General features: G+C 71.4%; 54 protein-coding genes, 1 tRNA gene and 2 pseudogenes (1 of these 57 cut by a window edge). 21 read left to right on the plus strand and 36 right to left on the minus strand.

Going from position 1 to position 55,140, the window contains the following annotated elements; genetic code table 11:
- The first annotated feature begins 193 nt into the window (after positions 1-193).
- Positions 194-1,840, plus strand: coding sequence for an FAD-dependent oxidoreductase (locus DEP02_RS05740; protein ID WP_112466239.1), 1,647 nt, complete (start codon positions 194-196; stop codon positions 1,838-1,840).
- An 84-nt stretch (positions 1,841-1,924) separates the two neighbouring features.
- Here the strand turns inward: DEP02_RS05740 and DEP02_RS05745 are convergent, their stop codons facing one another.
- Both DEP02_RS05745 and DEP02_RS05750 read right to left on the minus strand, forming a co-directional pair.
- Positions 1,925-4,204: a SpoIIE family protein phosphatase gene (locus tag DEP02_RS05745; RefSeq protein ID WP_198668298.1), complete on the minus strand. Its 2,280-nt coding sequence runs from the start codon at positions 4,202-4,204 to the stop codon at positions 1,925-1,927.
- A gap of 998 nt (positions 4,205-5,202) precedes the next feature.
- Positions 5,203-5,277, minus strand: a tRNA-Thr gene (locus DEP02_RS05750).
- Positions 5,278-5,599: 322 nt separating this feature from the next.
- Between DEP02_RS05750 and DEP02_RS05755 the strand changes: the two genes are divergently transcribed.
- The 3 genes from DEP02_RS05755 to DEP02_RS05765 all read left to right on the plus strand — a co-directional run bounded on the left by DEP02_RS05755 (position 5,600) and on the right by DEP02_RS05765 (position 8,480).
- A complete protein-coding gene (locus tag DEP02_RS05755; protein ID WP_112466240.1) occupies positions 5,600-6,739 on the plus strand; it encodes an ABC transporter ATP-binding protein in 1,140 nt (379 codons plus the stop codon).
- A gap of 253 nt (positions 6,740-6,992) precedes the next feature.
- Positions 6,993-7,448: a hypothetical protein gene (locus tag DEP02_RS05760; protein WP_112466241.1), complete on the plus strand. Its 456-nt coding sequence runs from the start codon at positions 6,993-6,995 to the stop codon at positions 7,446-7,448.
- A gap of 300 nt (positions 7,449-7,748) precedes the next feature.
- Positions 7,749-8,480: a nucleotidyltransferase family protein gene (locus DEP02_RS05765; RefSeq protein ID WP_112466242.1), complete on the plus strand. Its 732-nt coding sequence runs from the start codon at positions 7,749-7,751 to the stop codon at positions 8,478-8,480.
- 124 nt (positions 8,481-8,604) lie between these two features.
- Here DEP02_RS05765 and DEP02_RS05770 read toward each other — a convergent pair whose 3' ends face one another.
- From DEP02_RS05770 to DEP02_RS05805, 7 genes are all read right to left on the minus strand, one after another.
- Positions 8,605-10,416 carry a DoxX family protein gene (locus tag DEP02_RS05770; protein ID WP_112466243.1) on the minus strand — a complete coding sequence of 604 codons (1,812 nt, stop codon included), beginning with the start codon at positions 10,414-10,416 and terminating at the stop codon, positions 8,605-8,607.
- 83 nt (positions 10,417-10,499) lie between these two features.
- Entirely contained in the window at positions 10,500-11,441 is a 942-nt protein-coding gene (gene rlmB, locus DEP02_RS05775) for a 23S rRNA (guanosine(2251)-2'-O)-methyltransferase RlmB (RefSeq protein WP_112466244.1), read from the minus strand.
- Between the two features lie 106 nt (positions 11,442-11,547).
- Positions 11,548-12,948 (minus strand): cysteine--tRNA ligase, encoded by a 1,401-nt coding sequence (gene cysS / locus DEP02_RS05780; protein WP_112466245.1) that lies wholly within the window; start codon positions 12,946-12,948, stop codon positions 11,548-11,550.
- Positions 12,949-13,040: 92 nt separating this feature from the next.
- On the minus strand, positions 13,041-13,445 hold the full coding sequence (locus DEP02_RS05785; RefSeq protein ID WP_112466246.1) for a PPOX class F420-dependent oxidoreductase: 405 nt from the start codon (positions 13,443-13,445) through the stop codon (positions 13,041-13,043).
- 57 nt (positions 13,446-13,502) lie between these two features.
- Complete coding sequence (gene ispF, locus DEP02_RS05790; RefSeq protein WP_112466247.1) at positions 13,503-13,997, minus strand: 2-C-methyl-D-erythritol 2,4-cyclodiphosphate synthase; 495 nt, start codon at positions 13,995-13,997, stop codon at positions 13,503-13,505.
- Positions 13,987-14,751 (minus strand): 2-C-methyl-D-erythritol 4-phosphate cytidylyltransferase, encoded by a 765-nt coding sequence (gene ispD, locus DEP02_RS05795; protein WP_112466248.1) that lies wholly within the window; start codon positions 14,749-14,751, stop codon positions 13,987-13,989. Before ispD ends, ispF begins: the two co-directional genes overlap by 11 nt.
- Positions 14,752-15,081: 330 nt before the next feature.
- Entirely contained in the window at positions 15,082-15,564 is a 483-nt protein-coding gene (locus tag DEP02_RS05805) for a CarD family transcriptional regulator (protein WP_050374646.1), read from the minus strand.
- Between the two features lie 673 nt (positions 15,565-16,237).
- Between DEP02_RS05805 and DEP02_RS05815 the strand changes: the two are divergent.
- Positions 16,238-16,786, plus strand: a pseudogene (locus DEP02_RS05815) (copper chaperone PCu(A)C domain-containing protein); the annotation flags it as partial.
- A gap of 92 nt (positions 16,787-16,878) precedes the next feature.
- Here the strand turns inward: DEP02_RS05815 and phoP are convergent.
- A complete protein-coding gene (gene phoP, locus DEP02_RS05820; protein WP_500298826.1) occupies positions 16,879-17,550 on the minus strand; it encodes a two-component system response regulator PhoP in 672 nt (223 codons plus the stop codon).
- 5 nt (positions 17,551-17,555) lie between these two features.
- Entirely contained in the window at positions 17,556-18,878 is a 1,323-nt protein-coding gene (gene phoR, locus DEP02_RS05825) for a two-component system sensor histidine kinase PhoR (protein ID WP_112466250.1), read from the minus strand.
- Positions 18,879-19,117: 239 nt separating this feature from the next.
- Between phoR and phoU the strand changes: the two genes are divergently transcribed.
- The 3 genes from phoU (at position 19,118) to DEP02_RS05835 (ending at position 21,100) form a co-directional block, all read left to right on the plus strand.
- Entirely contained in the window at positions 19,118-19,810 is a 693-nt protein-coding gene (phoU, locus tag DEP02_RS05830; protein ID WP_112466251.1) for a phosphate signaling complex protein PhoU, read from the plus strand.
- A gap of 119 nt (positions 19,811-19,929) precedes the next feature.
- A complete protein-coding gene (locus tag DEP02_RS33870; protein ID WP_198668299.1) occupies positions 19,930-20,085 on the plus strand; it encodes a hypothetical protein in 156 nt (51 codons plus the stop codon).
- 445 nt (positions 20,086-20,530) lie between these two features.
- Positions 20,531-21,100: a lamin tail domain-containing protein gene (locus tag DEP02_RS05835; RefSeq protein WP_198668300.1), complete on the plus strand. Its 570-nt coding sequence runs from the start codon at positions 20,531-20,533 to the stop codon at positions 21,098-21,100.
- 131 nt (positions 21,101-21,231) lie between these two features.
- Here the strand turns inward: DEP02_RS05835 and DEP02_RS05840 are convergent, their stop codons facing one another.
- Genes DEP02_RS05840 through DEP02_RS05850 form a run of 3 tightly spaced genes read right to left on the minus strand, consistent with a single transcriptional unit; the run spans position 21,232 to position 26,035 of the window.
- Positions 21,232-24,003 (minus strand): multicopper oxidase domain-containing protein, encoded by a 2,772-nt coding sequence (locus tag DEP02_RS05840; protein ID WP_198668301.1) that lies wholly within the window; start codon positions 24,001-24,003, stop codon positions 21,232-21,234.
- Complete coding sequence (locus DEP02_RS05845) at positions 24,000-25,268, minus strand: DUF8744 domain-containing protein (RefSeq protein WP_198668302.1); 1,269 nt, start codon at positions 25,266-25,268, stop codon at positions 24,000-24,002. Before DEP02_RS05845 ends, DEP02_RS05840 begins: the two co-directional genes overlap by 4 nt.
- On the minus strand, positions 25,265-26,035 hold the full coding sequence (locus DEP02_RS05850) for a helix-turn-helix transcriptional regulator (protein WP_112466253.1): 771 nt from the start codon (positions 26,033-26,035) through the stop codon (positions 25,265-25,267). The genes DEP02_RS05845 and DEP02_RS05850 overlap by 4 nt, the downstream gene beginning before the upstream one ends.
- Positions 26,036-26,108: 73 nt before the next feature.
- Here DEP02_RS05850 and DEP02_RS05855 point away from each other — a divergent pair, with 73 nt between their 5' ends.
- A complete protein-coding gene (locus tag DEP02_RS05855) occupies positions 26,109-26,927 on the plus strand; it encodes a DUF2249 domain-containing protein (RefSeq protein ID WP_112466254.1) in 819 nt (272 codons plus the stop codon).
- Positions 26,928-27,051: 124 nt separating this feature from the next.
- Here DEP02_RS05855 and DEP02_RS34385 read toward each other — a convergent pair whose 3' ends face one another.
- Positions 27,052-27,183, minus strand: a complete 132-nt coding sequence (locus DEP02_RS34385) for a putative transporter small subunit (RefSeq protein WP_232838972.1) — start codon at positions 27,181-27,183, stop codon at positions 27,052-27,054.
- A gap of 17 nt (positions 27,184-27,200) precedes the next feature.
- The gene (locus tag DEP02_RS05860; RefSeq protein ID WP_232838973.1) at positions 27,201-28,952 is read right to left on the minus strand and encodes a sodium:solute symporter family protein; all 1,752 of its coding nucleotides are present in this window, start codon (positions 28,950-28,952) and stop codon (positions 27,201-27,203) included.
- Between the two features lie 470 nt (positions 28,953-29,422).
- Between DEP02_RS05860 and DEP02_RS05865 the strand changes: the two genes are divergently transcribed.
- The gene (locus DEP02_RS05865) at positions 29,423-30,025 is read left to right on the plus strand and encodes a hypothetical protein (RefSeq protein WP_112466255.1); all 603 of its coding nucleotides are present in this window, start codon (positions 29,423-29,425) and stop codon (positions 30,023-30,025) included.
- A 626-nt stretch (positions 30,026-30,651) separates the two neighbouring features.
- Here DEP02_RS05865 and DEP02_RS33270 read toward each other — a convergent pair.
- From DEP02_RS33270 to DEP02_RS05870, 3 genes are all read right to left on the minus strand, one after another.
- Entirely contained in the window at positions 30,652-30,957 is a 306-nt protein-coding gene (locus DEP02_RS33270) for a hypothetical protein (RefSeq protein ID WP_157977371.1), read from the minus strand.
- Positions 30,958-31,035: 78 nt separating this feature from the next.
- Positions 31,036-31,209, minus strand: a complete 174-nt coding sequence (locus DEP02_RS33275) for a hypothetical protein (RefSeq protein ID WP_198668303.1) — start codon at positions 31,207-31,209, stop codon at positions 31,036-31,038.
- A 383-nt stretch (positions 31,210-31,592) separates the two neighbouring features.
- Positions 31,593-31,814, minus strand: a complete 222-nt coding sequence (locus tag DEP02_RS05870) for a CarD family transcriptional regulator (RefSeq protein ID WP_112466256.1) — start codon at positions 31,812-31,814, stop codon at positions 31,593-31,595.
- 198 nt (positions 31,815-32,012) lie between these two features.
- On the opposite strand from DEP02_RS05870, the pseudogene DEP02_RS34390 reads away from it, so the two are divergent.
- Positions 32,013-32,204: pseudogene (locus tag DEP02_RS34390) on the plus strand (site-specific integrase); the annotation flags it as partial.
- Between the two features lie 245 nt (positions 32,205-32,449).
- Here DEP02_RS34390 and DEP02_RS05880 read toward each other — a convergent pair.
- Positions 32,450-33,211, minus strand: coding sequence for a phosphoglyceromutase (locus DEP02_RS05880; protein WP_112466257.1), 762 nt, complete (start codon positions 33,209-33,211; stop codon positions 32,450-32,452).
- A gap of 152 nt (positions 33,212-33,363) precedes the next feature.
- Here DEP02_RS05880 and DEP02_RS05885 point away from each other — a divergent pair, with 152 nt between their 5' ends.
- Positions 33,364-34,629: an MDR family MFS transporter gene (locus DEP02_RS05885; protein WP_112466258.1), complete on the plus strand. Its 1,266-nt coding sequence runs from the start codon at positions 33,364-33,366 to the stop codon at positions 34,627-34,629.
- 71 nt (positions 34,630-34,700) lie between these two features.
- On the opposite strand, the gene DEP02_RS05890 is transcribed toward DEP02_RS05885, so the two are convergent.
- Together DEP02_RS05890 and mshA are read right to left on the minus strand one after the other, a co-directional pair.
- Positions 34,701-35,219, minus strand: coding sequence for a type III secretion system chaperone family protein (locus tag DEP02_RS05890; protein ID WP_112466259.1), 519 nt, complete (start codon positions 35,217-35,219; stop codon positions 34,701-34,703).
- Complete coding sequence (gene mshA, locus DEP02_RS05895) at positions 35,200-36,588, minus strand: D-inositol-3-phosphate glycosyltransferase (RefSeq protein ID WP_198668304.1); 1,389 nt, start codon at positions 36,586-36,588, stop codon at positions 35,200-35,202. The genes DEP02_RS05890 and mshA overlap by 20 nt, the downstream gene beginning before the upstream one ends.
- A gap of 282 nt (positions 36,589-36,870) precedes the next feature.
- Between mshA and DEP02_RS05900 the strand changes: the two genes are divergently transcribed.
- The 3 genes from DEP02_RS05900 (at position 36,871) to DEP02_RS05910 (ending at position 40,548) form a co-directional block, all read left to right on the plus strand.
- Positions 36,871-37,698, plus strand: coding sequence for a class I SAM-dependent methyltransferase (locus DEP02_RS05900; RefSeq protein WP_112466261.1), 828 nt, complete (start codon positions 36,871-36,873; stop codon positions 37,696-37,698).
- Between the two features lie 111 nt (positions 37,699-37,809).
- Positions 37,810-38,940 carry a C40 family peptidase gene (locus tag DEP02_RS05905; RefSeq protein ID WP_198668305.1) on the plus strand — a complete coding sequence of 377 codons (1,131 nt, stop codon included), beginning with the start codon at positions 37,810-37,812 and terminating at the stop codon, positions 38,938-38,940.
- 279 nt (positions 38,941-39,219) lie between these two features.
- Positions 39,220-40,548: a PP2C family protein-serine/threonine phosphatase gene (locus DEP02_RS05910; protein WP_112466263.1), complete on the plus strand. Its 1,329-nt coding sequence runs from the start codon at positions 39,220-39,222 to the stop codon at positions 40,546-40,548.
- 20 nt (positions 40,549-40,568) lie between these two features.
- On the opposite strand, the gene DEP02_RS05915 is transcribed toward DEP02_RS05910, so the two are convergent.
- The 4 genes from DEP02_RS05915 to DEP02_RS05930 form a co-directional block, all read right to left on the minus strand.
- On the minus strand, positions 40,569-40,913 hold the full coding sequence (locus DEP02_RS05915) for a DUF2516 family protein (RefSeq protein WP_198668309.1): 345 nt from the start codon (positions 40,911-40,913) through the stop codon (positions 40,569-40,571).
- Between the two features lie 147 nt (positions 40,914-41,060).
- Entirely contained in the window at positions 41,061-41,798 is a 738-nt protein-coding gene (locus DEP02_RS05920; protein ID WP_112466265.1) for a prolipoprotein diacylglyceryl transferase, read from the minus strand.
- Between the two features lie 106 nt (positions 41,799-41,904).
- Positions 41,905-42,450: a helix-turn-helix domain-containing protein gene (locus tag DEP02_RS05925; RefSeq protein ID WP_112466266.1), complete on the minus strand. Its 546-nt coding sequence runs from the start codon at positions 42,448-42,450 to the stop codon at positions 41,905-41,907.
- 122 nt (positions 42,451-42,572) lie between these two features.
- Entirely contained in the window at positions 42,573-42,884 is a 312-nt protein-coding gene (locus DEP02_RS05930) for a VOC family protein (RefSeq protein ID WP_112466267.1), read from the minus strand.
- A 71-nt stretch (positions 42,885-42,955) separates the two neighbouring features.
- Here DEP02_RS05930 and DEP02_RS05935 point away from each other — a divergent pair, with 71 nt between their 5' ends.
- Positions 42,956-43,600, plus strand: coding sequence for a nucleotidyltransferase family protein (locus tag DEP02_RS05935; protein ID WP_232838974.1), 645 nt, complete (start codon positions 42,956-42,958; stop codon positions 43,598-43,600).
- Between the two features lie 332 nt (positions 43,601-43,932).
- On the opposite strand, the gene DEP02_RS05945 is transcribed toward DEP02_RS05935, so the two are convergent.
- The gene (locus DEP02_RS05945) at positions 43,933-44,811 is read right to left on the minus strand and encodes a winged helix-turn-helix domain-containing protein (protein ID WP_112466270.1); all 879 of its coding nucleotides are present in this window, start codon (positions 44,809-44,811) and stop codon (positions 43,933-43,935) included.
- Positions 44,812-44,979: 168 nt separating this feature from the next.
- Here DEP02_RS05945 and DEP02_RS05950 point away from each other — a divergent pair, with 168 nt between their 5' ends.
- On the plus strand, positions 44,980-45,168 hold the full coding sequence (locus DEP02_RS05950) for a hypothetical protein (protein ID WP_112466271.1): 189 nt from the start codon (positions 44,980-44,982) through the stop codon (positions 45,166-45,168).
- A 13-nt stretch (positions 45,169-45,181) separates the two neighbouring features.
- On the opposite strand, the gene DEP02_RS05955 is transcribed toward DEP02_RS05950, so the two are convergent.
- From DEP02_RS05955 to DEP02_RS05970, 4 genes are all read right to left on the minus strand, one after another.
- Positions 45,182-46,102 carry a winged helix-turn-helix domain-containing protein gene (locus DEP02_RS05955; protein ID WP_269809344.1) on the minus strand — a complete coding sequence of 307 codons (921 nt, stop codon included), beginning with the start codon at positions 46,100-46,102 and terminating at the stop codon, positions 45,182-45,184.
- A gap of 398 nt (positions 46,103-46,500) precedes the next feature.
- The gene (locus DEP02_RS05960) at positions 46,501-47,760 is read right to left on the minus strand and encodes a GNAT family N-acetyltransferase (RefSeq protein WP_112466273.1); all 1,260 of its coding nucleotides are present in this window, start codon (positions 47,758-47,760) and stop codon (positions 46,501-46,503) included.
- Between the two features lie 535 nt (positions 47,761-48,295).
- Positions 48,296-49,285, minus strand: coding sequence for an asparaginase (locus DEP02_RS05965; RefSeq protein ID WP_112466274.1), 990 nt, complete (start codon positions 49,283-49,285; stop codon positions 48,296-48,298).
- A 90-nt stretch (positions 49,286-49,375) separates the two neighbouring features.
- Complete coding sequence (locus tag DEP02_RS05970; RefSeq protein WP_198668306.1) at positions 49,376-50,029, minus strand: RsiG family protein; 654 nt, start codon at positions 50,027-50,029, stop codon at positions 49,376-49,378.
- Positions 50,030-50,228: 199 nt separating this feature from the next.
- Between DEP02_RS05970 and dtd the strand changes: the two genes are divergently transcribed.
- Entirely contained in the window at positions 50,229-50,654 is a 426-nt protein-coding gene (dtd, locus tag DEP02_RS05975; RefSeq protein ID WP_112466298.1) for a D-aminoacyl-tRNA deacylase, read from the plus strand.
- Positions 50,655-50,674: 20 nt separating this feature from the next.
- On the opposite strand, the gene ygfZ is transcribed toward dtd, so the two are convergent.
- Both ygfZ and DEP02_RS05985 read right to left on the minus strand, forming a co-directional pair.
- Positions 50,675-51,640: a CAF17-like 4Fe-4S cluster assembly/insertion protein YgfZ gene (gene ygfZ / locus DEP02_RS05980; protein ID WP_112466275.1), complete on the minus strand. Its 966-nt coding sequence runs from the start codon at positions 51,638-51,640 to the stop codon at positions 50,675-50,677.
- 9 nt (positions 51,641-51,649) lie between these two features.
- Positions 51,650-52,087, minus strand: a complete 438-nt coding sequence (locus tag DEP02_RS05985) for a Fur family transcriptional regulator (RefSeq protein WP_112466276.1) — start codon at positions 52,085-52,087, stop codon at positions 51,650-51,652.
- Positions 52,088-52,200: 113 nt separating this feature from the next.
- Between DEP02_RS05985 and DEP02_RS05990 the strand changes: the two genes are divergently transcribed.
- Entirely contained in the window at positions 52,201-52,533 is a 333-nt protein-coding gene (locus DEP02_RS05990; RefSeq protein WP_269809346.1) for a DUF6247 family protein, read from the plus strand.
- 7 nt (positions 52,534-52,540) lie between these two features.
- Here the strand turns inward: DEP02_RS05990 and DEP02_RS05995 are convergent, their stop codons facing one another.
- The 3 genes from DEP02_RS05995 to DEP02_RS06010 form a co-directional block, all read right to left on the minus strand.
- Positions 52,541-53,116, minus strand: a complete 576-nt coding sequence (locus DEP02_RS05995) for a heme-binding beta-barrel domain-containing protein (protein WP_112466277.1) — start codon at positions 53,114-53,116, stop codon at positions 52,541-52,543.
- A gap of 229 nt (positions 53,117-53,345) precedes the next feature.
- The gene (locus tag DEP02_RS06005) at positions 53,346-53,633 is read right to left on the minus strand and encodes a DUF397 domain-containing protein (protein WP_112466279.1); all 288 of its coding nucleotides are present in this window, start codon (positions 53,631-53,633) and stop codon (positions 53,346-53,348) included.
- Entirely contained in the window at positions 53,615-54,457 is an 843-nt protein-coding gene (locus DEP02_RS06010; protein WP_112466280.1) for a helix-turn-helix domain-containing protein, read from the minus strand. The genes DEP02_RS06005 and DEP02_RS06010 overlap by 19 nt, the downstream gene beginning before the upstream one ends.
- A 177-nt stretch (positions 54,458-54,634) precedes the next feature.
- Between DEP02_RS06010 and DEP02_RS06015 the strand changes: the two genes are divergently transcribed.
- Positions 54,635-55,036, plus strand: a complete 402-nt coding sequence (locus tag DEP02_RS06015; RefSeq protein ID WP_112466281.1) for a hypothetical protein — start codon at positions 54,635-54,637, stop codon at positions 55,034-55,036.
- 18 nt (positions 55,037-55,054) lie between these two features.
- Positions 55,055-55,140 carry the beginning of a DsrE family protein gene (locus DEP02_RS06020; protein WP_112466282.1) on the plus strand. The gene runs 277 nt beyond the window's last position, so the window shows 86 of its 363 coding nt (coding positions 1-86); it begins with the start codon at positions 55,055-55,057; its stop codon lies beyond the right edge, outside the window.

The following is a 55,140-nucleotide window of genomic DNA, read 5'->3' on the forward strand; positions in this document are numbered from 1 at the left end:
TGACGCGACGTCAGCGTGATCTCGATCCTGGGCCGGTACCGAACGGTCCGCGACTCGTGTGCACCACCCGGGTGATCACAGGGGTGATTGCGCCCCCCGACGCACGCGGACCCGCCCTCCACCGGGCATGGAAACTCCGACGCGCCCCGCAGACCGCACCCCCACACCCGCACCCCCGCTCCTGGAGGCATCGATGCACCAAGAAGCCGACCACCAGGTACCCGTCCTCATCGTCGGCGGCTCCCTGGTGGGTCTGTCCACCTCGCTCTTCCTCGGCCGCCTCGGCGTACCGCACCTGCTGGTCGAGCGGCACTCCGGCACCTCCATCCACCCACGCGGACGAGGCAACAACGTGCGCACCATGGAGCTGTTCCGGGTCGCCGGCATCGAACCCGACATCAAGACGGCCGCATCCCTGCTCGCGGACAACCACGGCATCCTGCAGACCCCGACGCTGGTCGGCGACGCCGGCGAATGGCTCTTCAAACACATCGACCCGGGCGGCGGCCTGGCCCGGTTCAGCCCCACCGCCTGGTGCCTGTGCAGCCAGAACGACCTCGAACCCGTCCTGCTCGACGGCGCCCGCCGGCTCGGCGGCGACCTGCGCTACTCCCACGAGATGGAAACCTTCGAACAGGACGACGAAGGGGTCACAGCGGTCGTACGGGACCGGGCCACCGACGAGCGGTACACCGTCCGCGCGGCCTACCTCGTCGCCGCCGACGGCCCCCGCAGCCCAGTCCGCAACCGTCTCGGCATCGGCCAGAGCGGTCCCGGCGACCTCTTCGCCAACGTCAGTGTCACCTTCCGCTCCAAACTCCTCACCGAGGTCGTCGGCGACCGCCGCTTCATCTGCTGCTACCTCACCGACCCGGGCGCCGACGGCGCCCTCCTCCCCGTCGACAACAAGGAACACTGGGTGTTCCACGCCCCCTGGCACCCCGAGCGCGGCGAAACCCTCGACGAATTCACCGAGGACCGCCTCGAACGGCACATCCGCCGTGCCGTCGGCAACCCCGGCCTCGACGTCGAAATCACCGGAAAGGCGTCCTGGCGAGCCGCCGAACGAGTGGCCGACCGCTACACGACCGGACGTGTGTTCCTCGCCGGGGACTCGGCCCACGAGATGTCCCCCACCGGCGCCTTCGGCTCCAACACCGGCATCCAGGACGCCCACAACCTCGCCTGGAAACTGGCCGCCGTCCTGCAGGGCTGGGCCGGCCCCGCCCTGCTCGACACCTACGACACCGAACGCCGCCCGGTCGCCACGGCCACCAGCGCCCGCGCCTCCGCCCGCTCCGTCGAACACAGCCACCCCGGCTTCGCCCCCGCCCCCGGCATCGGCGGCGCCAAACGCGGCGGCATCCTCAACGTCGTCCTCGGCTACCGCTACCTCCACGGCGCCGTACTGGGCACCGACCCGGACCAGGAGGTCGTCCCCGACGCCCTGCGCCTGACGGGCGACCCGGGCACCCGGGCCCCCCACCTGTGGGTGCAGCGCGAGGGCGAACGCATCTCGACCCTCGACCTGTACGAACGCTCCCTGGTCCTGCTGAGCGACACCCGGTCGACGACGGACTGGCACACGGCGGCTCAGCGCATCGCGGAGAGCGACGGCGTACGCCTGGACTCGTACCGCGTCGGCACCGAGCTGACGTACACCCCGCAGAACAGCGAGGCCGACACGCCCCCCGACTGGGCCCTCACCCACGGCACGACACCCGACGGCGCGGTCCTGGTCCGCCCGGACGGCTTCGTGGCCTGGCGGGCGGCGGGCGCCGTACCGGACGCCGAGGCAACCTTGCGTCAGGTCGTACGGACGGTGCTCAGGACACCCTGACCGCTCCTGGAGGCACGAGGCCACCCGCACCACGCGGTGCGGGTGGTGTGCCCGCGGGCGCAGCGCGGCCCCGGCACGAACCCCTCACCCGGGCAGCGGGCCCGCCTCGGGCAGGACCTGCTCGCACCAGATGGTCTTGCCCTGGCGGGCGTGACGGGTGCCCCAGCGCTGGGTGAGCTGGGCGACCAGCAGCAGGCCGCGTCCACCCTCGTCGAAGATCCGGGCCCGGCGCAGATGCGGAGCGGTGCCGCTGGCGTCGGAGACCTCGCAGATGACCGTCCGGTCGTGGATGAGCCGCAGCTGGATGGGGGGCTGGCCGTACCGGATGGCGTTGGTGACCAGCTCACTCACCACCAGCTCGGTCACGAAGCAGATCTCCTCGAGACCCCACTCCTCCAGCAGGCGAGCGGTCCGGGCGCGGATCCGGGCCACCTCGGCCGGATCCGCGGCGATGTCCCAGGTGGCGACCCGCGCCTTGTCCAGGCCGTGCGGCCGGACCAGCAGCAGTGCGGCGTCGTCGGCCGGGGGCTCGGGCAACAGGGACTTGAGCACGTCGTCACAGAGCGTTTCCAGCGACTCGCACGGCTCGGTCAGCGCTTGGCGCAGCTCTTCCAGCCCCGCGTCCAGATCACGCTGCCGGGACTCGATCAGACCGTCGGTGTAGAAGGCGAGCAGACTGCCCTCCTCCACCTCCACCTCCACCGTCTCGAACGGCACGCCGCCGACACCGAGCGGTGGCCCGGCGGGCAGATCGAGAAAACCGGCGCTGCCGTCCGGGGCCACGACGACGGGCACCGGATGGCCGGCACAGGCCAGGGCGCAGCGCCCGGCCACCGGGTCGTACACCGCGTACAGGCAGGTGGTCCCGATACCGTCGGCGCCTCCGAGCGCCAGACCGGCGTCGTCGGCGGCGCCCGACTCCGCGGACAGCCGGTTCACCAGGTCGTCCAGCCGGGTGAGCAGCTCCTCGGGGGTCGGATCGACATCGGCGAGGGTGCGCACGGCCGTACGCAGCCTGCCCATGGCGGCGGCGGCGTGGATACCGTGTCCGACCACGTCCCCGACCACCAGCGCGACCCGGGCGCCGGAGAGTTCGATCACGTCGAACCAGTCGCCGCCCACCCCGGCGCGGGGTGCCGCGGGCAGATACCGGTAGGCGGCCGACACCGCCGAGTGCTCGGGCAGCTGCTGCGGCAGCAGACTGCTCTGCAGGGTGCGAGCGATCTCGTACTGGCTCTCCAGCGCCGCGGCCTTCTCGATGCTCGCGGAGGCCAGCTGGGCGAGCTGGACGAGGATCGCCTCGTCGTCGGCCGTGAAGTCGCCGCCGTCCTCCTTGTCCGAGAGCTGGATCAGCCCCAGGTTGCGGCTGTCGGAGGCGATCAGCGGGACGGCCAGCCAGCCGCGCATCGGCGGATGCTCCGCGGCGTAGGAGCCGAAGCCCCGCCAGGCCGCATGGGCTTCCAGTTGGTCCTGGGTCATCCGCATCGGCCGGTTGTCCCTGCAGACCAGGACGTAGATGCCTTCTCCGACCGGGGGCGCGTCGAAGAAGCGGTATCCGGCGTACTTGTCCGACAGGGAGACCGCGTTGATCGCCTGGGCCCAGCGGAGGTTCGTGGTCATGCTGGTGACCGACTGGTGTGCGCCCACCAGCGCTCTGGCCTCCTCGGTGACCGTCTGGAGGGCACAGTCCAACGACGGCGCGGCATTGATCCGCATACCGGCCCGGGCCAGGTCCTGCAACTGCCGGGAACGCCTGCGCTCGGCCGCCGCGGCAGCCGCGGCCTGCTCATAGAGCCGACCACGTTCGGCCGCGTCCAGCCGCAACCGGACCTCGCTCATCACCGAGGCGCCCAGTTGCTCCAGGGCGCGCTCCTGCTCCGGGTGCCACAGCCTCGGCCTGGTGTCGAGCACGCACAGCGCGCCGATCGGCAGCTCCCCCAGAAGCAGCGGCACACCCAGGTACGCGCGCATGCCGGTGGCGGCGACCGCGGGGTCGGCCCGGTGCGCGGAGTCGTCCTGGACGTCGTCGATGACCAGCGGCCGGCCCGAGGCCACCACCTCGGAGCAGAAACCCCAGTCGAGCCGCTCCTGCTCCCCCTGCCCCTGCCCCTGTACGCCCGTACCGGTCCCGCCCCGTACGGCCGTACCGGTCCCGCCCCGGACGAACTGCCGGTCCGTCCCGACCAGGCTGATCAGCGCCATGTCGGCGTCCAGCAGCCGGACGGCCAGGCCCACGGACCGGGCGAAGGCGCCCTCGCTCAGCCCGTCGACCGCGCGGACGGCATCCACCGCGGCCAGCCGTGCGGGGTCACGCAGCACCGCGGCAGGGTTCGGCGGTATGTCCGCCCTACGGAGCTCGGTCATCATCCCTCCGCTCCCGCTGTGCGAGTACACACCCCGCCTGGATCCGTGGCACAGGACCTCCACCCGAGACCGCCAGGTCTCCCCAAGGTCTCGCACACGCCCTCACGGCTTCCACCGCTGCCCGGATGTTCTTACCGGAAAGCCACCTTTGCCCGACTTCAAAAATACGCCGACCGACCGCGGCGGCGAACCCCGGCGGGGAGGGCCGCGGGCCTCGGCAACGAGGTCTCTCGGCGACCGAAGACCTTGCCGGACGCAACAGCCACACCGGCCCTCCCACAGAGGATGTGGGAGCGGGGACGGAACCGCCGCACACCGTTTCCGGTGCCGGTTTTCCCGTCCCCGCCCGCCGGACCGGACGTGTCCGTTGGCCGAGCATCCGGCTTTCCACATGACCCGATGGCTCGGGCGAGGTGTTCGCCGACCTGGCCGGCGAACACCACATCGTCATGGCTGGTCCGGTCAGCGCCCCGCGGAGGCCGTCTCACCGGCTGAGCCGACACCCTGACCCTGGACCTCCAGCTTCGACGACCGCAGGACCGCCGCCTTCCCTGTCGCGACCCGAGCCCTCACCGAGGGAACCCGGCTGCGCTCAGGAAAAATCGCGGACAAGGTCCCCGAGGCCGCCTCCCGCGTCCAGGCCCTCCTCGCCGAACACCTCAAGACCTACGACATCCAGGACCTGACCGCGATCCGCCGCATCGCCGACGTCGTCGCCTACGGGGAACGTCGCCTACGGGGAACACTGGGAAGCGCCGGCCCGGCCTGCAGCACGACGTGCTGCGGCAGACGATCGGTGGGGAACTGGACCGACTGGCGTCCTGACGTACCCGGGCCCCGACCAGACCGGTCTTCCGCAAGGACGGGGACGACGCCGGCCTCGAAGTCGGGTCCGCGCTTGGAGCCGTGTTCGGCCGCGGGCCTCTCAGCAAGGTGGCGCCTCTTGTTCTGAGCAACAAAAAAGCCCGGTCAGAGACTGTCTGACCGGGCCTTTCCAGAGCCCCCTGTCGGATTCGAACCGACGACCTACGCATTACAAGTGCGTTGCTCTGGCCGGACTGAGCTAAGGAGGCATCGCGCACTACGACGCCGTACGCGGAGGGCTGTTCCACTCTACACAGAGCGCGTTTCACCCGGCCACGAAGTTCCTCGCCTCGCGCACGCCCCAGCGACCGGGGCGTACCCGTCCGTGCACCCGCCGCTCTGCCGCCGTCGAAAATTTTCACGAGGTCCACGTGGCCTGGGCTACTGACAGAAGAGGTGAACGCCGGGTACCGTCCTGTGCCAGTTCACCTGTGTGGACTACACCACCACAACGGAATCACCCGTAGTGGCACCACCTTCCACAACGGATCGTCCGGCACGTTCCTGCCGGTAGAAGGGGGCCCATTCGCCATGGCCACTGTTCAGTTCGACAAGGCGACCCGGATCTACCCGGGTACCGAGAAGCCCGCCGTCGACGCGCTGGAGATCGACATCGAGGACGGCGAGTTCCTCGTCCTGGTCGGCCCGTCCGGTTGCGGCAAGTCCACCTCGCTGCGGATGCTCGCGGGGCTCGAGGACGTCAACTCCGGGGCCATCCGGATCGGTGACCGCGATGTCACCCACCTGCCGCCGAAGGACCGGGACATCGCCATGGTGTTCCAGAACTACGCGCTGTACCCGCACATGTCGGTCGCCGACAACATGGGCTTCGCGCTCAAGATCGCCGGTGTGAACAAGGCGGAGATCCGGCAGAAGGTCGAGGAGGCCGCGAAGATCCTCGACCTGACCGAGTACCTGGACCGCAAGCCGAAGGCGCTCTCCGGTGGTCAGCGTCAGCGTGTCGCCATGGGCCGCGCGATCGTGCGTGAGCCGCAGGTGTTCCTCATGGACGAGCCGCTGTCCAACCTGGACGCCAAGCTCCGTGTGTCCACCCGTACGCAGATCGCCTCGCTGCAGCGCCGGCTCGGCATCACCACCGTCTACGTCACCCACGACCAGGTCGAGGCCATGACGATGGGCGACCGCGTGGCGGTGCTCAAGGACGGTCTGCTGCAGCAGGTCGACTCGCCGCGCAACATGTACGACAAGCCCGCCAACCTCTTCGTGGCCGGCCTCATCGGCTCCCCGGCGATGAACCTGGTCGAGGTGCCGATCACCGACGGCGGTGTGAAGTTCGGCAACAGCGTGGTGCCGGTCAACCGGGACGCTCTGAAGTCCGCCGCCGACAGGGGTGACCGCACGGTGACGGTGGGCGTCCGGCCCGAGCACTTCGACGTGGTCGAGCTGGGCGGCGGCGGTGCGGCCGCCTCGCTGTCGAAGGACACCGAGGACGCCCCGGCCGGCCTCGCCGTCTCCGTGAACGTCGTCGAGGAGCTCGGCGCCGACGGGTACGTCTACGGCACCGCCGAGGTCAGCGGCGAGCAGAAGGACCTGGTGGTCCGCGTCAACGGGCGCCAGGTCCCGGAGAAGGGCTCCACGCTGCACGTCGTGCCGCGGCCGGGCGAGACCCACGTGTTCTCGACCTCCACGGGTGAGCGTCTGACGGACTGACGCCTCCGCGAGTGGCGTCCTGAGGCTGAAACCTCGGGACACTTCCGGGTGATTCACCCGGGTTGACGGGAAAGGGCCCCGCGACCTGCCGCGGGGCCCTTTCCCGTGCCCCCGCAACTCCCCGGCGGGCGGGACATTTCGAGCACATTTCGAGCAGCTTGCGTCAACACGTCGCCAGGGAAGTCGGGGTTGACGCCCCTCGAAAAGGTGACTAAATGTCGCCAAATCATTACCAGCGGCTACTCTGCCTGGCGTGAAGCACTCCACCACCCACCCCACGCGACGCGGCCGGGGCCCCGCCCGGCGGATCGGCCGTTCGCTCGCCCTCGTCCTGCCCGTCGTCCTGGTGCTCTCCGGGACCCTCGCGGTCACCCGGGTCAACTGGTCGGGGAGCCCCTCCCACTCGATGCTCACCGCGTCGGACACGGTGGCGGCCGGAGCCCCGGCGCACGCCCGCTCCCGCGCCCCGCAGGACGTGCTGCGCGACCAGCTGCTGACCGAGCTGCAGGACAAGGACCCGGGCGTCGTCCTCACCCACCTCCAGCAGGCGGTCAACGGCCGTCCGTCCCTGGCCGAGCACTGCGCCTCCATCGCCCGCACCCTGGGCCGCGCCGCCACCAACATCTACGGCCCCGCTCGCGCCCAGTCCTACGCCCGCCCGGTCTGCGACACGTCCTTCGCCTCCGGCGTCCAGTCCGCGCACAACTGACGGCCCGACGGGCCAGGCACGGTCGGCACCCTCCGGGCCGGAGCAGGACGGATTCCCTCCGGCCAGGGGCACGTCCGGTCCCTCGGTGACCAAAAGGGCGCGGCGGGGTCCTCCGGTGCAACTGCGGTGACCCGGCTCGCATTCGGCCCGCATCCGCTCCACGGGCGGCCCGGGCGCGCGGCCGCCCGGGCCGCCTCGGCCCCCAGCGTGCGACCAGCCGTCGGCCGGCCGACTGCGTGCGGCCCGGTCGACGCCGGACACCCCCCGCCCCGGGTGGGGACCGGCACGTACAGTTCGGGCATGACCCATCCGAATGCGGCGTCCCGCCCCACCCAAGCCGTGATCCTGGCCGGAGGCCAGGGGTCGCGGCTGCGTCCTTACACCGATGACCGGCCCAAGCCGATGGTCGAGATCCCCGGCACGGGCACCCCGATCATCGGTCACCAGCTCGGCTGGCTCGCCGAGGAGGGTGTGACGGACGTGGTGGTCTCCTGCGGCCACCTCGCCGAGGTCCTGCAGAAGTGGCTGAAGTCGGCGGACCTGCCGACCCGCGTCACCACCGTCGTGGAGGACGAGCCCCTGGGCCGTGGCGGCGGCCTGAAGTTCGCCGCCGCCCACCTCCCCCACCCGGACGAGCCCTGGTACGCCACCAACGGTGACATCTGGACCCGGTTCTCGCTGCGTGACATGGCCGACTTCCACACCGAGCGCGACGCGGTCGCCACGCTCGCGCTGGCCCGCCCGCGGATTCCCTGGGGCGCCGTGCAGACGGACGGCTTCGGGCACATCACGGACTTCATCGAGGCCCCGCCGTCGACCTTCGAGATCAACGCGGGCGTCTACGTCTTCTCACCCGGGTTCGCCGCCCTGCTCCCGGAGCGCGGCGACCACGAGCGCACCACGTTCCCGCGTCTGGCCCGGGAACGCCGGCTGGCCGGCTTCCCGATTCCGCAGGGCGCGTACTGGCGTGCCATCGACACCGCGAAGGACCTCACGGAGGCCGCGAAGGAGCTGTCGGCGCTGGGCAGGTGAGCCCGGCCCGGCCCAGCCCACCGCGTCCCGGCCCGCATGCGCACGACGACGGGGTCCCGCACGCTCGGCTGATCCGAGCTGCGCGGGACCCCGTCGTCGTCACGGCGATCCGGTGCCGTGCCGGCTATCCCAGCAGGCCGCCCACCAGTCCCGGCTGGCCGGAGGACGAGCTGCCGCCGCCGGATCCGGCGGATCCGGCGGATCCGCCGGGGCTGCCGCTGGAGCCGCCGCTGCCGCCGGTCGTGGTGCCGCCGGAGGTCGGGCCCGAGCTGGTGCTGGGTGCCTGCCGGGCCGGGGCGGAGTGACGCGGCGGGGTCTGGCCGGTGCCCTGGGTCTCGCTGGGCGCGCCGCTGGTCGCGGTGGTGCTCTCGCGGGTCTCGCCGGGTGTGGTGGAGGGGCCCTCGGACGGGCTTGCCGAGGAACCCTCCTGCCGGGCCGGCGAGGCGGGCGCCGACGGCTGCTTCTGCTGCCGCTCACCCGGCTTCCGGGGCAGCGGTGAGCCGGGCTGCTCGTTGCGCGGGGCTTCGCCGGGTCCGGGTACGACCACGCGGTCGGCGTCGCGTACGGCGCCGCCGAGCAGCGAACCGACCAGCAGGGTGAGGCCGGTGACGACGACCGTGAGCAGGGCGCCGCGGCGCAGGACGAACTGGCGCAGTTCCCAGATGTCGGAGCGCGGGCCGAGCCGTCGCCAGGCGAGGGCGGCGAGGCGGCCGTCGACGGAGTAGACGGGGGCCCCGGCGATGACCAGCGGGGACCAGGCGGCGAGGTAGACGATGTCCGGGGCGTCGTAGACGGGGGCGGTCTTCCAGCTGACGGTGACGATGAGCGCGGCCGACAGCAGTGCGCCGATCGCCGCGGCGACCCGCTGCCAGCAGCCCAGGATCGTGAGGACTCCGACGATGACCTGGAGGAAGGCGATGGCGAGTCCGGAGCCGACGGGGTGGTGGAGGGCGAACTGGCGCAGTGGTTCGGCGGCTTCCCAGGGGTGCAGGGTGTTGAGCCACTTGACCATGGAGCCGCGTGTGCCGCCGTCGAAGTAGAGCGGGTCGCAGAGCTTGCTCATGCCGGCGTAGAGGGAGACGCCGCCGAGGAAGACGCGCAGCGGGAGCAGTACGACGCCGAGGTTCATGCGGCGGCCGGGGTAATAAGCGTGCCGGGAGGGGTCGTCGGCGTGCCGCCTGCCGGACCGGGGCGTGTGCTCGGCGACCGCGTCCTGCGCGTCGTAGTCGCCGTACTCCCTGTACTCGTCGTATCCGCCGTACGGGTCGTCCGCGAAGTCGGCTTCGCCGTACGGCGGTTGGCCGTACCCCGTGCCGCCGTACCTGGTGTCGCCGTGCCCTGTGCCGCCGTGCCCCGCGTATCCGTACGCCGGCTCCTCGTACGCGCTGCCCGCGGTCCGCATGGGCGGCAGCAGCCGGGTCTCTCCGGGAGCGGGCGGGCGCGGGGCGCCGACGACGGGGGTGACGACGGGGGTTTCGACGGTCTCGTCGAGGTCGGCGCAGGTGTCGGCGCGGTAGCCCGGGATGGTGTCGATGCGCGGGATGACCTGCGTGGCCGTGGCGTCGGCGGGCGTCTCGTCGGCGTACCGGACGCTTCCGCTGCGCACGGCCTGCAGCAGCCGGTGGGCGCCGGTGTCGTCGGGTGCGGACCTGCCGCTCCAGACGACCGGGCGGCGGGGCGGGGCGGCCCCGGCCCAGCCCGCCGCGCCGGCGACGGACGTGTGGGCGGCGTACTGGGCGCCGCTCGGGTGCCAGGCGGTCCGCGGGGACAGGGCGCGCCGTGAGGAAGCGCCCAGCCGCACGCGGAAGCTGGCGTGGTTGACGATGACCTGCGCCGGATCGCTCGGCACCTTCACCATGCTCAGCGCGGGAGCGTCGTCGTATCCCGACGAGCGGTCCCCCGTGGGTGTGCGGGGTGTTCTGGTGTCCACACTCATCTAACCGAGTGATGAGCTGTTAGGACACTGCCTTGACGCGTCGGATCTGTCCGGACCGCGTCAAGGGGGTGCCGGGCGCCCGGTCACGCGCGCCTGCGCGCCGCCTCGTAGAGCACGATCCCGGCCGCCACACCGGCGTTGAGCGACTCCGCCCCGCCCGGCATCGGGATGCGTACCCGGATGTCGCAGGTCTCGCCGACCAGCCGGGACAGGCCCTTGCCCTCGCTGCCGACGACGATGACGACGGGGCCGTCCAGGGCGTCCAGGTCGCCGAGTTCGACGTCGCCGTCCGCGGCGAGGCCGACGACGGTGACACCGGCCTTCTGGTACGTCTCCAGGGCGCGCGTCAGGTTGGTGGCCCGGGCGACGGGCGTACGGGCGGCCGTGCCTGCGGAGGTCTTCCAGGCGCCGGCGGTCATGCCGGCCGCGCGCCGCTCGGGGACGACCACGCCGTGCCCGCCGAAGGCGGAGACGGAGCGGACGACCGCGCCGAGGTTGCGCGGGTCGGTCACCCCGTCGAGGGCGACGATGAGCGGGTCCTCGCCGGCGTCGTGGGCGGCGTCGGTGAGGTCCTCGGGGTGGGCGTACTCGTAGGGCGGGACCTGGAGGACGAGGCCCTGGTGGTTGAGCCCGTTGGTCATCCGGTCGAGTTCGGGGCGCGGGGCCTCCATGAGGTTGATGCCGCCGCGTTCGGCCGCGAGCCGGAGTGCCTCGCGGACCCGTTCGTCGTTGTCGATGAACTGCTGGACGTAGAGCGTGGAGGCGGGCACGCCCTCGCGCAGCGCCTCGACGACCGGGTTGCGTCCGACGACGAGCTCGGAGGAGGAGCGGCCCGAGCCGCGCCGCTGCGGCGGGCGGCCCTGGGCACGGCGGACCTTGGCCTGTGCGGCGCGCTGCTTGGGGTGGCCCTTGCGCATCTCGGCGGGGGGTGTGGGGCCCTTGCCCTCCAGGGCTCGGCGCCGCTTGCCGCCACTGCCGATCTGCGCGCCCTTCTTGCCGGACATGCGGCGGTTGTTCCCGGCCATGACCTACCTGTCTGTCGAAAGCGTCGTACGTCTTTGAAGCGTACGTCCATGAAGTGTGCCGCCCGTGGGGCCGGGCGGCACAGTCGGTCCTCGGTGCGCGCGGGGCTCAGTGTGAGCCGAGGCTCCAGCGGGGGCCCTCCGGGCTGTCCTCGATGACCAGGCCGGACTGGTTGAGCTGGTCGCGGAGGGCGTCGGCGGTGGGCCAGTCCTTGCGGGCGCGGGCGGCCTCGCGCTGGTCCAGGACCATGCGGACCAGGGTGTCGACCACGCCGTGGAGGTCCTCGCCGCGGTCGCCGTTCTCTCCGGCCCAGTGCTCGTCGAGGGGGTCGAGGCCGAGGACGCCGAGCATGGCGCGCACCTCGGCGAGGCGGGCCACGGCGGCTTCCTTGTCGTCGGCGGCGAGGGCGCTGTTGCCCTGGCGGACGGTGGTGTGGACGACGGCGAGCGCCTGGGGGACGCCGAGGTCGTCGTCCATGGCCTCGGCGAAGGCGGGCGGGACCTGGTCGGCGGGTTCGACGGGGCCGGCCTTCTCCACCACGCGCTGGATAAAGCCCTCGATGCGGGCGAAGGCGGACTCGGCCTCGCGCAGGGACTCCTCGCTGTACTCGATCATCGAGCGGTAGTGCGGGGTGCCGAGGTAGTAGCGCAGCACGATGGGCCGCCAGTGCCTGACCATCTCGGAGACGAGCACGCTGTTGCCGAGCGACTTGGACATCTTGTCGCCGGCCATGGTCACCCAGGCGTTGTGCACCCAGTACTGGGCGAAGTCGTCGCCGTAGGCCTTGGCCTGGGCGATCTCGTTCTCGTGGTGGGGGAAGATCAGGTCCAGGCCGCCGCCGTGGATGTCGAAGGCGGAGCCGAGGTACTTGTGGGCCATGGCGCTGCACTCCAGGTGCCAGCCCGGCCGGCCGTCGCCCCAGGGGGTGGGCCAGGTGGGCTCGCCGGGCTTGGCGGCCTTCCACATGGCGAAGTCCCGCGGGTCGCGCTTGCCGGTCTCGCCGGCGCCGGCGGGCTGCTGGAGGTTGTCCAGCTCCTGCCGGGACAGCTGGAGGTAGCCGGGGAAGGAACGCACGTCGAAGTAGACGTTGCCGTCGGCGGCGTAGGCGTGGCCGCGCTCGATGAGGCCCTGCATCATCTCGATCATCTCCGGCACGTGGCCGGTGGCGCGGGGCTCGTAGGTGGGCGGCAGGCAGCCGAGGGCGGCGTAGCCGTCGTTGAAGGCGCGCTCGTTGTCGTAGCCGATCGCCCACCAGGGGCGGTGCTGCTCGTGCGCCTTGGCGATGATCTTGTCGTCGATGTCGGTGACGTTGCGGATGAACGTCACCTCGTAGCCGCGGTGGGTGAACCAGCGGCGCATGATGTCGAAGTTCAGCCCCGAGCGGATGTGCCCGATGTGCGGGGCCGCCTGCACGGTGGCACCGCACAGGTAGATCGAGACACAGCCCGGCTTGAGCGGGGTGAAGTCACGGATCTGCCGGGCGCTGGTGTCGTACAGGCGAATAGTCACGCCTCCAGGGTAGTGGGCCGCGGGGAGTGCCCCGCACTCATTCCCGCGTACCCGCCGCGCGTGCGTGACTTCAGCCGGTCGGCGACCGGTCGTCACAACCTCCCGGCGACCCTCCGCGGCCTGACGCGTACGACCACCCGGTCGGCGTCCTGGGCCGAGGAGGGGTTGAATTCCGCGTATTTCTTGCCGGTGTACTTCAGGGACAGTTCGTCGATGAGTTCCCGGGCGCCCTTGGTGGTGAGTTCGGCGGTGCCGCGGATCTCGGCGTACTCGTAGGGCGACTCGGGATCCATGACGACGATGCTCACGCGGGGGTCGCGGTCGAGGTTCAGCTTCTTGCGGCGGTCGGCGGTGGTGGAGATGAGGAGGTCGTCGCCGTCCCGCTTCACCCAGACCGGGGACAGCTGCGGGCTGCCGTCGGGCTGGAGGGTGCCGACGACGACGAAGACGGGGCCGTCGAGCAGTGACTTGATCCGGTCGGACAGGACGGCGGGCATGGGGGCACCTCCGTGAGCCGGGGCAATGGTGGCCTACGCGGGTACCCTCGCACGCCCTCAGCCCACCCGCACCACGAGCGCCGTGGCCACCGCCATCAGGCCCTCGCCCCGGCCGGGGAAGCCCAGCCCGTCGGTGGTGGCGCCGGAGACGGTGACCGGCGCGCCGGCCGCCTCGGAGAGGATCTTCTGGGCCTCCTCGCGCCGCTTGCCGATCTTCGGCCGGGGGCCGACGACCTGTACGGCGACGTTGCCGATCCGGAAGCCCGCCGCGCGGACGATCCGTGCGGCCTCCGTCAGCAGCGTGACCCCGGACGCGCCCGACCATTCGGGGCGCCCGGTGCCGAAGTGCTGTCCGAGGTCGCCGAGGCCGGCGGCGGAGAACAGCGCGTTGCACGCGGCGTGCGCGACGACGTCGGCGTCGGAGTGTCCGGCGAGGCCGGGTCCCTCGCCCTCCCACTTCAGGCCCGCGCACCACAGTTCGCGGCCGTCCTCGAAGGCGTGGATGTCGGTGCCGATGCCGACCTGGGGCAGCAGGGGTGCGTCAGAAGCCATCGTTGAGCCTCCGGCGGGCCAGGACCGCCTCCGCGAGGATCAGGTCCAGCGGGCGGGTGACCTTGAACGCCTCCTCGTCGCCGGGTACGGCCACGACCCGTTCGCCGAGCTGTTCGACCATGCTCGCGTCGTCGGTGACGTCGTCGGTGACCGTCCCGTGGGCACGGATCAGTGTCGCCCGGTCGAAGCCCTGCGGGGTCTGTACGGCCCGCAGCCGCGACCGGTCGGGCGTGGCGACGACCGGTTCGGGCGCGCCCGCCACCAAAGCGGGCTCGACCTGCTTGACGGTGTCCGCGAGCGGCAGTGCCGGTACGACGGCGACGGCTCCGTCCCGTACGGCCTCGATGACCGCGTCGACGGTGTCCACCGGCACCAGCGGGCGGGCCGCGTCGTGCACGAGGACGATCTCGTGGCCGGGCGGCAGCGCGTCCAGGCCGAGCTTCACCGACTCCTGGCGGGTCTCGCCGCCGGGTACGACGAGGACGTCGGTCCTCTCGGGCAGGGCGTGGGCGTCCAGCAGCGACTTGACCTCGGCGGTGTCGTCGGGCGGGGCGACGACGACGACGAGGGACACGGCGCGGGAGGCGGCCATGGCCCGTACCGCGTGGACGAGCATGGGTGTGCCGCCCAGGGTGCGCAGGGCCTTGGGGGCGCCCGGGCCGAGGCGTACGCCCCGGCCGGCGGCCGGGATCACGGCGGCGACGGGAGTGCCTGGCCGGCCACCCGTGAGCGAAGGGCGCGAATCGTCAGACATCGGTTCCTGTCAGGTTTGTGTGCCGGTCGGGCTTGGGTATGGCCTGGGAGGTACCCCCCGTTGGGGGGAGTGCCGGGCGCGAGGCCTTGACCGGACCCTTCCGTGACCCTGGTCGAGCCGACTGTCCGGGCCCGGCACACAGTACCGGGGGATGCCTCCCCCGCCGTACGGCATGGACGTGACCCGTGTGGGTATGCACCCGGGATGCACACGGGTGTGGACATGCCGCAGCGCCCGGCGACGTGTATCGCGTCATCGGGCACCGCGGCATTTCATGTGCTGAACTGAGGCGGGTGTGGGTGTCGCCTCGCGTCAGGAGATCGCCTCGTGTCAGGAGGCGAGAACCTCGTCGAGCAGGGCCTCGGCCTTGTCCTCGTTGGTGTTCTCCGCGAGGGCGAGCTCGCTCACCAGGATCTGGCGGGCCTTGGCGAGCATGCGCTTCTCACCGGCGGAGAGTCCGCGCTCACGCTCGCGACGCCACAGGTCGCGCACGACTTCCGCGACCTTGATGACATCGCCGGAGGCGAGCTTCTCCAGATTTGCCTTGTAGCGACGCGACCAGTTCGTGGGCTCCTCGGCGTACGGAGCGCGCAGCACCTCGAAGACCCGCTCCAGCCCGTCCTGACCGACCACATCACGCACGCCGACGAACTCCGCATTGTCCGCTGGCACACGCACTGTCAGGTCACCCTGGGCGACCTTCAGCACCAAGTAGGTCTTGTCCACGCCTTTGATCTGGCGAGTTTCGATGGCCTCGATCAGCGCGGCCCCGTGATGGGGATAGACCACGGTGTCGCCAACCTTGAACGTCATGTGACAGGTACCCCTTCCGTGGCTATCCAGGGTAACACGGATACGGCGTCTTCTGAATGGCGTTTTCGCAGGTCAGGGCATATCTCGGGGCTTGACAACAGCGACAGGAACGTGCTTCGGAAGGGTCACGGGGGCCAAGAGGAGGCGGGTATTCGCAGGTCGGAGGGGCTCTTCACGGGGGGTGAAACGCGTACGTTACACACTTCCGGCGGCCCGTCCAAACGGCCGAACATCCCGTTTTGTCTGGTTCCCGGCGCTCGACTTTCGCTACTCCGTTCGGTGCGGCCCGGTGAGTCCCGGCCGAATCCGGAATTGATCACGGCCTTCGTCGCATCGGCCGACCGGGCGACCGGTGATCAATTCTCGCCGCCGCCCGCATTCCTTCGCCGGAAATCCGCGCAAGACCGGAGGCGGACTATGCGGACGGGCTCTTATGCGAATGGCGGACGAGCGCGCGGCCAATGTGCGGCCGGCCCCGCGCCGGGCCGCCCCGCGGTCGGATTCCAGGCCGCGGGGGGTGCTGTGCCGAACGGGTGCCCGGGTGCCCCGGGGGGCACAGAGGCGGGTCGGGTGCGGCCCCGTGGAAGCGGCTCGGTAGCCTAAGGCCGCTGACAGATACTTAGGGTGGCTTTATTCACAGAGCCACCCCTGCGTTAAAGGAGTTGCCGCCGCCGTGAGCAGCAGCCTTCGACGCGGCGCCCTCGCCGCCGCCGCCCTCGCGATCTCGATCGCCTCGCTCGCCGCGTGCGCCGCCGGCCACGACGCGCAGACGCTCCAGATCAGGCCCGACAACGCGGCCACGAGCGTCGGCCCGATCAAGGTCCAGAACGCGGTGGTCGTCACCCAGCCCGGCACCCGGACCGAGGGGCCGGCCGTGGTCATCGCGACCCTCTTCAACACCGGCAAGACCGACCAGACGCTGGACGCGATCAGCGTCGAGGGCGACGGCACCGCCCAGATCACCCCCGCCCAGGGCTCGGGCAAGCTGACCATCCCCGCGCACGGCTCCGTGATCATCGGCGGCAAGGGCAACGCCTCCGCCGCGCTGCCCAACCCCGGCTCCGGGCTGAAGGACGGCAACGCCCAGAAGGTCACCTTCACCTTCAGCCAGACCGGTGACGTGAGCCTGCGCGCCCTCGTCGTCCCGGCCGAGGGCGACTTCGACAAGTGGGGCCCGAGCAACATCCCGGCAGCCCCGGGCGACGAGGCCTCCCCGTCGGCTGCCGGCCGCTGAGACCCGCGCCGTACGCCACAAGGGCGGCACCCTCCGCACGGAGGGTGCCGCCCTTGTCGTGGCCCGTGGAAACCCGGAGCTCACGGCTCGAACTTGTACCCCAGCCCCCGCACCGTCACCAGGTACCGCGGCGCACCCGGATCCGGCTCGATCTTCGCCCGCAACCGCTTGACGTGAACATCGAGGGTCTTGGTGTCGCCCACGTAGTCGGCGCCCCAGACGCGGTCGATGAGCTGCATACGGGTCAGCACGCGCCCGGCGTTGCGCAGCAACATCTCCAGCAGGTCGAACTCCTTCAGCGGCAGGTCGATCTTGGAGCCGGAGACGGTCACGACGTGCCGGTCGACGTCCATGCGGACCGGGCCGGCCTCCAGCGCGGCCGGGACGGCCTCCTCCGGCTCGCCGCGCCGGCGCAGCACCGCGCGGATACGGGCCACCAGCTCGCGGGAGGAGAACGGCTTGGTGACGTAGTCGTCCGCGCCTATCTCCAGGCCGACGACCTTGTCGATCTCACTGTCCTTGGCGGTCACCATGATCACGGGGACGTTGGAGCGGCCGCGCAGCTGGCGGCACACCTCCGTGCCGGGCAGGCCCGGCAGCATCAGGTCGAGGAGGACGAGGTCGGCGCCGTTGCGCTCGAACTCGTCGAGTCCGTCGGGCCCGGTGGCCGCGACGGCGACCTCGAAGCCCTCCTTGCGGAGCATGTACGACAGGGCGTCGGAGAAGGACTCCTCGTCCTCGACGACGAGCACTCGGGTCACGGAAGGACCTCCGGAGCAGGAAGCGGTTCGTAACGGGTTGGTTCGGTCGTGGACTGCCCGGCCTCCTCGTCGAGGACGGGGTGTTGCTGTGCGTGGTCCCGGTCACGGGCCTCGCGGGCCGCGGCCGCCTCCGGCAGCCGCAGGGTGAAGGTGGAGCCCTGTCCCTCGGCGCTCCACACCGCGATCTCCCCGCCGTGCGAGGCGACCACGTGCTTCACGATCGACAGGCCCAGGCCGGTGCCTCCCGTGGCACGGGAGCGGGCCGGGTCGACGCGGTAGAAGCGCTCGAAGATGCGCTCCTTGTCCTTGTCGGAGATGCCGATGCCCTGGTCGGTGACGGCGATCTCGATCACGTCCCCACCGGGCGCGTTCACCCGGCGGGCGGCGATGCCGACGCGGGTGCGGACCGGGGAGTAGTTGACGGCGTTCTCCACGAGGTTGCCGAGGGCGGCGGCGAGCTGGCCGCGGTTGCCCCACACCCGCAGGTCGGCGGTGCCCGCCCGTCTCCCACCACCACCCTCAGAGGAAGGCCCTTCGGGCCCCTGTATTGCGGCGGCCATGGTGATCTGCTTGGTGCCGGCCTGGTGGCGGCAGCGGTCGATGGCCTCGGCGACCAGCCGGTCCACGCGGACGGGCTCGGAGTCCTCCAGCGGGTCGTCGTTCTGCACCCGGGACAGGTCGATGAGCTCCTGCACCAGGCTGGTCAGCCGGGTCGCCTCGATCTGCATGCGCCCGGCGAAGCGCTCCACGGCCTCGGGGTCGTCGGAGGCGTCCATCACGGCCTCGGAGAGCAGGGAGAGCGCGCCGACGGGCGTCTTCAGCTCATGGCTGACGTTGGCGACGAAGTCGCGTCGCACGGCTTCGATACGGCGGGCCTCGGTGAGGTCCTCGACGAGCAGCAGGACCAGGCGGGAGCCCAGCGGCGCGACGCGCGCGGAGACGGCGAGGGCCTCGCCGCGTCCGGTGCCGCGCCGGGGCAGGTCCAGCTCGACCTGCCGTATCTCCCCGTCCCTCCGGGTGTCCCGGGCCATCTGGAGCATCGGCTCCACGGAGAGCTCGCCGCCGCGGACCAGCCCGAGGGCGTACGCGGCGGAGCTGGCCTTGACCACGGCGTCGGTCTCGTCGAGGACGACGGCGGAGGAGCGCAGGACCGACAGGACGGTGTCCACACCCGGTGGAAGCACCGGGCCGGTGTTCAGGGAGGTGCGAGTCGGACTCTTCAGCTCGCGCTCGCTCCAGCGGAACGCCAGCATGGCGATGACGCCGGTGAGTACTCCGGCGATCGCCGCCGCTGCGGCGACCGCCGCGTTCAGGTCCATGCGTCCAGGTTAGGCATGGGGTACGACATGCCCACAGCCGTCCGGGTGCGAGCTCGAACACTCGTCGCCCAGAGTTCACCTCGGGGCCAGTAATGGTTCATTTGGGGTGACGGAAACGGACGCGTTGGGCCCGGAACGTTGAGGTTGAGAGCGTGGGGTACGAGCCCCCTGCAAGCCCCCTACGAGCCCCTTGCAAGCCTCCGAAGAACACAGAAGAAGATATAGGAGAGGGAACCCTGATGCGGGACGCGTACCACGAGGAACTTGATTCGATCGGCGACGGTCTGGTGGAGATGGCCCGGCTGGTCGGGTCGGCGATCGGGCGCGCCACGACCGCCATACTCGACGCCGACCTGAAGCTGGCCGAGAGCGTGATCGAGGCCGACCAGAAGGTCGACGACCTCCAGCACGACCTGGAGGCCCGGGCCATCACCCTGCTGGCCCGCCAGCAGCCGGTGGCGACGGACCTCAGGATCGTCGTCACCTCCCTGCGGATGTCCGCCGACCTGGAGCGCTCGGGCGACCTCGCCCAGCACGTGGCCAAGCTCGCCCGGCTGCGCTTCCCGGAGCGCGCGGTCCCGCAGGACCTGCACGCCACCATCCTGGAGATGGGCCAGCTCGCGCAGCGCCTGATGGCGAAGGCGGCCGAGGTGATCGTGACCAAGGACGTCGACCTGGCGCTGCAGCTGGAGCAGGACGACGACGAGATGGACCTGCTGCACCGCACCCTCTTCACGCACCTGATCGACGGCCGCTGGAAGCACGGCATCGAGACGGCGGTGGACGTCACCCTGCTCGGCCGCTACTACGAGCGCTACGCCGACCACGCGGTGGCGGTGGCGAAGCGGGTGGTGTACCTGGTGACGGGCGAGCACGCGGACGAGCTGCAGCAGCAGGACATCCAGCCGGTGACGGGGGCGGAGGGCGCGTGACCGTCCGAGGCCGGCGCGAAGGGCTGACGTCAGGGCGCGCATGAGCCACTGTGCGCCGTTGATGCGCCCAGTGCGGCGGGCATGAAATGGGCAAAGGCACCAGCCCCGAGGAGGGACCCATGGCCGAATCCCCCAGCATCACGCCCGACCCCGCGCAGGAGCGCGAGACCGAGCAGCCCGCCGAGGTCAAGAGCCTGCCGCTCTTCGGCGCCTGCGGCTGCGGCTCGGGCTGCGGCTGCGGCTGTCAGTCGGGCGGCCCCTGCCAGTGCGGCTGACGGGGGCGCAGCTCACCACATCGGTACATCGGTATACGCGGCGGCATGTGGCCGCGGTGTGTCGCAGGGCCCTGGTGGAGAACCGGGGCCCTGCCCCGTATGCGCCGGGCACCCGGCCGCCGTCGTTACCCACTCACGGGTGACGGCCGGGGAACGGCTGGGGTGGCGCATCCTGGCGTAAGGGCACGGGAGGCCAACGTCCGCAAGGGCCGGAAGTGCTGACCCCCCGTCAACCACACGCATTCGGGGCTTGAATGACCATTACAGACAAGAGTCACGGAAATATGGACGGTTCGTAACACCGCCCGGAGATTACGCACATGTCCCGGAATGAACGGACAGTCTGTGGGGGCGCGGCCAGCCGGCCGCCGCCCGCACAGCGCACACCTTCCCGCGCGGCTCGCCGCGGCGGGCGGGGTGTGCTCGCACCAAGCAGGGAGAGCCTGTGTCCGTTTCCGTTTCTGTGACCGCCCGTCGTCTGGCCGCCGCCGTTGCCGCGGCCGGCGCCCTGGTCGGGACGGTGGCGCTGCCGGCGTCCGCGGCCGACCACGCCCCGCGCCACCGCCAGAGCGTGGTGATCAGCAGCGTGCACCTCGACTCCGGCCGCGACCACCGCTCCAACCGCGCCCTGAACCAGGAGTGGGTGGCGATCAGCAACAACAGCCGCCAGAGCGTCAACCTCAGCGGGTGGACACTGTCCGACCAGCACGGCCACAAGTACACCTTCCGCCACTACCGCCTCGACGGCCGCGCCACGGTCCGTGTCCACACCGGCGTAGGCCGCGACACGCGCCGGGACCTCTACCAGGACCGCCGCAACCAGGTCTGGGACCGCCGCGACACCGCCACCCTGCGCAATGAGCGCGGCCGCGTCGTGGACACCCTGAAGTGGAGCAACGACCGCCACCGTGCCGGCCACGACGACCGGCGTCACAACGACCGCAACCACCGCGACGACCGGCGTCACAACGACCGGCGCCACGACGGCCACAGCCACCGCGGCGACCGCCACTGACGCCCGGTCTCCACACACCCGGCTCCGGCAGGGTCCACGGCCCCCTCTCCACGCAATGCTCACGGAGAGGGGGCCGTGGCGGTTCCCGGCAGGGCAGGGCAAGGCAAGGCGGACAGGGGGTGCGGTGCCGCTCAGCGCACGCGGAAGAGGCCGTGCGCACCGCGCTCCGCGTCGGTCATGATGTGCGTGACGAAGGGGTAGCTGCCCGCTTCGGGGAAGGACAGCTCGACGAATCCACCCGACGCGGGGGCGAGGTCCAGCACCTGCGCGCCACCGTGCTCCGGGGCGTCCGGTCGCAGCGCGTACGCCCCCTCGCGGAAGACGGTGTCGAACTGGCCGCCCACGACGTGGAAGGCGCCGGACACGTTCGGCCCCGCCGTCAGGACCCAGACCCGTACCCGGTCGCCGGCCTTCGCGGTCAGCGGATCGTGGTCGTACTGGTTGGCGTACCCGTTGAAGACGACCATGTCGGGCCTCTTGCCGTTCACCTTGTCCGCGTCGGCCGTCCCGCCCTGCTTGCCGAGGTAGAACTCCGACTGGACCAGCAGGTACTCACGGTCCGCCCTCGGCAGGCCGGGCGGATCGACGACCACGGCACCGAACATGCCGTTGGCGATGTGCAGGGACATCGGCATGGTCGAGCAGTGGTACATCCACACCCCGCTGCGGGTGGCCTTGAACCGGTAGGTCAGTGACCGGCCGGGCTGGATGGTGCGCATCGGCCGGTCCGGCGCCAGTGCTCCGGCGTGGAAGTCGACGGAGTGGCCGAGCGTCCCGTCGTTGACGAGGGTGATCTCGAACGTGTCGCCGACGCGGCCGCGCAGCACGGGCCCCGGGGCCGTGCCGTCGAAGGTCCACAGGGTCTGCCGCACACCGGGCGCGACCTCCGCTTCCGCCTCCTTGACGGTGAGGGTCCTCCTGTGCAGCCGGGGGCCGGATCCGTCCGTCGCGGGCGGCAGTCCGGCGTCGCGGGCGGTGAAGTCCTCGGGCGGCTCGGCCATCGGATCGAACGCCTCCGCGGCGGACTCGCCCGTGCTCCTGGAGGTTCCCCCGCTGTGGTCGTGCGTGGTTCCCCGGCTCGCCCCGGACTCGGTGCCGCCGGCTCGGCCGGTGCCTCCCGCCCTGTCCGCGCCCTCAGCGCCGGTGACCCGTACGGCGAAGACCATGCCCATCTGCCGGTGCCCGACCACGGAGCACCAGCCCGAGAGGTCCCGGCCGACGACTCCCGCGTCCAGCCTCGCCCGCTTCCCGGGGCCGATCCGGTCGGTGCGGGCGCCGGTCTCCAGCACCAGGTCGTGCGTGTCGGTGCTGGTGTTGTGCAGTTCGATCACCAGGCGGTTTCCCGCGGGCACCTCGACGCCGGCCGGGGAGAACCGCATGGTGCGCACCGTCACCTCGACCGTGGTGGTACGGCCGGTCGGCACCACCTCGTTCCGGCCGTCCGTGCTCGTGGCGGCGGACCGCTCCAGGGCGGGCAGCGACCGTACGTCCGCCGCGCCGCCCCCCGCGACGGCCAGCACCACGACCGCGATGCCGAAGGCCACGCCCCCGAGTACGCGGTGCGGGGCCGCCGGCGCTTCGGCGGGCGCCCGTGCGGGGGATGTCGCCCGTGCGGGGGCCGGCGCCGGATCCGGTCGTGCCGTCTTCCGGCGGTTCCTCAGGCCGCGGACGACCGTGCCCACGAGCAGGACGAGGAAGTGCAGCAGCACCACCAGCAGCAGCCCCGAGCACGCCACCCGGATCATCCCCGGCACCGGGAGCACACAGAGCAGCAGCGCGACGTTGGTGACGGTCAGCCGGGCCGGCCAGGCACGTTCGAGTCCCGCGGTGGCAGCGCGTACGGCCGCGGGTCCGCCACCCAGGACCACGGGCACGAGGAAGCTGAGCGCACCGAGCAGCACCTGAGCGATCCAGCCGGCGGCGAGCGGGGCGGTCAGTACCGACACGCGCTGCGTCACCGTGGTCCAGGACGTCGTGGAGGCGAGGATGCCGGCCACGCCCAGCAGGGATCCGGCGAGCCAGAGGCTGCCCGCGGCCACCGACCAGGTGGCGAAGGAGCGCGGCGCCTTCATCCGGGCCTCGCGCACCCAGGGCATGCCCGCGATCACGAGTCCGGCGGCGTAAACGGCCACGCCGGCGGCGGCCAGGGGCGGGGGGCCGAGCAGCGCCGCGGCGACGGCTGCGAGGAGCCCGGCGAGCAGGACGGGAAGAGCGGTGCGCCCCGCCCGTTCCGCGCCGTCCACCACGCGGGTGCGCAGCATCGTCGGCCACAGGGTGATCAGCGTCCCGGCCACGGTGAGGCCGACCCAGCCGAGCAGGTTGGTCATCTCGTGCGCGACCAGCAGCCGGTCGGAGAGGTCACCGGTGAGACCGCCGCGGGCCATGACGACACCCAGCGCGGCGCCCACGGGCAGCAGCGCGGCGGCGGCCACGTAGTAGCGCACGGTCATGGAGAACCGTCCGGGCAGGGCCCGGCGCAGGAGCCGGACCAGCCACCCGGCGTGGGCCGTGACCGCGATCGCGACCAGGCATCCGCCGGCGAGAACGGCCGGCCACCGCTCGGTGGACATACCGCCGATCACGGCGATGGCTCCGGCGTTCAGGCAGGCCAGCCGCAGCGCCGCGGGAGCGCCGCGGTTCGCCTCCGGCAGCCGGAGCACGGACGCGGCGAAGTGCCCCGACCAGATGACGACGGCGTTGCTGACCGCCCCGAGCAGCAGCACATGGACGAGCAGCCAAGAGGAGTGCGGCAGGAAGTGATGGGCGCTCGCGACGACGGCGAACAGCCCGAGCCAGGCGGCCACGATCGCGTTCACGCCGAGGTGCCAGAGGGCGCGTGGTGACCGTCCGGGGGGCGTGGGGGCCGGTCCGCGCGCCGTGGAAGGAGGCAGGTGCGTGGTCACCGGGCACTCCTCGGGTCGTCGGAGGCGGATGACGCGCCGGCCGATGCGTCGGGGGACGAGCCGGGGGCTGAGCCGGATGACGAACCGGGTGATGCGTCGGGTGATGAGCCGGTCCCGGCGGGCCCGGGGCGGCTGGGGGTCCGTGCCGCCGCGGACGCGCGCCGGGTGGCGGTCACCGATGCGGTCGCCGCCGTGAGGAGGAACAGCAGGACGGCGGCGATGTTGAGCACCCCGCCCAGCTGCCACGCCCCTCGTACGTCCCGCAGGTCACCGACCACCACCCGCAGGGCCAGGGAGAGGTGCAGCAGCCAGGCCGCCCCTGCCATCCCCGGGTGGTACGGCAGGGGGCGGCGCAGCACGGCAGGCAGGATCACCGGGGCGTGCGCCATGATCATCGACATCACGAAGCCCAGGAAGACGGAGTGCACGACCGCGTCGTAGCGGGTCCCGTCGGCGACCGGCCCGGCCACCAGCCACAGGGTGCCGGCGAGGCCCAGCCACGCGTACCCGGCGAGCAGGCACGCCGCGGTGAAGCGGGGCAGCCCCGTGGAGCGCAGCAGACGGCGGGCCACGTCATACGTGACGAGCCAGGCGACCAGCGCGAGCAGGGAGGCGCCGAGGAGCAGGGTGCCCGCCGCGGGCCACATCAGGGTGGTGACGACGCCGGTGACGACGGCGCCGACGCAGGCCAGGAAGGTCTGTTCCGCCCTGGGTGCCCCGGGTGCCAGGAGCCCCACCCGGGCCAGTTCCAGCCGCTCTCCGGCGATGGTCAGGACGAGGAACGCCACGAGCCAGGGAAGCATCCGCGGTACGTCGAGCCCGCCCAGCCACAGCAGCGCCGCGCCGAGCGCCGACACGGCACCCGCGGCCTGGGCGAGCAGGGCCGCGCTCGGCTGCCGGCGCCAGAACCGGAGGTACAGGGCGACCAGCACGGTGGCCCCGGCGACGAGCAGCAGCCGCGCGACGGACAGGTCCACCGGGGTGAACAGGAGCAGCCCCCCGGCGCCGAGGCCGGCGGGGGCGAGATAAGGCCACCGGCCGCCCAGGGCGACCGCGCGCTCCAGCGCCACCAGAGTGCCGGCGAAGCCGAGCACCAGCAGCACCCCGTGGACCTGGGGCAGGCGGTCGCCGGCGACCGGGGCGGGAAGTCCGAGCAGGAGGAGGGCCGCGTCGAGACCGGCGAGCAGGCAGAGGCCGGCGGCCAGCAGCAGGGGCGCCCGGCGGGATCCCGTGCGCCGGGCGCCCAGGCCGGCGGCGGAGGTCACCGGGTCTCCCCGGGCGTGGTGCGCCGTCGGGGGTGCTTCGTCCCGTCCGGCTTCCCCGGCCGGGTGCCCGTGTCGGGGGTGCCCGTGTCGGGGGTGCCCGTGTCGAGGCGGAGGCGGCAGGCGTCGGGTTCGGCGAAGGGGAGCAGTTCGATCTCCTGGGGATCCTTCCCCAGGGCACGGAGGCCGGCTCGGGCCAGCCCTTCGTGGACGCCGCAGATGACACCGGGGTACTCCCGGGCCGACTCGACGAAGGGGCAGCGCCGCAGCCGGACCTGGCGCCCCTCCGGGTCCGCCTCCGGTGCGAAGCCGATCTCCTCGAGGAGCTCCAACAGCCGTATGCGCGCCTCCTTCGGATCCGCCGTCGGCTCCTGTCCGGCGGTCAGGGCGCGTCCCCAGTCCTCGCCCGCGGCCAGGGCGTCACGGCGCGGATCGGTGCTGGAGCGGGCGATCTGGGCGGCGAGCACGGCGGCGAGCCCGGCGTATTCACGGGCGGGGGACGCCTGCGGCGGGCGGGCCCGGTAGCGCCAGGCGGGACGGCCGCGTCCCGCCGGGGCGGACCGTTCGCGTACGGCCAGACCGTCGTCCACCAGGGCGTCCAGGTGCTCGCGGACGGTGTTGACGTGCAGCGCGCACACCCGCGCGAGCGCGGCGGCGGTGACGGCACCCGTCTGGCCGCGCAGATGCTCCAGGACACCGCGGCGCTGCCGGGACAGCGGTACGCGGTGCGACCCGCTGCCGGGAAGCGGACCACTATTTTCCACGGTCATGTCCGTACTATATTGCAGACACAGGCCGAAGCCGATCGGCTGGGCCGCCGAACTGCTGGAAGGACGCCTCCTGATGAGCACCCTGACCATCGCATCGGACCCCGAGGACGCGGCGGCCGTCGAAGCCGTCGAGGCGCATCACACCCAGCTGGCCGGTGAGCTGGCCGGACGCGTCGCCCTGCTGATCGCGGCCGCGGACCGCGACCCGGCCGCGGCCGAGGAGGTCCGCTCCGGCCTGGTCGCCTTCTGCGACCAGGATCTCCTTCCGCACGCGGCCGCCGAGGAGGGCACCTTCTACTCCGTCGCCCGCGACCTGCCCGCGGCCCGCCTCCTCATCGACGCCATGCTCGCCGAGCACCGCAGGATCGGCGCGCTCGTCGACGCACTGCGCAACGCCGGCTCCGCCGTGCAGGCGGCGGCCGACGGCCGGGCACTCCAGGTGCTGTTCGAGGAACACCTGGAGAAGGAGAACACCCTCGTCCTGCCGCTGCTCGCCGGCGCCCCGGAGATCTCCCTCGCCAAACTCCTGTCGGGAATGCACGAGCTGCTCGGCCATGAGCACGGCCATGAGCACGGCCATGGGCACGGCGACGAGAAGGAGGCCGCCGAGTCCGAGTCCAAGTCCGGTGGTGGCGGCACCTGCGGCTGCGGCGGATCGGACGACGCCCAGGTGCCCGAGCTCGACGTGCGGGACGTCCCGCACGCACTGCGGCACGCCACGGTCTTCGGCGCGCTCAGCGCCGTTCCCTCCGGGCAGGCCATGGTCCTCGTGGCACCGCACGACCCGCTGCCGCTGCTGCGGCAGATCGAGGACCGCCACCCCGGCGCCTTCTCGGTGGAGTACCAGCAGCGAGGCCCCGAGGCCTGGCGGCTGCTGCTCACCCACCGCTGAGCGGAGCCGAGCCGACGCACCGCAGCAAAAAGCCCCTCTCCGCGGGACAACCGCGTAGAGGGGCTCTTCCGTCCGAATTGAACGGCGGCCGGGCCGGCCGTACGGCCGGCCCACGGCACCGGGATCAGATCAGGCGCTCTCCGTTGCGACGGGCCTCGGCCCACTCGCGGAAGAAGCCACGGCTGATCACGAACAGGACGGCGGCCACGATGACGGGCCACATCAAGACGTACACGCTCAGAGCGAGGGTGCTCACTGGGCCTCCTAATCTCTTTACTTGCTGCTTGCGGCAAGGTCGGGTTCGTCGTGGGTGCCCCCCGCCGGCCGCGGAACGCCGGCCCCCCGGTCGGCGCCGTCGGTGACGGCGACCACCTGCGCGGAACCGTCGTCGAAGTCACCGGTGCGCTGGGCGATGACGGCGAAGTCGAAGCGTTCGTTGTTGCCCACGGACATCGCCCAGCAGATGACGGTGCTCACGGAGTAGGCCACGAGGGAGCCGCTCAGCGTCGCGTACTCGTGCAGGGACCCGATGGCGAACGGCGCGGAAACCACGACGGCCAGCACACCGACGACCTTCGCCGGCTTGGTGCCGAAGAAGCCGAACGTCATCAGGCCGAGGACGACGCCGATGCCGATGACCGCCAGTACGTCCACGACGATGCCGAAGGCGAGACCCGAGGGAATCCAGCTGAAGCGGACCGGCAGGAACACCGCGAGCGCCGCGAGCACCGAGGTGGTGAACGCCTTGCTGGTGACCTTCTCCCAGTAGAAGCTGGCCAGCACCGGGAAGACGAGGGCGCCCCACAGCGCACCGACGAACACCAGCAGGTCGAGGATGCTCAGCTGGAGGCTGGCGAAGGCCACGGCCGCCGCGGTCGCCAGCACCATCGTGATGCGTCCGATCAGCAGCATCGTCTTGGGGTTGGCCTTCTCCCTGCCGGCCACCGCCTGGCCGTAGATGTCGGTCATCGTGATCGAGGAGAGGGCGCAGAGGTCGGCGTCCGCGGTGGAGGACAGCGCGCCGACGATCATGATGAAGAACACCACCAGCAGCGCTGGCGACAGGTAGGTGGCGGCCATCTCGGGGATGAGGTTGTTCAGGTCGCCGCCGGTCGGCTCGAAGCCGATGTAGAGGGCGAGCACCCCGAGCATGCCGACGCCGATCACCATGGCGCCGTAGCCGATGGTCGCGGTGACGAAGGTCGGCTTGATCAGGCTCTGCTTCACCGCGAAGAGGCGCTGCGCGATGGTCTGGTTGCCGATGGCGTAGGCCAGCACCGCGGCGATGTAGGGGGCGCCCTGGTTCATGAACGCGGTGCTGGAGAAGAAGCTGCCCTGCTGCGGGGTCAGGTTGTGCGCGCCGCTCTCGAACGCCGCCGGGAAGCCGGCCGCGAAGAAGATGACCGGGACGATCACGGCCACCGCACCGAGCATCGCGACGACCTGGATGAAGTCGGTCAGCACGGAGGCCCGGAAACCGGACCACAGGGTGTAGAGCAGCACGCCCGCGGCCACGGCGAAGACGCCCTGGGTGAAGTTGAACGGCGACAGCAGCGAGATCAGCACGCCGCCGGCGATGAAGTTGGACATCAGGCTGATGAGGCTGCCGACGACGTTGGAGCCGGCGAGCATCAGCTGGCTGGAGCGGCCGTGCCGCACGTACATGACCTCGGCCAGCGTGTGCGCCTTCGGGGCGACGGAGCGGATGCGCTTGCCGAAGGGGTAGATGAAGAGGATCATCAGGGCGCCCCAGAGCCCGTAATGGATGGGGCCCGATATGCCGTAGGTGTACCCCGATGTCGCGGATGCGTACATCGAGGCCGCCCAGATCCAGGTCGCCGTCATGCTGGCGGCGGAGATTCCGAAACCGATGTTGTTACCACCGGTCATGTACGCATCGGCGTTCTCGTCCTTCTTGCCGATGCGCGTCGAGATCAGGAAGGTCCCTCCATAGAAGAGGACCAGCAGACCAATGATCACAACGGCGCTGAACTGGGCTGTCTCCACCCCGTGCAATCGCGCCACCTCCTTACGACTCGTGGAGCCAGACATCAGCCGCGGCACCCGGCGTGTCGGCCGGGGGCCACGGACCCGTCCCGCGCGCCACAAGCGGCAGGGAAATGGCTCCGGCCCCCGGAGCTAGCGGCGTCGTCACTGGAGCCGGAGGCGTTCACAAAAAGGCAGACCCTTTGAGTCCGCAAACTTTCGGCATACTAACAGTTTTTTGCTCTAGTGCAACTATTGGTCGATCTTGAAGCTACTGAGTGTCACACCCTGCGCTCCGCAGGGCTGGCGGATGACCTCGCACACTCAATGACCACTTCCCCTCGAGTGACCTTGCCCACATTGCCCGTTTGCACCCCCTTCTTCACAGATCGCAACTGCGACGTGCAACTACGACGGATGAGCGTGGGCCTGCTGGAGAAGACGGAAACCGAGACAGAGCTCGCGCACAACTCGGGTGACGGCGGGCTCCGGTCGGCTAGCCTGCGGCGGTGATCAGCAGTGAGGGAGTACGCCTGGGTGCGGAGGCCGCGCATCGCCTGGCGCAGACGGGACTCCATGAGTTCGAGCCAGGGCTGACGGACGCCGAGTTCACACGCATCGAGCGCGAGTACGGCTTCGAGTTCGCGGACGATCACCGGGCGTTCCTTGCGGTCGGCCTCCCGGTCAACGTCCCTCCCGAGGACGGACAGACCTGGTCCAGGCCCTGGCCGGAGTGGCGCGGCGGTGATCTGGACAGCGTGCGTCGACAGCTCGACTGGCCGGTCGAGGGCGTTCTGCTCAGCGTTGAGCACAACGGGTTCTGGTACGAGGGCTGGGGCGAGCGGCCGGCCGACGGGACGGCGGCACTGGATACGGCACGGCGTCATCTGGCGGAGGCGCCGGTGCTGGTGCCCGTGTATGCCCACCGGTATCTGCCCGCCGGCCGGGGAGGCTTCGGACACCCGGTGCTCTCGATGTGGCAGACCGACATCATCTATTACGGGCTGGACCTGGTCGACTACATGCACCAGGAGTTCAACGAGGCGCGGGGTGAGGTCGACGAGAGCTGGGCCCCGCGAGCAACGGTCCCCTTCTGGCGGGACCTTCTCTGACTCCTCAGGACCGCTTCCCGCTTCGTGGTGTGAGCGGCCTTGCTCAACGTGTTCCGGTGAGCCGCACGTCGGTCGTCCCATGGGACAACGGCCCCTCGCATCACGCACGGCCGGCCTGCCGTCGGCGCCATGGGCGTCCCCTGCACCGCGTCGATGCGGCGGTGACCTGCGCATTCCCCGTACTTGACCGGCTGCACCACCCGGCGGGACGCGATCTGCCGGCAGGTGGCTCACGACACCCACCCTGCTGAAAGCGTGAGCACCCGGCAGGCACATGCCACTCACGCGCTCAAATGAGCGGCATGTGAACACCGGAGGCCGAGACGCTCACACTTTTCAGAGGGGTACGTGCCTCCTGACCGGGCGTCTCGCGGGATCGTGCCCCACGACGCGGTGCAGGCGATCAAGTCCTCCGCGTTCCGGTCCGAGAGCCGAGGTCCTTAGCGATCTCCGGGCAAGCGGCGGCCCGCGAAGTGCCCCGTCGAGACGGACCGGACACCCGATCCGGCGGAGCCGACCATCCCCCCACCCGCGGCTTCCGGCGCCTCGATCCCTGCACCACCTGACGGGACGCCAACGAGGGAGCTTTGACGCGTCGGGACTTGGGTCCTCCATCCGGCCCTTGGTCACGTGGTGTGCCGCCCTTTCGGACTCACGGTGATCGTGAAGCGTTCCGGAGGCGGAGCACCATCCACCCGCCAGCGCGTGACGTGCTCTTCGATGACATCCCGAAGAGGCTCCGGCCCGCCTCGGCGGACCAACCGGCGGTCCGCTTCGTCCTGGCGGAGGGCTCCCCATGAGCCTCCCCCGCCGTCGATGAGGACCTGTTCGGTGCGGCCTCCTCGAACGAGGGTGACCTTCTGGGTTCCAGGGGCGGCCAACTGGGCGACGAAACCGGTGTTCCAGCCACCCAGGTCGGTGCCGCGCGGCATGGCGAGGATCAGACCGCCGGGCCGGGTCTGATCCAGCCGGGCGCGGGGGACGGTGAGGATGCCACAGGTGGCGACGAGTCAGTCGTACGGCTCCTTCCTGTAGCCGGCCAGGCCGTCACCTACGCCCAGGTCAGGGGCGTAGCCGGCCTGTCCGAGCGCGGTCCGGGCCCAGACACAGGAGTCGAGCAGATCCGGTGACTTCTCCTCGGCCTCGGAAGCGCCGACGTACGCCGTCATCTGCTCCTCCAGCACCGCGAAGGTGCGTGGCGGACTGGCCCGGCCTCCCCGACTGGCAGAAGGAGACGGAAACTGAGGCGGCCTCACTCCTCACCGCGGCACCAGGGACAGCCCGCGGCCAGTTGCCGAAGCCACCGTCATTCGTGGAGCTAGGCGGCCTTGGGCCGCGCCGCACGCATGCCCGAGGCAGACTCCTGTGCGTACTCGAGCGGCAAGGTCTCGTCTTCCCCGAAATCAGGCGCCTGGAAGGGGTTTGTCGTCGGAGGCGGCGATGCTGCAGTGGAGCAGCGAGGTTGCTCTTCCAGAGCGGAGAACAGCGACGTTGGGTCGATGGGAGGTCTCTCTTTCGTTACAGACCCTCACGGGGCCTGGGTGTGCCGTGACCGGGCACAGCGGTCCTACAGCTTGGTCATCTTGGCGTACGGGCTCAAGATCCGCATTTGCGCCGAGCCGAAATCCACGAGCGCCGCGATTCCGTCCTCGATCCCGACTACCCGGCCGAGGCCGTACATGTCGTGTGTGACCTGGTCCCCCACGGCGAAGCTCTCGGGAGCCGGTGTGACCGGGGCCTTGAAGGGGCTGGTGGGCAGATGACGCTTCGGTGCTGCGGGCTTTGTCATAGCTCAGTATGAGCCTACGTGCATCCCGTTCGCTGTGGCCACCGGCACAGGTCCGGACGGGAACAACCGCTTCATGCCGCTGACCTGGGGTTCCGAGACCTGGTGAGGCGAAACTGAGCCGTAGGCCTCCTTCGCTGACCGTGGCCGGCCCCTGCATCCAGCGCGGTTGTGGCACGAGCCTCAGCCGACGACAGTCCGAGCCGCAGCGAAGCGGTGTTCGCTCCGCCGAAGGGCGGCAAGCTCCGGGACGTGCCGTTTCCCGGCCCGGTCGCCGATGCGCTCCGAGCGCATACGAGGCAGTACCCGCCGGTCGAGATCAGCTTGCCGTGGGAGGTGACCGACGGGTCTCCGGTGACCGAGCGGCTCCTGTTCGCCGGGCCACGTCGCGGCCTCCGCATCGACCTCACCCTCCGTGAACTGCCGTTCCCGCCGTTCCCCTGCATCGGCCTCGGCGGAGGAGGGCTCGGAGTTCGGGCGGGCACCGGCGCACTCACCATGGCCGTGCCGGCGTTCCTGGTGTCGTTTCGCGTGTGGATCAGCCTCATCCAGGTTCCACGGCCCAGAGACGGCCCCAGCACGGCAACAAGGCCCCTACCAGCGGGCAACCCGCGGGCAGGGGCCTTGCTCGATACCGCTTACTTCTTCTTGCCCTGGTTCTTGACCGCCTCGATCGCGGCCGCGGCCGCCTCCGGGTCGAGGTACTTGCCGCCGGGGTTGAGGGGGCGGAAGTCGGCGTCGAGTTCGTAGGACAGGGGGATGCCGGTCGGGATGTTCAGGCCCGCGATGTCGGCGTCCGAGATCTGGTCGAGGTGCTTGACCAGGGCGCGCAGGCTGTTGCCGTGGGCGGCGATCAGGACCGTGCGGCCGGTGAGGAGGTCGGGGACGATGGCGTCGAACCAGTACGGGAGCATGCGGACGACGACGTCCTTGAGGCACTCCGTCTGCGGGCGCAGCTCCGGCGGGAGGGTCGCGTAGCGCGGGTCGGAGAACTGGGAGTACTCGGCGTCGCGGTCCAGCGGGGGCGGCGGGGTGTCGTAGGAGCGGCGCCACAGCATGAACTGCTCCTCGCCGAACTCCGCCAGGGTCTGGGCCTTGTCCTTGCCCTGGAGGGCGCCGTAGTGGCGCTCGTTCAGACGCCAGGAGCGGTGGACCGGGATCCAGAGGCGCTCGGCGGCCTCCAGCGCGAGCTGGGCCGTGCGGATCGCGCGCTTCTGGACGGACGTGTGGACCACGTCGGGCAGCAGGCCGGCGTCCTTCAGCAGCTCACCGCCGCGGATCGCCTCCTTCTCGCCCTTGTCGTTGAGGTTGACGTCCACCCAGCCGGTGAACAGGTTCTTCGCGTTCCACTCGCTCTCGCCGTGGCGGAGGAGGATCAGCTTGTACGGTGCGTCGGCCATGTCTCAGAGCGTAATCCAAGCGTTCGGTCCCCTGTCCCGCCCGCCCGGCCGGCGGACGGTCGGCGGCTTCTGTTAATTGAGTGGCCGGGCACTGCTCCGGACTCGTAAGTTGTGCTCGCTGTCACAGCCACTTACATCCTGGGAGTTCGTACGTGCCCGTCGCCTGTCTCAGACGTGCCGCCCGCGAGACCGTCTCCGGGCTCCCCCGCGAGTTCTGGTGGCTTTGGACCAGCACCCTCGTCAACCGGCTCGGCGCCTTCGTCGCCACCTTCATGGCGCTGTACCTGACGCTCGACCGCGGCTACTCCGCCTCGTACGCCGGTCTGGTCGCCGCACTGCACGGGCTCGGCGGGGTCGTCTCCTCGCTCGCCGGGGGCGTGATGGCCGACCGGCTCGGACGGCGGCCGACGCTGCTCGTGGCTCAGGCGTCCACCGCCGTCTTCGTCGCGGCGCTCGGGTTCGTGCGCGATCCCGTCTCCATCGCCGCCGTCGCCTTCCTCGTCGGCATGGCCTCCAACGCCTCCCGACCGGCCGTGCAGGCGATGATGGCCGACATCGTGCGGCCCGAGGACCGCGTGAGGGCCTTCTCGCTCAACTACTGGGCCATCAACCTCGGCTTCGCCGTCTCCTCCATGGCCGCCGGCTTCATCGCCGAGGTCAGCTACCGCGCCGGCTTCCTGGTCGAGGCCGGGATGACGATGGCCTGCGCGATCCTCGTCTTCGTGAAGCTGCCCGAGTCCCGGCCGGGTCCGGAGCACCACGAAAGCCACAGCAGCGGGGGCGAGGACGTCCGGCTGTGGACCGTTCTGCGCGACGGGCGGTACATGGGCGTCGTCGGGGCGTCCTTCCTCATCGCCCTCGTCTTCCAGCAGGGGGCCGTCGGGCTGCCGATCGCCATGGGCCGGGCCGGGTTCACGCCCGCCGACTACGGCATGGCCATCGCCGTCAACGGCGTCCTGATCGTCGCCCTGCAGATCCCGGTCACCCGTTTCATCCAGCACCGGGACCCCGGGCGGCTGCTGATCGTCTCCTCCCTGCTCGCCGGATACGGCTTCGGGCTCACCGTCTTCGCCGGATCGGTCGGCGTCTTCGCCCTCACGGTGTGCGTGTGGACCCTCGGCGAGATGATCAACGCACCGACCCAGACCGGGCTGGTCGTCCGGCTCTCCCCGGTGCACGGGCGCGGGCGCTACCAGGGCGTCTACACGCTGTCCTGGTCGCTGGCCGCACTGATCGCACCCCTGATGGCCGGCACCGTCATCGACCGGCTCGGCGCCGAGTGGCTGTGGGGGATGTGCGCCGCCGTGGGCACGGCCGCCGCCGCCGGCTACGGGGTGCTGATGCGACGCCTGCCGAAGGACGAGACGGCCGCCGTCGGGGCCCAGGTCGGGACCAGGGCCGAGGTGGGCACCGCCTGAGCCGGCGGCCGACAGCCGTCCGACAGTCCCTGAGGGGAAGGGGTCGCAGGTGACGCGGTACGGGCCCGGGCTCAGTCGGCCGGGCGCTGGGTCAGGTGGGTGAACGCCTCGAGGTTGTGTGTCGGCTCCCCGCGCGAGACGCGCCAGGCGTACTCCCGGCGGATGGCGGAGGCGAAGCCGAGTTCCAGCAGGGTGTTGAAGCTGCCGTCGGCGGCTTCCAGGACCTGGCCGAGGAGGCGGTCGACCTCGTCGGCGGTGACGGCGGCCAGCGGCAGCCGGCCGGTGACGTAGACGTCGCCGAGCTGGTCGACGGCGTAACTCACGCCGTACAGCTTGAGGTTGCGCTCCAGCAGCCAGCGGTGGACGCCGGACTCGTTCTCGTCGGGGTGGCGGATGACGAAGGCGTTGAGGGAGAGGGAGTGGCGGCCGACGATCATCTGCAGGGTGGTGGAGAGTTTGCGGGTGCCGGGGAGTTTCACCACGTAGGTGCCGGACCGGGGGCTCTCCCAGTCCAGTTCGGTGTCCTTCAGGACATCCTCGACGACCTGTGCCGCGCGCTGCTGCTCTGCCTCACCCTTGGCGTTGCCCATGGGGGGAGCGTACGCGACGCCGGTGGGACTGCAGGGCGGCCGCGTACACGTCGGCGGTGGCCGCCGCCGAGGCGTCCCAGCCGAAGGAACGCGCGTGCCGGGCGGCGGCGGTGCCCATCCGGTCGGCGAGGTGCGGCTCGTCGGCGAAGGCGTGCAGCACGCGCGCGTAGGCGGCCGGGTCGTGGCCCCGGACCAGGAATCCGGTCTCGCCGTCGCGCACGGCGACCGGCAGTCCGCCGACCGCGGCGGCGAGCACCGGGGTGCCGGCCGCCTGCGCCTCTATCGCGACCAGGCCGAAGGACTCGCTGTAGGAGGGCATGACCAGCACGGACGCGGCCCGGAACCAGTCGGCGAGCTGGTCCTGCCTGACGGGTGGGTGGAACCGTACGACGTCGGCGATGCCGAGCCGGGCCGCGAGCTTCTGCAGGCCCTCCGGCTTGGCGAGGCCGCTGCCGCTCGGGCCGCCGACGACGGGCACGACGATGCGGGAGCGCAGCTCGGGCCGCTCCTCCAGCAGGATCCCTACGGCTCTCAGCAGCACGTCGGGGGCCTTCAGCGGCTGGATTCGGCCGGCGAAGAGCGGAATCAGGGCGTCCTGCGGCAGGCCGAGGCGGGCGCGGGCGGCGGCACGGCCGGTCGGGGCCTCCCCTGGACGGAGCTTGCCGGAGCCCTTGGGGAAGGGGCGGAAGCGGGTGAGGTTCACGCCGGGGTGCACGACGGCGACCTTGGCGGGGTCGGCGCCGTAGTGCCGTACGAGCTCGCCGGCCTCCTCGTCGGTGTTGGCGATCAGCCGGTCGGCGGCGTCGACGATCTGGGTCTCGCCGATGACGCGGGCGGCGGGCTCGGGGGCGTCGCCGTTGGCCAGGTTGGCGTTCTTGACCTTGGCCATGGTGTGCATGGCGTGCACCAGGGGGACGCCCCAGCGCTGGGCGGCGAGCCAGCCGACGTGACCGGAGAGCCAGTAGTGGGAGTGGACGAGGTCGTAGTAGCCGGGGCGGTGGCCGGCCCAGGCCTGCATCACGCCGTGGGTGAAGGCGCACAGCTGGGCGGGCAGGTCCTCCTTGGCCAGGCCCTCGTAGGGGCCGGCGTCGACGTGCCGGACCAGGACGCCGGGGGCGAGTTCGACGGCGGGCGGCAGGCCTCCCGCGGTGGCCCGGGTGAAGATCTCCACCTCGACGCCCTGGGCGGCCAGGCGCTGGGCGAGCTCCACGATGTAGACGTTCATGCCGCCGGCGTCGCCCGTGCCGGGCTGGTGCAGCGGTGAGGTGTGCACGGAGAGCATGGCCACGCGGCGTGGCCGGCGGTGCAGCCGCAGCCGGGCGGCAGCCGCCGGGGAACGACGCCCGAGCCTGCTGATGTACTGGCTCACGTGGCGTTCCTCCTCGCTGCGGGCAGGCCGGACGGAGCGCGCCGAGCGCCCCGCAAGGGGCAACGCCGGAGGGGGCGGCCCCATTTCCGCTGCCGGGTTCTTTGCCGAATCATTACCGGAAGTCGCTCAGTCGTTCGACATCCGGGGTGTGGCACACGCACGTGTGGGGTGCGTTACGTCCGGGCGGCCGGCGCCCCGCGCCCCCATACCCTCATATGCATGACATCCCGCGCAGCGACCCTCCCCCACTCCCGGCTTCGCTCGGGCGGGGCGACCCCCGTCGTGGGAACGGTGACGCGCGGGACGACCAACCCCAACCGGCTCCGCCGTATGGACCGCTGGATCGCGGCCGCGCACGGCGCCGAGCTGCGGCGGGCCGCCGATCCGGTGGCCGTCGACCTCGGCTACGGCGCCGCCCCCTGGACGGCGGTCGAGCTGCTGCACCGCCTGCGCACCGCGGCGCCACGCGCGCGCGTGGTGGGCGTGGAGATCGAACCGGCCCGGGTCACGGCCGCGAAGCCGTACGAGCGCGACGGTCTGGTCTTCCGGCACGGCGGCTTCGAGGTGCCGGTCCCGCAGCGCCCGCACCTCATCCGCGCGGCGAACGTGCTGCGGCAGTACGACGAGACCGAGGTCGCCGCCGTCTGGGAGCGGCTGTGCGCGCGGCTCGCCCCGGCGGACGGGCACTCGCGCGGAGGCCTGCTCGTCGAGGGCACCTGTGACGAGATCGGGCGCCGGCACGTGTGGGTGGCGCTCGGCCCGGAGGGCCCCCGCACGGTCACCTTCGCCACCCGTCTCGGCTCCCTGCACCGCCCCTCCGACCTCGCCGAACGCCTCCCGAAGGCGCTCATCCACCGCAATGTCCCCGGCGAGCCGGTGCACGCCTTCCTGCGCGACTTCGACCGCGCCTGGACAACCGCCGCGCCCTACGCCTCCTACGGCGCCCGCCAGCGCTGGATCCGCGCGGTACGGTCCCTGACCGCCGACTGGCCGGTGACCGACGGGCCGGCGAGGTGGCGGCAGGGCGAAGTGACGGTGAGGTGGGAGGCGTTGGCGCCACGCGGCCGGCCCGGACCCTCCGTCCGGACGCCGAGGGAACGATCTCTGTGAGCCGTTCGTCGCACAGGCGGGAGATCGTCGCGGGAGGGGCCTGCCTCTGTCGTTCCGCGCCAAAGCGTGGCAGGATCCCCCGGACACCGTAAGTTACTGACGGTTAATCACATGGGGGCGGATGTGGAACGGGGCAGGCGCACTGTGCTCGCGGCAGCCGTGACCGTGGTCTGCGCGATCACCCTGCTGGGCGCACCGGGCACGGCGTTCGCGAGCGCGCTGCCCGATCCGGCACCGGCGCCGTCCGCCTCCCCGTCGACCTCGGCCTCCCCCTCCGCCTCCCCGTCGGCCACGCTCCCGCCGGACAGGGACCTGGAGGCGGTCCGCACCAAGCTGGACCAGCTCTACCACGACGTGGCCGTCGCCACCGACGCCTACAACTCGGCCGAGGAGAAGGCGGAGAGGCAGTCCGCCGAGATCGCCGAGCTGACCCGGGACATCGCCGCAAAACAGCGGAAACTGGATGAACTGAAGGACCGCGCCGGTGCCGCGGCCCGCGCCCAGTACCGCCTGGGCGGCCTGCCGCCCGAGGCCCAGCTGATGCTCAGCGGCGACCCGCAGATCTTCCTCGACGGAGCCGGACGGGTCCTGCAGGGCGAGCGGGCCACCAAGGCCCTGATCGAGGAAACGGCCCGCACCCAGCAGGACTTGAAGCAGTACGCGGAGGACGCCGCCGCCCATCTGCGGCAGCTGGAGGCGAACCGCAGGGCCAAGGCCAAGGCCAAGAAGCGGATCGAGCAGCGCATCAAGGAGGCCGAGCGGCTCGAGGCCACGCTGGAGAAGCGGCAGCGCGAGCGCCTCGCCCAGCTGGAGCAGGAGGCCGCCGACCGGGCGCAGACGGCCTGGCTGGACACCGGAATCCTCGAGGAGGTCGACGGCAGGGCCTCCGAGGCCGGCAAGAAGGCGGTCGAGTTCGCCACGGCCCAGCTCGGCAAGCCCTACGAGTGGGGCGCCGAGGGCCCGAGGTCGTACGACTGCTCCGGGCTCACCTCGCAGGCCTGGGCGGCGGCCGGCCATCGCGTCCCGCGCACCTCGCAGGAGCAGTGGAAGCGGCTCGAGCGCGTGGACATCAGGGACATGCGGCCCGGCGACCTGATCATCTACAACGGCGACGCCAGCCATGTGGCGTTGTACGTCGGCGACGGCACGATCGTCCACGCTCCGCGGCCGGGGCGGACGGTGACGCTCGCGGGGGCGGGATCGATGCCGATCCTGGGCGTCGTACGGCCGGATTCGGACTGAGCGCCTGTCGTGGGGCGCCCGGGGCCGGTGACCCCGACCACGTGACTCATCGCACGCCGGTTCGCGGCCGCACCCGGGCGGTGCGTGACCTTTGTCATTCCACTTCCGCTGCCGGCCTGTCCAACTCCGGCAGGTATCGCGGCATATGACAGCGGCCTGACGCCGAGCGACGTGCCTCACACCATTCCACTGGGGTGCCGACTACCGCTATGGTCCCCGTCGGTGGGGCGAGGTCCCTCGTGTCCACCACCCTCGGGGGGAGGGAAGGAACCCAGGACGATGCCCGTGCCCGTACCGCGGCAGAGAGCGCTCCCGGCCGCGGACCGTGGTCAGGCGCAGACCGCGTCCCACGGCGGCGGCCCCCCAGCAGCACGGGCCCCGCGCCCGGAGGCGACGGTCGAGAAGGGCGACCGTGACACCGCCCCCGCCCTCAGCAGCCCTCTCACGCTGCTGCTGATCGAGGACGACCCCGGCGGCTCGCCGATCGTGCCCGAACTGTTCGACTCCTCCGGCAAGCCGGTCCGGATCCGCACGGCCCGCAACCTCACCGAGGCCGCGCGGCTGCTCACCGACGACGTCCACTGCATCCTGCTGGACCTCGCACTGCCCGCGCCCGGCCGGTCCGCCGGCGCCGGCGACGAGCTCACCGTGCTCAAGCAGGTGCTCGAGCTCGCGCCCCGGCACGCCGTCCTCGCGCTGACCTCCTCCGGCGACGCCGAGCGCGGCGCCCAGGCGGTGCGGGTGGGCGCCCAGGACTACCTCCTCCGCGACGAGCTGGACGGACGGCTGCTGAGCCGCGCGATCCGGTACGCGGTGGAGCGCAAGCGCTCCGACACCGCCGAACGCCGGCTCGCCGAGGGCAAGCTGATCGCACAGGAGAACCGCCGCCTGGAACGGGGCCTGCTGCCGACCCCGCTGCTGGACGGCTCCACGCTGCGCTTCGCCTCCCGCTACCGCCCCGGCCGCTCGCGCGCGCTGCTCGGCGGCGACTTCTACGACGCCGTGCGCACCCCCGACGGCACCGTGCACGCCATGATCGGCGACGTCTGCGGGCACGGTCCCGACGAGGCGGCGCTCGGCGTGGAGCTGCGCATCGCCTGGCGGGCGCTGACGCTGGCGGGACTGTGCGGGGACGAGTTGCTGAGCACGCTGCAGCAGGTGCTGGAGCACGAGCGCTCCGACGAGGAGATCTTCGCCACGCTGTGCACGGTGGACATCGCGCCCGACGGGCGCCGGGCCGGCCTGTGCCTGGCCGGCCACCCGTCACCGCTGGTGATGACCCCGGGCCGGCCTGCCGAGCTGCTGCCGCACGACAACAACGGCCCCGCCCTCGGTCTGCTGTCCGGCGCCCGCTGGCCCCGGATGCAGGTGGAGCTGGGAGCCCAGTGGAGCCTGATGCTCTACACCGACGGCCTGATCGAGGGCCGGATCGGCGAGGGCGGCGAACGGCTCGGCCAGGACGGCATGGTGGAGCTGGTCCGCCGACAGATCGCCCAGGGACTGCGCGGCGAGGACCTGCTGCGGGAAGCGGTGAACGAGGTGCGCGAGCTCAACGGCGGCGAGCTCACCGACGACGTGGCGGTGGTCCTGCTGGACCGGGAGCCGTAGCTTTCGCGGCCCCCGCCGGCTCACCGCCCGCCGTTGTAGGGCCCGTACGGCCCGTCGCTGCTGCTGCCGCGGCGGCCCCACCCGCTGCTGCCGCCGCCGACCTGCCTGAGCGCGGGGCGTACGTCCACGATGTAGACGATGCTCGCGATCACGCCGATGATCGGCAGGAACGAGAAGATCGAGAACAGGTAGCTCACGAGGAGCGCCAGGGCGAGGATGATCAGCCAGAACACCTTGTTCTGCTTGTCGGCCGCCCGGAAGGCGTCCTCGCGCCGGAACGCCGCGTCGAACAGCCCGAACGCGGCCAGGCCCATGAGCAGGATCTTCAAGATCCCCAACAGCCCTGCGAAGCCCATCATCAACATGTCGCCCACCGCCCGTTCTCTCCCGATTCCTAGGCCACCGTACCCGTAGAACGGGCCGGACACCCCAAGGGTGCCCGGCCCGGATACCTATCGCCCGTACGGGTGAGGCATACCGCTTCCGCTGCCTGCCCGGTGCCGCCGTGCCGCCTACTTGGCGGGCGGGGTGGTCTTCTTCCCGGCGGGCGAGGTCCTGCGGCCGTTCGGGGCCTTCTTGGCGGAGACCTTCTTGTCGGCGTCGGACTCGACCAGGGCCACGGCGGGCTTTCCCCCGTTGGTCTCGGCCGCCTCGGCCTTGGCCTCGACGGGCTCGGTCCTGGCCTCGGCCGCCTCGGCCTTGCGCTCGGTCTTGGGCTCGGTCTTGGGCTCGACGGCGACGGCGAGCTCCTCGACCTCCACGGCGACGTCCTCGATGCTCTCGGCGGCCTGGCCGCGCCAGGTCCGCACGGTCTGCTCGCCGTGCTCGGCGACCTTCTCGTAGGTCTCGCGGGCCTTCACGGCGTACTCGGCGGCGACGCCGACACCGCGCAGGGCGAGGTCCTGGGCGCTCTCGCCGAGCTTCTTCAGGTCGGCGTCGAGGTTGGTGCTGATTTTCTTCAGGTCGGAGTCGAAGGAGTTCAGGAGCTCGGTGACCTTGACCTGGAGGTTCTCCTGCGTCTCCCTGACCCGGGCGCCGGCCTCCTTGGCTCGGGCGGCGGCCCGCTCCTGGACGGCCTTCGGGTCGGTGTTGCGCACCGCGTCGATACGGGCCGGGGCCTCGGCGCGCAGCTGCTCCATCAGGGCGGGCACCTTCTTGGCCTGCTGCAGGGCCAGGTCCGCGGTGCCCGCGGCGAAGTAGAGCGGCTTGGGGTCGCTGAGGGTCTTGCGCAGGTCGTCGGTGATGGCCATGGTGCTGGTCCTCCCGGATTGCTTGTGGCTGAGGGTTCTGGGTCGCCGCGGCCAGAGGGGCCGGCTGCCCGGCCCTGCCGGACCGTGCGGTCGTGGGCTCGCCGGATCAGTCGGCCGGCTGCCGCGGATCGGCGTCATCGCCGCCGGACGTACGGGTACGGCGTCGCTCGGCGGGGGCCGTTTCCGGGTCGGTGCCGGTGCGTATGTTTCCGCCGCTGCCGCCACTGCCGCCGTCGGCCGTGCGGTCACCGTGCCCGGTGGTGCCACCGGTGTCGCCGGTGTCGCCGTCCGTCTTCGCGGTCCCGAACCCGTTCTCCTTGCGGAAGGACTCGTAGACCTGGAGCAGCACCTGTTTCTGCCGCTCGTTCAGCGAGGGGTCGGCGAGGATGACGGCGCGCGTCTCCACGTCGTCCCGGTCCCGCTCGGCGTCGAGGATGCCGGCCCGCACGTACAGCGTCTCGGCGGAGATCCGCAGCGCCTTGGCGACCTGCTGCAGCACCTCCGCGCTCGGCTTGCGCAGCCCGCGCTCGATCTGGCTCAGGTACGGATTGGACACCCCGGCGGCATCGGCGAGCTGCCGCAGCGACAGCTGCGCGTTGCGCCGCTGCTCGCGCAGGTACTCACCGAGATTGCCGACGTTGAGCGATGCCATGCCTCCACCTTGCACCACCCCCGCTAACAAATGCAAGCAACTTGCTTGCAAGAGTGCGCCACGTGTCCGCCCGACTGTCCGAGACGGACGGTTCGAAGCCCTCTCGGGCTCCCGCTCCTCGATCAGCCTCCGACGATGCGGAAGGGACGCCCAGCCGGATCGGTGAGGACCCGCCACCGGTTCTCGTGCGGCTGGTGCTCCGGCTTGCCCGCGCCCAGCTCCAGCAGCCGGGCCTCGGCCTCGTCCAGGCTTTCCTCGACCTTGAAACAGAGGTGGAGCTGCTGGGGAACGGTCTGGTCGGGCCGGCTCGGAGCCCGATGGCCCTCGACCCGTTGAAAGCCGATCAAGGGCCCGCCCTCACGGCTGAGGCCGACGAAGTCCGCGTTCGACTTCGGGTCGAGCGTTACCGCGCTCAGCTTCATCTGCAGGGGCATGACACCTCCGGGGCGGTCAGTGGGCTTCCGGGCTGCACACTCTGGAAGCAGCCTCTGACAGAGTGTGCGCCGTGGACGAACTTGTGGAACGTGTCGACGGTCACATCCGTGCGCGGTGGGCACCTGGCCGGCTCCCTGTCACCGAGCAACTCGGTGTCCTGCGCTCCGTGCTCTCCCGGAACGAGGTCCTGACCGACGTGCTGGCCAGGACGGCGGCATTGCGGCTGCCCGGCTGGTACGTGACGGCGGGCTGCCTGTTCCAGACCGTGTGGAACGTGGTCACCGGCAGGCCTCCCACCAACGGCATCAAGGACTACGACGTCTTCTACTTCGACGACACCGACCTCTCCTGGGAGGCCGAGGACGCCGTGATCAGGGCGGGACGGAAGGCGTTCGCCGGGCTGCCGGCCGACGTGGAGATCCGCAATGAGGCCCGGGTCCACCTGTGGTACGAGCGGAAGTTCGGGGTGCCCTGTCCGCCGCACGAGTCCACCGAGGCCGCGATCGACTGCTTCGCCGCGACCACCTGCTGCCTGGGTGTCCGGCTGGAGCCCGGCGGAGGGTGGCGTGTCTACGCGCCCCACGGTCTCTCCGACGTGTTCGACCTCGTCGTCCGCCCCAACCCGCGGCTCGCCCCGCGCGAGGTGTACGAGACCAAGGCGACGCGGTGGAAGGAAGAGTGGCCGGAGCTCACCGTGCTGCCGTGGCCGAGGTGACGTACTCGGATCGCGTTGGCCCAAGCACCCGGCGTCGGCACCCCTCCGCCCATGACGGCCGGGTCGGCCATGGACCGTGAGCGAGTCGGGTCCCCGGTTCCGGGGCGGCCGGGTGCTCGGTGATCCGCAGCCGCCCGATGTGGTAGCTCTGCCCGGCATGGCCGTCGGCGGCGCGGTCGTCGGTGGTGGGTCCGAGGTCCAGACGGCCTAAGGACAGCGGGTCCTCGGGCAGTTCGCGCAGCTCCTTCGCGTTCACGGACCATCGGGCAGGCCACGCCCCGACTGGTACGGAGAGCGTCGGACTCGTTCGCTCGAGCCGAGGAGCCCCTGCATCAGGAGAGTGTCATGTCCGTGGTGATGGTTTCCCAGAGGGCGTCGAACCACTTCTGGGACTCCTCCACGAACGCCGCGTCCCGCTGCCCGCCGTGCTTGTCGAACGAGAACAGCAGGGACTCCGCGCCCAGGACGTCGTACATGTCCAGGGTCGCGTCGTCCGCCCGCTCCTCGCGGCGCGCGATCGTGTAGTACGCCATCAGCGCCTCCGCGTCGTTGAGCAGGTACAGCTTGACCGGCGGGGTGAAGGGCAGCGCGCGGAAGGTCACGCGGACGTCGATGCCGTGGGTGGCGCGCAGGGCCAGCAGGTTGTGCCTGAGCACCTGCCCCTGGGCGTTGCGCTGGGCGAGCCAGCGCCGGTGGACCGGGTCGTCCCCGTCCGGCCCGTCCACCGACACCGGGAAGGCCAGGGCGATGTCCCGGGACGGCAGCAGGATGCGCACGTCGATCGCCTCGGGGCGCAGCCGGCCCTCGTGGATCAGGCGTACGGGCTCGCTCAGGGCGATCACCAGGGTCTCGGCGGTCAGACAGGCCACGTCGATCCGCACCCGCCGGGCGGAGAAGGCCTCCACGAGCCGCGGCGCGAGGCCGACCATGGTCGGCTGGGGCTCCACGCGGGCGGCGCCGGGGGCGGCGATCCGCGGCGGGCTGCCCTTGGTGACGTTGCTGAGCAGGCCGTCCTCCTGGAGCACCCGCAGCGCCTGGCGCACGGCGCCGCGCTCCACCCCGAACTCCTCGGCGAGTTCGGCCTGGGTGGGCAGGCGGTCGCCCGGCTGGAGCACACCGGTGCGGATCCGCTCCCGCAGGGTGTCGGCGATCTCCTGGGGTGAGCTTCTTCTGCTGCCATTCACGGCCACGCTCTCCTGGGTCACAACCAAACGCTACAACTTTGATCCATCTAAGGGGAGTTGCTTGGAACTTGTTTATAGATAGCTGCCAAGTGGGGACAACTACAGCATAGTTGGTTACCAACTTGGTTGAGTTGGCGGAGGACTTGCCTCCCGGCTCGTCCTCGCACCGGCCCGCAACCGTCCGAAGGGGGAACCGTGCCCGCTCTCGCTCTTCTGTCAGCCATCTTCGTCGCCGCCCTGGATCAGTTCGTGCAGTGGAGGTACGGCACCGTGGGCATCGTCGGCCTGCTGCTGCTCACCGTCGGCATCAAGGCCAAGAACCCCACCATCAGTTCGGTGGGGGCCGTGGTGCTGGCGGTGCTGCTCACGGGGCCCGCCCTGTGACCCGTGCGAGACGTCAGTCCGTGAGCGTGAGCTCCGAACCGATCGTCTGCCACAGTGCGTTGAACCACAGGCGGGACTGCTCGACGAACGTCGTCTCGCGCGGGTCGGTGCCCTGTCCGAAGGCGAACAGCATCGACTGGGTGCCCTCGGTGTCGTACACCTCCAGGGGTTCGTGGTCGACCTCCTGCTCACGGCGCGCGATCGTGTAGTACGCGAACAGCGCCTCCGTGTCGTTGAGCAGGTACAGCTTGACCGGCGGGGTGAAGGGCAGCGCGCGGAAGGTCACGCGGACGTCGATGCCGTGGGTGGCGCGCAGGGCCAGCAGGTTGTGCCTGAGCACCTGCCCCTGGGCGTTGCGCTGGGCGAGCCGGCGCCGGTGCAGTCGGCCGGTGGCGGAGACCTCGTCCACCGGCGCGGGGAAGGCGAGTTCGACGTCCCGGCCGGGCAGCAGGACGCGGACGTCGACCTTGGCCGGTTTCAGTCGCCCGGCGTGGATCTGCCGCAACGGTTCGCCGATGGCCATGGTGAGCGAGACCGCGGTCAGACACAGGGCGTCGATCCGCGCGTGGGAGGCGTCGAAGGCGGCGGTGACACGGGGGGCGAGGGCGACCGTGGTGGGCAGCGGCGGGGCGGCGGGGCCGGTCAGGGTCTGCCGCGGGTCGGGCACGACGGTCGCCGGGCTGCCCTTGGACACGTTGGTGAGCAGGCACTCCGACTGCAGGATGCGCAGCGCCTGGCGTACGGTTCCGCGCTCGACACCGAACTCGACGGCCAGCTTGGCCTGGGTGGGCATGCGCTGTCCCGGCCGCAGCACACCGGCCGTGATCCGGCGGCGCAGTTCATCGGCCACCTCGCGGGGTGATCTCCGTGGCCGCTGCGGCCTTTCCTGCCCAGGGGCGGAGGCATATTCCGGGTCCACGGCCGAACAGTACAACTTCTCGCCATCTTACGGCAGTTCGAAGAAAGGTGGTTATGAGCCGCGCCCAAGTGGAGATAAGAGGAGTGAAGTTGGTAGCCAACTTGAGCGACATGGTCAAACTTTCCAAGTGTTGGCCGCCAGGGTGACGGTTGGGGAACACCGGACCGTGCTCTCTTCCGGAGGGGAGCCGGGAGCTCGGTCGGTGGGCGAGCCAACGGGAGCGGCAGTCGACACCACCGGCACCGCACCGCACCGCACCGCACCGCACAGTCACAACTGAACAGACGGCGCACAGTCACAACTCCATACGCGTTCGCACAGCCACAACCGAAGACCGTCACGCACAGCCACAACTCAACAGCCATGCTACGGATGCATGATCCCCGTCAACCGTCACCGCCGGGAAGGAGCACTCAGAACATGTCCGGGCACCAAGGCCGCCTGGACGTACGCAGCAGGGCGTCGGCCACTCGGGCGGCGCCCGCTCGTTCTTCCTGGACCCGGCCGAGCGCCGCGAGCCGCACCGCGGACTCGTCGCCGAGCCACAGGGTCGCCAACTCCGCGACATCCAGCGTCAGATCGGCGCTCTCGGTCGTCGGCGTACAGGACGCCCCGGCGGGTGAGGCCTCCATCCGCCATCGTCCACCGGTCATTCCGGCCCGGTCGACGACCTCCAGCACCAGCGTCCCCGTCCCCTCGTACGTCCGCGTCTCCAGGGCCCGTACGACGTCCAGGATCCGCACCCACAGCCAGTCCGCCTGCGTGGTGATCGTGGCGGCGCGCGGGTCGGGCAGAAGGAGGGGGAGCAGGTCGTCGGGTGCCCGCCAACCGGTCTTGACCCTCACGACCCAGTCGGCCGAACACAGGTGGAACCACAGGGCGCGTTCGGCGGCCGGGGTCACCGCGACGAGGTCCTTCACCGTGGCCGTGCACAGCGGCTGCTTGGCGTCCGACCAGGTGTCGTCGCACACGTACGCCGCCAGGCCCTCGACCGTGCCGTCCGCGGCGCGGTACACGGCGTGGAAGGGCTCGGTCCACGGGCGGTGGTCCAGGCGCAGGGCGCCGGTGGTGACCTGCCACCAGCGCTCGGAGCGGTCGATCGCGCCGGGCTGGGCGCGGCGCAACCGCTCGTGCAGCTCGGGGCCGAGCTTGCGTACGTCCTCACTGTCCACGAGGTCGACACGGCCGCCGTCCTCCGGACCCGCCCGGCGCGGATCGAGGCCGGCCCGGGGCACGTCGATCGTCCACTCGGTCGCCCAGGTGGCGGGGCCGAAGCCGTAGCGGCCGTAGATCGGGTACTCGGCGGCGATCAGGGTCGCGACGACGTCACCGCGGTCCTTCGCGGCGGCGAGGTCCTGGGCCATCATGCGGGTCAGCAGGGATCGGCGGCGGTGGGTGGCGGTGACGGTGACGTTGGATATCGCGTCGGCGGGGACGGTCGCCCCGCCGACGGCGGTGAGCTCCTGCTCGAAGGACCGGAACGTCGCCACGCACCGGTCGGCGTCGAAGGCACCGAGGGTGCGGGACGGGACGATGTACGACCCGCGGTCGGCGATCTCGGCGTCGGTGGCCCTGGGGCCGCGCAGGAAGCCGGTGTTCAGGGCACGGGCCCAGTCCGGGATCTCGTCCTCGCTGATGGGGCGTACGTCGATGTGAGGGCGGGCAGAAGTCATGGGCCGACGGTAGGGGGAGGGGGTGCGGGATGTCGCGGGGATTTTTCCGCCCCGCCGCTCTTGCCCGCCCCATCCCCCAGGAGCTCCGCCTCTTCAACCCCACCGGGAGTCCCGTCCCTGTGACCCCGTCGGGGCTCCGCCCCTGCGACCCCGTCGGGGCTCCGCCCCACGCACCCCGCCGAAGGCTCCGCCCCAGGCTCTGCACCCCGCTGGAGCACCGCCCCTGCACATCACTGGAGGCTCCCGCCCCCAGCCCGCCGCCCCCAGCCCGCCGGCCCTGGACTCCCGGCCCTGGACTCCCGGCCCCGGACTCCCGGCCCCGGACTCCCGGCCCCGGACTCCCGGCCCCGGACTCCCGGCCCCGGACTCCCGGCCCCGGGGCTCCGCCCCTGCGGTCTCGCCAGGTCTGCGCCCCTCGCCTCCACCAGGAGCTCCGCCACCGGATCCCCGCACCGGCCTGGACGGCCCCGTCCTCAAGTCCCCCCAAGCTCTTCGAGCAGGAGGGACCCCCGGACGGGCCGCACCGCAACCGTGCTCAGAAAGCCGCCCGGATCTCCCCCACCTCCTGGCCGCCGCCCAGCAGCGGGGCGTGGCCGATACGTTCGAGGACCGGGGCGTTCAGCCCCATCAGGGTCAGCGCGCGGGCCAGGACCGGGCCCAGGGCTCGCGTGGCGCCGTCGTCGATCTTGAAGGCCAGGGCCCGGCCGTCCGGGAGGCCGACGGCCTGAACGGCCTCCGCGCCCATCTTGGAGAGGGTGCCGGGGAGTTCGCGCATCAGCCAGGTGTCGGAGCGGCGGGTGCCGGCGACGTACTCGGGGTGGGCGCGCATGGCGTCCGCGACGCGGCGTTCGGGGGTGCCGGGTGCGGCCAGGACGAAGGCCCGGTAGGCGCGGGCCAGGCCCGTGAGACTGATCGCCGCCAGCGGCGCGCCGCAGCCGTCCGTGCCGACCGCCGCCACCGGCTCACCCGCCGTCTCCTCCACCACCCGGTGGATCCGCCGCTGCAGCGGGTGGTCCGGGTCGAGGTACGACTCCAGCGGCCAGCCCCGCAGTGCGCACGCCGCCAGCATCGCGGTGTGCTTGCCGGAGCAGTTCATCACCACCCGGTCGCGCACCGCCCCGGCCGCCAGGTAGGTCTCCTTCTCCTCCGGGTCCAGCGGCAGGTCCGGCGGGCACTGGAGCCGCGCCGGGGTCAGCCCGTGCTCGTCGAGCATCTTGCGGACCAGATCCCGGTGAAACGTTTCCCCGGAGTGGCTCGCCGCCGCGAGGGCGAGACGCTCACCGTCCAGTTCCAGGCCGACGTGCAGCACACCCGCCGCCTGCATCGGCTTGTTGGACGAGCGCGGGAAGACCGGCGCGGTCACATCCCCCAGCGCGAGCTCCACCGAACCGTCCGCGCCCAGCAGCACCAGGCTGCCCCGGTGCCGCCCTTCCACGAACCCCGAGCGGACCACCTCCGCCAGGACGGGGGGTGTGACGGGGGGTACGACGGACGTTGACGACGCGGACAGCGGCGACACGGACATCGGCGGTGGCCTTCCGGGACGACGGGCTGGGAACCTGAAGCACCGGGGACTGTCCGCCCGCGTCGGCCCGGGATCTCCGCGGCCGTCGCGTCAGACGAGCAGGTCGTCCACCTGTGCTTCCCCCTCACGGTACCTGCGGGCGATCTCCGCGCTGCAGTCGTCGGCCGTGCGCTGCAGCTCCTGCCGCTGCCCGGACACCTGCTGCTCGTACCGCACGAGCCGCCCCATCGCCGCGCCCAGCTCCAGGTCCGTACGGGCGCCCAGGTCCGACAGCTCGACCTCGGCGAGCATCTGCGCGGCCAGCTGCCGGTACTCCTCCCCGTGCGGTGTGCCGAGCGTCACGTGCCGGGCCGAGGAGCGCTGCCGCGCGGGCGCGTCCCTCAGGATCTCCGCGAGCCGCTCGACGACGGACGCCTGCTCGGGCGCGGGCGCCTGCCCGGCGTCCAGGACGGACTCCGGCCCGCGCCGGGCCAGTTCCGCGCGCAGGATGTCGATCCGCCCCTGCAGCAGCCGCCGTACGTAACTCAGGTCGGCCTCGTCCCGCTGCGCCTGTCGGCGCAGGGCGCGCAGCTCGGGCAGGCTCAACAGGGTCAGACCCGGCTCCGGGGCCATGCCGGGCTCCGACCGCTCCACGGGCAGCGCCGGGCTGTCGGTGCGCTGCACGGGCGGCCGGTGGGCCTCCGGAACGCCCTCGTGGATCGGCGAGGCCGCCCCGGGCTGCCGCTCGGTACTCGATGTGCTCATGCCCCTCAACCGTCCCCTCGACCGGCGCGTACGGGAAGCATCGTGCCACTCTGAGTCGCCATCGTGTGACCGAGTGCTTCCGATCGGCCCCGGATGGGGGGTTACGAGGCAGAAAGAAACACGATATGAACTCTCCCCCGAGCTCTTCGGGCAGAGGCACCCCCAGGCACCCGGACGGCTCACGGGCATGATGGTCGGCATGCGTGCAGTGGTGCAGAGGGTGGACGGCGCGAGCGTCGTCGTGGAAGACAAGACGGTGGGAGCGATCGAGGGCGAGGGGCTGTGCGTCCTCGTCGGGGTCACCCATGAGGACACCAAGGAGAAGGCGGCCCAGCTCGCCCGCAAGCTCTGGTCGATCCGCATGCTCCACGACGAGAAGTCGTGCAGCGACACCGGTGCCCCGCTGCTGGTCATCAGCCAGTTCACGCTGTACGGCGACGCCCGCAAGGGCCGCCGCCCCACCTGGAACGCGGCCGCCCCCGGCGAGGTGGCCGAGCCGCTGGTCAACGAGGTGGTCGCCCAACTGCGCTCGCTGGGCGCGACGGTGGTGACGGGCCGGTTCGGCGCGCGAATGCGGGTGTCGCTGACGAACGACGGCCCGTTCACCGTCCTGCTGGAGGTGTGAGCCGCGGGGCCCATGGGCCCCTACGGCTCCACGACGACCTCCTGTGCCGCCGCCGTGTCCCCCGCCATCAGCCGCGCGTCCACCGGGACGTTCCGCTTGACCAGGGCGAGTGCGACCGGGCCGAGTTCGAAGTGCCGTACGGACGTGGTCACGAAACCGATGCTGCGGCCGTCCGGACCCTGGTCGGCGAGGCGGATCTCCGTGCCGTGCGCCGGCAGGTGGACCTCACTGCCGTCGAGGTGCAGGAAGACCAGGCGGCGCGGCGGCTTGCCCAGGTTCTGCACCCGGGCCACGGTCTCCTGGCCGCGGTAGCAGCCCTTCTGCAGATGGACGGCCGTACCGATCAGACCCAGCTCGTGCGGGATGGTGCGGTGGTCGGTCTCGAAGCCGAGCCGGGGGCGGTGCTGCTCGACGCGCAGCGCCTCGTGGGCGAGGATCCCGGCCGGCGGACCGGCCGCCCGGGTGTACGACTCCAGGTCCGCACGCGGCAGGAACAGGTCACGGCCGTACGCGGTCTCCCGTACGACGACCCCCGCGGGGACCTCCGCGATGGAACCGGCCGGCAGGTGCACGACGGCGAAGTCGCCGGTGCGGTCGGCGACCTCGGCCCGGTAGAAGAACTTCATCGACTCCAGGTACGCGATCAGCGCCTCCTGGGTGCCGGGCTCCACGTGCGCCCAGACCGTCTCACCGTCGTCGACCAGGTAGAGCGCGTGCTCGATATGGCCGTGCGCGGACAGGATCAGCGCCTCGGTGGCCTGGCCGGCGGGCAGCTCGCTGACGTGCTGGGTGAGCAGCAGGTGCAGCCAGCTGAGCCGGTCCTCGCCGGAGACGGTGACGACACCGCGGTGCGAGAGGTCGACGAATCCGGTGCCGTCCGCGAGGGCGCGCTGCTCACGGAACAGGTCGCCGTAGTGTGCGGCGACGCCTTCGTCCACACCCTCGGCGGCAACGGCGCCGGGCAGGGACAGCAGAGGGCTCTTCATACGGCAAGCCTACGACGCGGTGGGTGAGCTCCCCGCGGAACAGTCCTCGCAGCGGCCGAAGATGGCGAAGTGCTTCAGGTCGGTGTCGAAGCCGAACTGCTGCCGCAGCTTGGCCGTGAAGTCCTCCGCCACCTCCACGTCGGCCTCGATGACGCGCTCGCAGTCCCGGCAGACCAGGTGCAGGTGATGGTGGCGGTCGGCGAGGTGATAGGTGGGCGCGCCGTGCCCCAGATGGGCGTGGCTGACCAGCCCCAGCTCCTCCAGCAGCTCCAGGGTCCGGTAGACGGTGGAGATGTTGACCCCCGACGCGGTCTTCCGCACCTCGCCGAGAATCTCGTCGGGGGTCGCGTGCTCCAGGGTGTCCACGGCTTCGAGCACGAGTTGCCGCTGCGGCGTCAGCCGGTAGCCGCGCTGCCTGAGATCGCTCTTCCAGTCGGTGCTCACCACGTCGCCAAGTCTAGGCCGAGGTGCGAGTCACGGTCCGGCCGTCCATACACCACTCAGCGTCGGCGAGCGGACCGCTCTCGGTATCCCAGGGAGCGTACGCACTGAGTCCGCCTCTGCATCGCACGCCGCTCAGGGCACGGCATCCGGAGTCCCGTCCGGAGGCGCTCCGTACCGCGGTCGAGAGACTGACTCCGAGCCGTGTGCCCGCGTTCGTGCAGGATCTCGTCGAGGCGACGGCCGACGCCCAGCAGACTCAGTCCCTCGCACCTCTGCGCACCTTCGTCCACACCTGGGGCGCGTTCGTCGCGATCCAGCGTCACCCGTCCCGTGCCGCCCGCCTGCGCCATCTGGAAGAAGTGGTCAGCGCAGGTGAGGACGACCCGACGGACGCCATCGCCGAGATCCGGGAAATCCACTCCGAGGCCGAGGCGGAGGCCGGCTTGTGAACCCGGCCTACTTGAAGAACGCGATCCCGTCGTCCGGCAGGTCGTCGGGGAGGGCCTTGGCCCAGCGCTCGACCTGTTCGGGGGTGACGACCTTCTTCAGGTGGGCGGACATGTAGGGGCGCAGCTCGACCTCGGGGGTCTGCTTCTCGCCGACCCACATCAGGTCGCTCTTGACGTAGCCGTACAGCCGCTTGCCGCCGGTGTAGGGGCGGGAGGCGGCGGTGCGGGCGACCGCGTCCGTCACCAGGTCGACCTGCGGCTTGCCGTGCGCCAGCTCGCCGTACCAGATCTCGATGACCCCGTCGTCGCGGACCATCGTGACCTCGACCTTGCGGCCGGCGTCGATCCGCCAGAAGCCGGACTCGGACTCCAGCGGCCTGACCTTGTTGCCGTCCTTGTCCAGCACCCAGGTGCGGGAGTGGTACTCCAGGAAGTCCCGGCCGTCGTGGGTGAAGGTGATCTCCTGGCCGAAGTTGCACTTCTCGGCACCGGGGAAGTCGTGCACGCCGGCGCCGGCCCAGTCGCCGAGCAGGAAGGCGAGGGGGACCAGGTCCTTGTGGAGGTCGGACGGGATCTCGATCATGAGCGGCGGTTCCTGGGTGTCGTGGTCAGCGCTGGCCCTGGTACAGCTTCTTCACGGTCAGGTAGGCGAAGGCGAGAACGCCGACGCAGACCAGGACCAGCAGGGCTTCGAAGAAGATCGTCACGGGGTGCTCCTTGTCGAGCGCGGTGCGGTACGTACGTACACAGGGCCGGACCCCAGCTTAGTCGGCCGGGGTACGGCCCTCTCCGTGAGGTGCGCTGCCCGGGGGTCAGCCCGGCAGGGACCCGCTCCTCACCGCGCCGACGAAGGAGGCCCAGGCGGGTGCCTCGAAGAGGAGGGCAGCACGGGCGGGGGCCTTGCTGTCGCGGACGGGAATCACGGCGGGGAGGTTGTCGGCGACCTCGATGCAGTTGCCGCCGTCCGTGTTGCTGTAGCTGCTCTTGCGCCAGGCGGCGGCGTTCAGGAAGTCGTCGGAGACCTCAATGCACTCGCCACCATCCGGATTGCTGTAAGAGCTCTTGCGCCACGTCGCGGTGCTCAGGTCGATCGCTCGCACGGCACTTCCTCCAACATCCGCAGGACGAACTTGCGCGACTCGGCCGGGTTCAGAGCCACGTCTCGCATCGCATCGTACGCACGTTGCAGTCGCTCAACCGATGCGTTTTCCTCGATCAGTTCGCCGCGGTGGGCGTTCTCCGTGTAGGCCACCGTCTTGCCGTCCAGCAGGCGCAGGAACATCACGGCGGTGCTCACCAGTCCGTACAGACCGGCGCCCTGCGGCAGCACCTGAAGCGTGATGTTCGGGCGCTCCGACGCGTCCCGCAAGTACTCCAGTTGCTGCCGCCACGCTGCCACGTCGCAAAGCGGCGTACGCAACACCGCCTCTGCGAGGAGGGCACGGAACGGTGGCGCGTCAGCCCCTTCCAGCAGCTTCCGCCTCCCGGTGCGCGCTTCGACCTGTTGGTCCAACTCCTTGCCCTTGGCGCCACCCAATGCGAGAACCTCACGAGCGTAACCGTCCGTCTGAAGCACGCCTGGCAAGATGCTCACCCCGTAGTGCCACAGGCTCACCGCCTCCGCCTCCAGCAGCATGTACCGCCGGTACTGCTCCTTGAACTGCGAGGGGTCTCCCACCGCCAGTTCCCACAGCGTCAGCAGCAGTCCCGGCGTCCCGTAGTGCTGGTCGAGCGCCTCCGCGACCTCCGGGCTGCCCAGGGTCGCGCCGGTCTCCAGCTTCCCGAACAGCGACGGGTCCCACCCGAGCGCTTTGCCCAGATCACGCAGGCTCTCACCGCGAGCCAGGCGAAGGGCCCGCACCTCCTCGGCGAACCGCCGCCGGGGCTCCTGGCTCCGTCCCGTGATCACCCGTCTCGGCGGCATCGCGCTCCCCCTCGGAAAGTGGCTGTCGAAGGTGTGGAAGTAACGACGTGAGCCGCCGAAGGGCAGCCCGCAAGCGACGTTTCGGCCCCGCACACGGGCCATCCTCATAACACCTGAACACGCAGCGTAGTGCGATGCTCGCTCTGCGCGCAGGCGTTCGCGAAAGGAACGGCATCGATGACCACGGAGTCCACCCCGCTCGCCCCGGGCACCCTCGTCCACGACCCGGCCACCCGCAAGGTCGGCGAGTACCTGGACCGGTCCGGTCCGTACGCGATGCTCCGACCCATCGGCGGCGGCCGGGAGTGGCAGGCCGACCCGGCGGCGCTGCGGCCCGCGACGCCCGAGGAGCGGCTGAGCGCAGGAGTGCGGGTGGCCAATGACCGCACCCGGTCGGCCGGTGCGAGCGCGCCCGGCCCCGAGGACTTGAGCCGCCCGCCGATGCCGGTACGCGGCTGTGAGGTCTGCGCAGAGCTGGACGCGGGGCGCGAGGCCGCGCGAGCCGCGTACGACCGCAGCGCGGAGACGGACGCGAACGTCCTGCTGCGGCAGCACCGGCGGCAGGAGCACCGCACGTGAGGCGGTTACGCTTCCAGCATGGCGAAGAAGCTCGTGATCAAGGTGACGGCGGGGGCGGACGCCCCCGAGCGGTGCTCGCAGGCGTTCACGGTGGCGGCGGTGGC

Source organism: Streptomyces triticisoli (assembly GCF_003270085.1).
Taxonomy (GTDB): Bacteria; Actinomycetota; Actinomycetes; order Streptomycetales; family Streptomycetaceae; genus Streptomyces; species Streptomyces triticisoli.

Excerpts from the sequence above, each read along its gene's own strand:
- DEP02_RS05740 (WP_112466239.1), top strand. The coding sequence starts at position 194 with ATGCACCAAGAAGCCGACCACCAGGTACCCGTCCTCATCGTCGGCGGC.
- DEP02_RS05745 (WP_198668298.1), bottom strand. The coding sequence starts at position 4,204 with ATGACCGAGCTCCGTAGGGCGGACATACCGCCGAACCCTGCCGCGGTG.
- DEP02_RS05755 (WP_112466240.1), top strand. The coding sequence starts at position 5,600 with ATGGCCACTGTTCAGTTCGACAAGGCGACCCGGATCTACCCGGGTACC.
- DEP02_RS05765 (WP_112466242.1), top strand. The coding sequence starts at position 7,749 with ATGACCCATCCGAATGCGGCGTCCCGCCCCACCCAAGCCGTGATCCTG.
- DEP02_RS05770 (WP_112466243.1), bottom strand. The coding sequence starts at position 10,416 with ATGAGTGTGGACACCAGAACACCCCGCACACCCACGGGGGACCGCTCG.
- rlmB (WP_112466244.1), bottom strand. The coding sequence starts at position 11,441 with ATGGCCGGGAACAACCGCCGCATGTCCGGCAAGAAGGGCGCGCAGATC.
- DEP02_RS05785 (WP_112466246.1), bottom strand. The coding sequence starts at position 13,445 with ATGCCCGCCGTCCTGTCCGACCGGATCAAGTCACTGCTCGACGGCCCC.
- ispF (WP_112466247.1), bottom strand. The coding sequence starts at position 13,997 with ATGGCTTCTGACGCACCCCTGCTGCCCCAGGTCGGCATCGGCACCGAC.
- ispD (WP_112466248.1), bottom strand. The coding sequence starts at position 14,751 with ATGTCTGACGATTCGCGCCCTTCGCTCACGGGTGGCCGGCCAGGCACT.
- DEP02_RS05805 (WP_050374646.1), bottom strand. The coding sequence starts at position 15,564 with ATGACGTTCAAGGTTGGCGACACCGTGGTCTATCCCCATCACGGGGCC.
- phoR (WP_112466250.1), bottom strand. The coding sequence starts at position 18,878 with ATGGACCTGAACGCGGCGGTCGCCGCAGCGGCGGCGATCGCCGGAGTA.
- phoU (WP_112466251.1), top strand. The coding sequence starts at position 19,118 with ATGCGGGACGCGTACCACGAGGAACTTGATTCGATCGGCGACGGTCTG.
- DEP02_RS33870 (WP_198668299.1), top strand. The coding sequence starts at position 19,930 with ATGGCCGAATCCCCCAGCATCACGCCCGACCCCGCGCAGGAGCGCGAG.
- DEP02_RS05850 (WP_112466253.1), bottom strand. The coding sequence starts at position 26,035 with ATGACCGTGGAAAATAGTGGTCCGCTTCCCGGCAGCGGGTCGCACCGC.
- DEP02_RS05855 (WP_112466254.1), top strand. The coding sequence starts at position 26,109 with ATGAGCACCCTGACCATCGCATCGGACCCCGAGGACGCGGCGGCCGTC.
- DEP02_RS33270 (WP_157977371.1), bottom strand. The coding sequence starts at position 30,957 with ATGCCGCGCGGCACCGACCTGGGTGGCTGGAACACCGGTTTCGTCGCC.
- DEP02_RS05870 (WP_112466256.1), bottom strand. The coding sequence starts at position 31,814 with ATGACAAAGCCCGCAGCACCGAAGCGTCATCTGCCCACCAGCCCCTTC.
- DEP02_RS05880 (WP_112466257.1), bottom strand. The coding sequence starts at position 33,211 with ATGGCCGACGCACCGTACAAGCTGATCCTCCTCCGCCACGGCGAGAGC.
- DEP02_RS05890 (WP_112466259.1), bottom strand. The coding sequence starts at position 35,219 with ATGGGCAACGCCAAGGGTGAGGCAGAGCAGCAGCGCGCGGCACAGGTC.
- DEP02_RS05905 (WP_198668305.1), top strand. The coding sequence starts at position 37,810 with ATGGGGGCGGATGTGGAACGGGGCAGGCGCACTGTGCTCGCGGCAGCC.
- DEP02_RS05910 (WP_112466263.1), top strand. The coding sequence starts at position 39,220 with ATGCCCGTGCCCGTACCGCGGCAGAGAGCGCTCCCGGCCGCGGACCGT.
- DEP02_RS05915 (WP_198668309.1), bottom strand. The coding sequence starts at position 40,913 with ATGTTGATGATGGGCTTCGCAGGGCTGTTGGGGATCTTGAAGATCCTG.
- DEP02_RS05920 (WP_112466265.1), bottom strand. The coding sequence starts at position 41,798 with ATGGCCATCACCGACGACCTGCGCAAGACCCTCAGCGACCCCAAGCCG.
- DEP02_RS05925 (WP_112466266.1), bottom strand. The coding sequence starts at position 42,450 with ATGGCATCGCTCAACGTCGGCAATCTCGGTGAGTACCTGCGCGAGCAG.
- DEP02_RS05930 (WP_112466267.1), bottom strand. The coding sequence starts at position 42,884 with ATGCCCCTGCAGATGAAGCTGAGCGCGGTAACGCTCGACCCGAAGTCG.
- DEP02_RS05960 (WP_112466273.1), bottom strand. The coding sequence starts at position 47,760 with ATGACTTCTGCCCGCCCTCACATCGACGTACGCCCCATCAGCGAGGAC.
- DEP02_RS05965 (WP_112466274.1), bottom strand. The coding sequence starts at position 49,285 with ATGTCCGTGTCGCCGCTGTCCGCGTCGTCAACGTCCGTCGTACCCCCC.
- DEP02_RS05970 (WP_198668306.1), bottom strand. The coding sequence starts at position 50,029 with ATGAGCACATCGAGTACCGAGCGGCAGCCCGGGGCGGCCTCGCCGATC.
- dtd (WP_112466298.1), top strand. The coding sequence starts at position 50,229 with ATGCGTGCAGTGGTGCAGAGGGTGGACGGCGCGAGCGTCGTCGTGGAA.
- ygfZ (WP_112466275.1), bottom strand. The coding sequence starts at position 51,640 with ATGAAGAGCCCTCTGCTGTCCCTGCCCGGCGCCGTTGCCGCCGAGGGT.
- DEP02_RS05995 (WP_112466277.1), bottom strand. The coding sequence starts at position 53,116 with ATGATCGAGATCCCGTCCGACCTCCACAAGGACCTGGTCCCCCTCGCC.
- DEP02_RS06010 (WP_112466280.1), bottom strand. The coding sequence starts at position 54,457 with ATGCCGCCGAGACGGGTGATCACGGGACGGAGCCAGGAGCCCCGGCGG.
- DEP02_RS06015 (WP_112466281.1), top strand. The coding sequence starts at position 54,635 with ATGACCACGGAGTCCACCCCGCTCGCCCCGGGCACCCTCGTCCACGAC.